Consider the following 56,449-nt stretch of genomic DNA (forward strand, 5'->3'; position numbering starts at 1 on the left):
CTGCCAGGCCAGAGCAGCAAAAACACCATACCAACGAACTTCGTGACACAGTAGAATTCAGAGCCTGACCGGAAAGTCGACGGAACCTCGACTTTTTGTCATTACCGGGCTTGTCCCGGTAATCCAGGCTGACGCAAAGGCCTGAAAAGTGGCGTCTGGATGCCCGGGACGAGCCCGGGCATGACAAAAATTGAGCCATTCTCGGCCCTGCTGCGCTTTTTGCGTCAGGCTCTTCAGACCCGCCAAAGAAGCGTCGTATTTTGTAAGCAGGGCACGTGGGCAGGCGGGTCAGAAGACCCGCCCCGCTACTTCAGCGCCTCCAGCAACGCAGGCAGCTCCACCAGCCCCTCGATCTCCCTAAAGCGCGGCTCGTGCAAGGGCGCCTCGGCGTGCTCATAGACCCAGGTCAGGTGGTGGGGGACGTAGACACCCCAACTGCCGACCTGGAGGGCCGGTATCACATCCGATTTCAGCGAATTGCCGATCATCATGCTGCTGGCTGGCCCGTCGCCATGGCGTGAGAAGGCGCGGGCATAGGTGTCCGCGCTTTTCTCGCTGACGATCTCGACAGCCTCGAACATGCCCTTGAGGCCGGATTGTTCGACCTTGCTCTCCTGATGGAACAGATCGCCCTTGGTGATCAGCACCAGCCGGTAAGATCCGGCCAGTTTTTCCACCGTCTCGCCAGCGCCCGGAAGAAGTTCGACCGGATGGCTGAGGATCTCCTTGCCGATCGCCAGGATCCGGCCAATCGTGTGTGCTGGCACCTTGCCGCCACTGATTTCGATCGCCGTTTCGATCATCGAAAAAGTGAAGGTCTTCATGCCGAAACCATGGCTGCGCACATTGCGCATGCCGGTTTCGAGGAGATGCGCCAGCAGCGCTTCGCGGTCGGCAAAGTCGGCCAGCAGGCCGACGAACTCCTCATGGGCGATGCCGAAATATTGCTCGCTTTGCCAGAGCGTATCGTCGGCGTCGAAACCGATCGTGGTGAGGTGGGGCAGGACAGTTGCCATGGCGTCAAACCTGAATCCGAATTCCTTCCAATAGTCCCAAAAGCGTCGCGGAAGCCAGCCCGCGTCGGATGCGGGCAAGGCCTGTTTGGCGGTGTCTTACAACAATCGACGATCCTGCCGCCCAGAGTCTCAGGCCGTTCATGTCACAGACCAAGCCCAACATCCTCGTCATCATGGTCGATCAGCTTTCACCCGCCTTCCTGCCGATGCATGGCTTCGATCTCGTCAAGGCACCGAACATCTCGAAGCTGGCGGAGCGGGGGGTTGTTTTCGACAGTGCCTATTGCAATTCGCCGCTGTGCTCGCCTTCGCGCGCCGTGTTCATGAGCGGGCAATTGCCCTCGCGCTCGCAGGTCTACGACAATGCGTCCGAGTTCCGCGCCGATATTCCAACCTGGGCCCATTACATGCGCCGCTCGGGCTACAAGACGATACTGTCCGGCAAGATGCATTTCTGCGGCCCCGACCAGCTCCATGGCTTCGAGGAGCGCCTGACCACCGATATCTACCCGTCAGATTACGGCTGGACACCGGACTGGGACCATCCGGAAAGGCGGCCGAGCTGGTACCACAACATGTCCTCGGTGACGGATGCCGGCCAGACGGTGCGCACCAACCAGCTCGACTTCGACGACGAGGTGGTCTTCACCTCCGAACGGGCGATCTATGACCACGTGCGCAGCCCCGACAAGCGCCCGCTTTGCCTGATCGCATCGATGACCCATCCGCACGATCCCTATGCGATCCCGAAGGAATATTGGGATCTCTACGCCGACGTCGAGATCCCGCTGCCCGAGCACGACATGGCGCCCGGCGATCTCGACGCCCATTCCAAGCGTCTGCGCCATGTCTGCGACATGGACAACGCTGAGATCACCCAGGAGCAGGTCCGCAACGCTCGCCGTGCCTATTTCGGAGCGATCTCCTATATCGACGCCAATGTTGGCAAGCTGATGAAAGCGCTGGAAGCGGCGGGCCTTGCCGACAATACCATTGTGATCTTCACCAGCGACCACGGCGAGATGCTGGGCGAGCGCGGGCTCTGGTACAAGATGAGCTGGTTCGAGAACTCCGCCCGAGTGCCGCTGATCATCTCGGCACCCCAGCTCTACCAGCCCCATCGAGTCGAGGAGAGTGTATCGCTGGTCGACATCCTGCCGACCCTCGTCGATATGGCCGATCCCGAGGCTGCCGGGGCGCTCACCGATATCGATGGCCACAGCCTGGTGCCGCATTGCACCGGGCAGGGCGGTCGTGACGAGGTGATCGGCGAATATCTGGCCGAGGGCGCCCTTGCCCCGGTGATGATGATTCGAAGGGGCCGCTTCAAATTCGTGCATTCCCCGGCCGATCCGGACCAGCTTTATGACCTCAGCGCCGATCCGGCAGAGCTCACCAATCTTGCCGCCAGCCAGGAGCATGCCAGTGTGCTCGAAGGCTTCCGCAAGGAAGCGTCCGAGCGCTGGAACCTTGCCGAGATCGATGAGGCGGTTCGGCAGAGTCAGCGCCGCCGTAGAGTCGTCGACGCGGCCCTTACCTTGGGAAAGATCAATCCCTGGGATTTCCAGCCCTTCAGGGATGCTTCCAAACAATATATGCGCAACAGCATTGATCTTGATGATCTTGAGGCCATGGCGCGCTATCCTCGAGTGCGACCGTGACACCTATGGTTAATGCTTCATTGGGCTGTGTGGCAATCGAGCAACACGGATTTTAAGTCTTCCGTCTACACCGCTCTGTCGTCGGCTTGGCCCAGATCCTGCCACAAAGTAACCGCTGAATTCACCTCGCCGACGGGGAGCCGACTTGTGCTCAGCCGCCGGCGGACAGCAGTGACAGTGGTTGAGTGGCGGTCGAATTTGAATATGGCTTTTCACAAACAGGCAGCGAACGGCGCCCTTGTTGCCTGCGGCAATGACCGCAGCACGAGGGGTATTGCGGTGCTGTCCGCCGATGTCGTGAAAAAGCCATCAACTTTGCCGCTTTTGCGTCGGTGCCGCCGTGAAGCGGCCCAAAAATCGGCAGAAGTTTCCTTTACTTCCTCCTCCATGACCGATGTTTCCCTCATAGCCGACCGGCATTTTTCGCCAGACCTTGCGCGCAGGGTTCCGGCTGGTTTGCGCCGTGGCGGGAAGTCGGCCTGGATTCTCTCGATTTTGCAGGCGAGCGGCCTGGGTGTCCTGCTCACGCTTGGCTGTTGCCTGGGGGCGCATGCCTTCGATGGCACCAAGACGCCCGCCGACGATCCAACCCCGATGGAGGCCTTCCGATCGGGCACCCAGGCCTATAAGGCAGGCGATCTCTCCGGCGCTTCGCAAATGCTGGAATTTGCCGCCAGCAAAGGCCATGCGCTGGCGCAATGGAAACTGGCGCGCATGTATTCGGAGGGCGATGGCGTCCCTCACGACGATTACAAGGCCTTCCAGTATTATCAGGCCATCGTGGATGCCCATGGCGAGGACAGCCCGGATACGCCGCAGGCCCGCTTCGTCTCCAGCGCCATCGTGGCTCTCGGCTCATACTACCTGAGCGGCATCCCGAATTCGCGCATCCAGCCCAATCCCAGGCACGCCAACGAGATGTTCCAATACGCCGCCACCTATTTTGGTGACAGCGACGCACAGTATAATCTCGGCCGTATCTATCTCGACGGCAATGCCGCCCAGCAGCGCGATGCGATGATGGCGGCACGCTGGTTGCGCCTGGCGGCGGACAAGGGCCACCACCCGGCCCAGGCGGTTCTCGGCCATGTGCTGTTTTCGGGCGACGACATGCCCCGCCAGGCGGCCCGCGGCCTGATGTATCTGACCCTGGCGCGGGATGGAGCCTCCGGCGACCGCGATCAGTGGATCGTTGACCTCTATAACGACGCCTTCGCCAAGGCCACGCCGGATGAGCGTGACATGTGCCTGACCTATCTCGGGCAATTCCTCAAGGATCACTCCTGAGCGCTGGAAGCCGGGAGGGCAGAAAGCCGACAAGGCCAATTCAGAGTGTTTGCCTGTCAGATTGGATGCATCGTCATTCTGATCGCATGTTGCTTTAGAGTTGGGTCACGCCCTGCCAGCCGACTTTCGGATTCATGATCAAGTTGTTGAAGTGGTTGCTGTAATAGGTATGCAAGCGGCTATAGGCGCCCTCATAGAGGGCGGCATTCCTCTGCAGCAGTTCCAGCGCTTCGGCAAAGGCACCCTTTCGGTAATAGGCCAGGACCTCTTTCTGAACAGCCTGAAGATCGGCGAAACCCTGGCTAACCGGACCGGTATGCAGGGCAAACAGGCCTGCGGCCCCCTGGCGGCCGCGCACCATCACGCGGTCGATTTCCAGGAAGGGCAGGTCCTTGGCGGCCTTGCAGGTGTCTTCGGTGACGACGATTTCCACACCGTAGATCTTGGTCAGCGGCTCGATGCGAGCAGCCAGGTTCACCGCGTCACCGAGCGCTGAATATTCGAGCCGCTGCTCGGAGCCGAGATTGCCGACACAAGCTTCCCCGGTATGCAGGCCGATGCCGATCTGGATGGGCGGGTCTTCGAAATTGCGCGCCATCTCGGCGATGTCGAGCGCTGCCTTGCAGGCAAGCAGGGCGTGGTTGGGCATGTCGAGCGGAGCGTTCCAGAAGGCCATCATGCCGTCGCCGATGAACTTGTCGATGGTGCCGCTATGCTTGAGCACGGCCTCCGTGGCGGGCGTATGGATGCGACGGATCAGCGAGACGACGCCTTGGGGCGACTGGTTCTCGGCGATGCCCGTGAAGTTGCGAACGTCCGAGAACATGATGGTGAGCTCGCGGATCTCGCCGCCGAGAACGATGCGGTCGGGCGCTTCGACCAGGCGCTCGACCACCGCCGGCGTCACGAAGCGGCCGAACATGGAACGCACCTCGGCGCGGCGATGCTCAGCCTCCTGAAAGTGATAGATCGTCGCCGTCAGGAACACGCAGAGGATGCCGATGTCCGGTATCACGGCGTCGAAGAGGAAGCCTTCGCGCACGAACAGGATCCATGACCAGGAGGCGAGCAGGATCGGGATCGAGAGGCCTGCTGTCGCCGAAACGAGCGGCATATTGCGGGTGCGCCGCAGGATCCAGGCAAGCAGCCCGCCCAGCGCGAGCACGAGGAAGGCCTCGACCGCCTGCATCCAATCTGGCCGCACCAGATTGGCGCCGGCCAGGATCTGTTCAACAGCCTGGGCGTGCACCTCGACGCCGGGGATCGCCGGCTCGACCGCCGTGGTTCTCTGATCGCGCAGGCCAATGGCGACAGCACCGACAAAGACGATGCGGCCCCGGACCTCGTCCGGATTGAACGAGCCGTCGAGCACCGAGGAGGCCGGGATCCAGGATCCGGGATCGGATCTGCGGGCGATCAGCCGGATCTCACCGTTCCACTCGGTGTCGATGATGATCTGGTCCGGCGAACCGGTATCGCTGCCCTCGTTTTCGATCCGGATGGCGTTGACGCCGGACTTCTGGCCGAAGGCCGTCTCCCCGCTGGCATTGGAGGAGCGCACCTGGATGTTCCTGGCATGCAGCGCGACCCGAATTGCTTCGAGGGACAGCGACGGCGCCAGCTTGCCGCCTGCCGATATCAGCATGGGCACCTTGCGAATGACGCTGTCGGCTTCAGGGATCCAGTTGATGGCGCCAATGCCCTGTGCAGCATCGAACAGCTCAGGAATTGGCATCACCGCGCTATCGAAGCGCGGCACGAAGTCGACGGGGTCATCGCCCAGGACGGTAAAGCAGGCCGGCACGAGGTCATTCTTCTCGTCGCACCGGGTGGCAGGTTTCGGCTCGGCTGTGACAGGAGTACCTGCATCACCCCCGATGAAGCCGAGGACGGCGGGGGACTGTCTCAACGTCTTCGCAAAAACGGCATCATAGGAAGCGTCGGTTGACGATATCGCCTTTTCGAGAGCATTGCGCTCCTCGCTTGTCGGCAACCGTTTGACAAGCCTGTTGGGGGAGTTCTGATCGGGCTCGCCAAAGGCGATATCGAAGGCGATCGCCGCCGCCCCGGCATCGGTGAGCTTCTGGGTCAGCTTGGCAATTGTATCGCGCGGCCATGGCCACTGGCCGACCTCGGCCAGCGACTTCTCGTCAACAGCGACGATGCGCACGGGCGAATCAGGATCGCGGCGCTGTGCGTGCCAGCGCTGATAGCTGTCGAAGACGATTTCGCTGAGGCGGGGCAGCGGGTAGGGGGAGAAAAGTGTCAGCAGGCTGGCGATCAGGAGTGGCACGGCCACGATCAGAGGGTAGCCCAGAAAGCGCTTCAGTCGCATATCGATGTCACGCTCATCTCCCGGCTTCCAATTATCTTCTGGATGAAATCGCAACATTCTACCAGAGATTTGTCGGCCTATTCCAAGGTTCTGGACAGGTTGGCTGGCAATGTGGAGTGCGGAAATGGCCCCTTGATCGGATGTCCGAATGCGTCATGATGCATCAACACCCCTATCTCTCCTTTTCTTCTCCTCCAGAGGCTGTTTCGCTCCAACAGGTTTGCCGGCATGCCGCTTTCGCGCCTTTCATATCTGCCTGCCCTGGGGGTTATCGCAGCGTCATTGCTGGCCTCGCCAGGAGCCCTTGCTGCCGAAGCGATAGGCGATGCGGTTGGCGTGACGCCGGCTGCGGTCGGGACGGTTTCCGGGGATCTCGGTATCAACGTTCCCGTCTATCGCGACGAGACCGTGCAAACCGGCCCCACGGGCGTTCTTGAGATCAAGTTCCTCGACCAGACCCGGCTGGCGCTCGGCTCGAACTCCTCAGTCAAGCTCGACCGTTTCGTCTATTCGGGAGGGCAGGCCAGCGACGTGGTGGTGGGCCTGTCGAAGGGCGTCTTCCGCTTCGCCACCGGCGTCTCACGCAAGAAGGCCTATTGGATCGAGACGCCGCTGGCTGGCATCGGCGTGCGCGGCACCAATTTCACGGCCGAAATCAGCGCTGCCTATGAGCGCTACACGATCTGGGAAGGCGCCATTGAAATCTGCCCGCGCCAGGCGGGCCGGACGACCGACCAGGAACGCAAGCGCCAGAACTGCCCCGTGCTCAGGCGCCCAGGCGATACGCTGACCGTATTGCCTGGCGGCACGACGCGACGGGGTGGCTCGCCGGTGATCGTCACGCTCAGTTGCGCCCAAACGGCCGGAGCCGCGCTGTGCGGCCCATATGGCGGCCGCCCCCCTGGGCGTAACGGGCAGAACCGACCGGGCTTCAACTTCCCGACCTTCAATCCGCCAACGCGGCGTGGTGGCTTCGGCGCACCGGCGCAATAGTCTCCTGGTTTGCCTGACTTCAGAGGTCGGAACCGGGCATCCTGACGCAACTTTGCCGGTGCCGCGCCACCCTGGATCTACACCAGACAAGTCTGGTGGGGGAAAAGGCCGGGGATGACAAGAAGCCGAGGTTTCCGCGATTATTCGGTCAGGCTGTCGAGAGCTCAGAGCGCGAGATCGCAGCGGATCGGCACGTGATCCGAAGCCTTCTCCTGGCCGCGCATCGCCTTGTCGATGGCGCAGCCCTGGAGGCGAGCGGCTGCCTGGGGGGAGAGCAGGAGATGGTCGATGCGGATGCCGTTGTCCTTCTGCCAGCCGCCGCCCTGATAATCCCAGAAGGTGAAGTGGCCCGGCCCGTGCTCGCAGGCACGAAAGGCGTCCGTCAGCCCAAGCGCCAGCAATTCGCGGAACTTGGCGCGGCTTTGCAACAGGTACAGTGCGTCATTCACCCACTCAGCCGGATTCTTGGCATCCTCGGGCATGGGGATGATGTTGTAATCGCCGGCCATGACGAAGGGCTCTTCCAGGGTCAGCAGCCCGGCGATATGCACTCTCAGCCGTTCCATCCAGCCAAGCTTATAGGGGTATTTTTCCGTGCCGACCGGATTACCGTTCGGCAAATAGATGGAGGCCACGCGTAGCGCGCCGGATTCGGTCGAGATCACCGCCTCCAGATAGCGCGACTGCTCGTCGGCATCATCGCCGGGCAGGCGCGCCTTCACCTCGTCGAAGGGATGCTTGGAGAGGATAGCGACGCCATTGAAAGTCTTCTGGCCGTGGATGGCGACGTTGTAGCCCATCGCCTCGATCTCCAGCGAGGGGAAGGCTTCATCCAGACATTTGATTTCCTGCAGGCAGACCACGTGGGGCTGCGCATCCTTCAGCCAGCCGAGCAGGTGGGGAAGCCTCTGACGGATCGAATTGACGTTCCAGCTTGCGACGCGCACGAGAGTGTTTCACCTTCGGATTGAATCACCAAGAATCGCAAAATTCTTTTGATGACAAGGAGTTAACTTGAGGGTCGCTTCTGCCGGAACGCATTTTGCTCCAGGCTACACCGAGAAGCTGGTACCGCAGCCGCAGGCGGCCAGCGCCTGCGGATTGTTGATCTTGAAGGCGGAGCCGATCAGGTCCTCGACATAATCGAGCTCTGCGCCCTCCATATAGTGCTGCGACATCTCATCGATCAGCACGGTGGCGCCTTCCCGAGCGATGGCAAGGTCGTCCTCATGGCGCTCGGTGTCGAAAGCGAATTTATACTGGAAGCCGGAGCAGCCGCCGCCCTCGACGCTGATGCGCAGCATCGAGCCCACGGGCTCGCCCTGGAGGATCTTGGCAATCCGGCGAGCGGCGCGCTCGCTGACGGAAACGGTAGGGGTCATGGCGTCCTGCAACCTCTGGAGCAAAGCGCGTTTAAGCGTAAACGCTTCTTTGCTCTAATTCTTTGTTTCGACGCGTCTTTGCGATTCTTGCCGATTCCGACAAATCGCAAAACGCTTTAGGCATCGGGGCAAAAGCCGCAGATCGTTTTCGACCGCCACGATGCAACGACGAGAATCTACAGCATCGGAACCGATTCAGAAATCAGGTCCGATGCGGTAGTTGCTACTGCCCTTGAAATTAGGCATGAAACGCTTGGTATTCAATGCTCAAGCGCATCCGGCCGCGCATGGCAGCCTCAGCGGTTGGTGCTGGCCCTCATCGGCACGCGCTCGAGGCCGACCAGCAACAACAGCGTGGCGGCCACCAGCACCATGGTCAGCGCAGCGCCGGAGAAGATAGCACCGCGGTCGGTCTGGCTGAAGATGGCGACCGGCAGGGTGACCCAGCCCGGCGGATAGACCATCACTGTGGCCCCGAGCTCGCCCATCGAGAGAGCAAAGCTCAGCCCGAAGGCCGCAATCAGATAGGGTGCGATCAGAGGCAGGGTCACATGCCAGAGGCGGTAGGCCGGCCGCGCGCCGAGGCAGGAGGCAACCTGTTCGTAATCGGGCGCGAGACGGGACAGGCCGGCCGAGACATTGCCGAAGGTGAAGGCCGAGATCAGCACGAAATGGGCCACGATCACGATGGCGATCGTGCCGTTGAGCAGGATAGGGCGCTGGCTGAAGGCAACCAGCAGGCCGAGGCCGACCGAAACCGAAGGCACGGCGCTTGGTATGAAGAACAACAGCCCCAACAGTTTCTGCAGGCCCTCGCCCTGGAGCCGCAGGGCGAGGGCGGCCCAGGTGCCCGTCGCCAGGGCCAGGAGGCTGGCGAGCAGCGCCGTCACCAGACTCGCCCAGACCGCATCGCCATTGGCGCCGGTGAAGACGTCGCCGTAATTCTCCAGCGTCACGCCTGTCGGCATCACCCCATTCCATTGTTCGGCAAAGCTCGCCATCAGGATCACCGCGAGCGGGGCCAGGAAGAGGATGGTGAGAAGCAGGGCGCCGAAAGCCCAGATCACGACGCGACCGGAACGAGACCAGACCAGCATGCTCAGACCCCAAACCTGCGTGCGACGAAGCGGTAGAGTCCGAACAGCCCCAGCGACAGCGCGACATTGACCACCGCGATGATGCAGGCGGTCTGGTAGTCCGATTCCTGGATCGCCTTGTCGTAGATGAGGAGCGGCAGGGTGATCACGCCCTTGGCGCCGATGAACAGCACGACACCGAATTCGTTCACCGTCAGCAGCAGGCACAGGCTCCCGCCCGCGATCAGGGCAGGCACCGCGGTCGGCAGGATGATCTGCCGTACGATGCGCCAGGGCCGGGCACCGAGAATGCTGGCCGCCTCGATCTGCCCGCGGTCGATCAGCGAGAAGGATGCGAGCAGGGGGCGCAGGATGAAGGGCGTGTAGACCGTGACCTCAGCCAGGATCACGCCCCAGGCCGAATAGAGAAAATCGACAGGCGGCGCTCCGAGGCCGAAAGTGTGCATCAGCGCCCCGTTCAGCATGCCGGCCGACCCGTAGAGGAAGGTGAAGGCCAGCGTGACCAGGAAGGTCGGCAGAGCGATGAAGGTATCGATCAGCCGCGCCACCAGCACGCTGCCGGGGAAGGGCACGAACGCCAGGATCAAGCCCAGCATCAGGCCGAGGATAAGGCAGCCGGCCGTTGCCGACACCGCAATCTCGATGGTGTTGATGAGCGCGCTCAGGAAGAAGCGCGAGCCCAGCACATCGAAGAATTGCTGGATGTTGAAGAGACCGCTTTCATCGAGGAAGGCCTGCCGGGCGATCAAGGCGAGCGGATAGAAGAACAGGATCGCGAGGATGATCGCCGGCGGCACGATCCACAAGCCGCCCAGACCAGGCAAGGCCGAGCGCTTGCTGGCGAGGGCGGTATCAGACATGGGCGTCTTCTGGAATGAGGCTGGCGTCGGACGGCGAGAAGTGGATCTTCATCGCGCTGCCCGCCGGCGGCAGGACAGGCGGGCGCGTCACCACCACCCGTACTGGCGTGTCGGCGACATCGAGGACGAGATGGGTGAGCTCGCCCTGCCAATGCACATCCTTGAGGGTGCCGGTGATGGTGTTGACGTCGCTGCCCTCGGGCTGGAGGGCGAGATGCTGCGGGCGCACGCAGAGCAGGCACTTGCTGCCGTTCGGCCGGTCGCTCGCGGCGGCAAGCACGCTGGCCGAGCCGATCTGCACCTTGGCAAAGCCGCTGGCGCTGCCATTGTCTTCCACGAAAACGGGCAGGATATTGGCGCGGCCGAGGAATTCCGCGGCGAAGCGGTTGGGCGGACGGCGATAGAGGTCGGCTGTCGGCCCGTGGGCGTTGAGCATGCCGTCCTGCATGATGGCGATCTTGTCGGCCAGCGTCAGCGCCTCGCTCTGGTCATGGGTGACATAGAGCACGGTCAGATGCGGCAGCGTGCGGTGGAGCTTGGCGAGCTCCTCCACCATGGAGCGGCGGATCTGGGCGTCGAGCGCCGACAGAGGCTCGTCCAGCAGAAGCACGCGGGGGCGAACGGCAAGGGCGCGGGCAATGGCCACGCGCTGCTGCTGGCCGCCGGAAAGCTCGCGCGGATAGCGCTTGGCGTAGGTGGACATGCCGACGATGCGCAGCGAATCCTCGACCCGGTCGGCGATGAGGTTCTTGGGGGCGCCTTGGGCGTGGAGGCCGAAGGCCACGTTCTGCTCCACGCGCATATGAGGGAACAGCGCATAGTTCTGCACCACCATGGCCAGGCCGCGCTCATAGGGCGGCAGGTCGGTCACGTCGGTCTCGCCGATAAGGATGCGCCCGCTGGCGGGCCGCACGAAGCCAGCGACGGCGCGCAGCGCGGTGGTCTTGCCCGAGCCCGAGGGCCCGATCAAGGCGAGGATTTCCCCCGCCTCGACATTGAGCGTCAGCGGCTTCATCACCACAAACCCACGATAGGCGACGCTCACCCGATCGAAAGAGACGGATGAGCCCGCCCGGTCGGCCGCCTCAGCTACCGACCTCTGTGCGCCTGCAGGAGCATAAGCCGCCATCGACATCGTCAGCCCTCCGTCGCCTTGTGCCAGCGGGCAACGTCGGCGGAGAGATCCTTGAGCACGCTGGCCCAATCCGGGGTCCAGATCGTCACGCCATTGAGCGCTTCCTTCAGCTTGCTGAAGTTGGCATCGGTCGGCGTGACATCCTTGCGCACCGGCAGGCCGATGGCGACCGAGGAGACGGTCGACTGGGCGTCCTTGGAAAGCAGGAACTCGATGAGCTTCTTGCCGTTATCCCCATCCGGCGCGCCGGTGACCAGGCCGATATAATAGGGCAGCGGCATGGTGGAGCGCTCGCCATTCGGGCCGGCCGGCCAGAACACGCGGATATTCGGGTTCTGATCCATCTGCGACATGTTCATCTGCAGGTCGCCATTGGCAACGAACAGCTCCGACTTGTTGACGAGAGCGGTCAGCTTGCCGGTCGAGGCGGAGGGGCCGACATTGTTGTCCTGCAGCTTCTTCAGGAAGTCGAAGCCGGCATCGCGGCCGCCGAAGGCGTGGATGACCTGCAGCATCACGGCGGTGCCGTCACCGGCCTGGCCCGGAGTCGAGTACTGGATCTTGCCCTTGAACTTGGGATCGAGCAGGTCCTCGAAGGACTTGGGAGCATCCTTGAGCGAGGAGGCGTTGTAGATGAAGTTCAGGTAGTTGTTGACCAGCGGCTGGTAAGTGTCGCTGCCGCCGTCGATTTCAGCCGCGGCATCCGGCTTATACTTCTGCAGGAGGCCATCGCCTTCAGCGCGCTGGATGAAGGGCGGCAGGGTAATGAGCACATCGGCCTGCGGGTTCGACTTCTCCTTGGCAACGCGTTCGACCACGCCGCCCGAACCTGCCTCGATATACTGCACCTTGACGCCGGTCGCCTTGGTGAAGGCATCGAACTGGCTCTCGAACCAGCTGCCCTTGCCATCATGCAGGCCGTCGGCCGAATAGATGGTGACGACGTCCGAAGCCGCCCAGACTGGCGTCACGAACATGGCGGCAGCCGTCAGCGCCGCGCCGAAAAGCACAGTTTTCATCCTTGAACCCATCCTCGTTGGCAGTAACTGCTTTTGCGATAGGACCGTTGGATGAACCTGTTGTGACAGTTCGCCGTTTGGTTTACTGGTAAAATAGCACCGTTACAAGTGCAGTGCCGACAAGGACTTATCCAGGGTTGCAAAGGCGGAGGCGAATTCCTCCTGCGCAATGGTCAGCGGCGGACAGAGCGTAACGATATTGCCGCCGCCGAGCTTGAAACTGAGGCCGCGCTCGAGGCAGGCATAGAGCAGCTTGTCGGCGAGGGCGTTCGCGGCCGCCTGGCCGTCGCCGCCGATCTCGACTCCGAAATAGCAGCCGCATCCCCGGACATCGCGGATCACGGCATGGCGCGCCTTCAGATCGGCGAGACGGGTGAGGCCCTCTTCACCGAGATCCCGCGCCCGCTGCACCAGGCCTTCCTCCGCGATGACGTCCAGTGTTGCCAAAGCCGCGGCACAGCCGACGGGGCTCTTCTCATGGGTGTAATGGCCGAGAGCCGCCTGCGGAGCCACATCGAGGCGCGTGTCGGCGATGATGGCGGCCATCGGCATGATGCCACCCCCCAGGCCCTTGCCGATCACCAGGATGTCGGGCGTGGCGCCGGCCTGCTCATACACGAACATGGTGCCGCTGCGGGCAAGGCAACTGGGGATTTCGTCGAAGATCAGCAGCGTGCCGGTGCGGTTGCAGCTCTCCCGCACCCGCGGCCAGAAATCCGGGGGCGGAGGCTCGACCGTGGTCCAACGCATCGGTTCGGCGATCAAGGTAGCCACATCGCCCTGCACTGAGAGGACATAGTCGATATAGTCGGCAAAACGCTCGAAGGGGCGGTCCGGCCCGAAGAAACGCTCGGCAAGGTGCAGCGGCGGCAGGTGCTCGCTGCCCGGCATCATCGGGCCGAGATTGGCGCGGAACAGTGCTTCCCCGCCCACCGAGATCGTATCGAGATTGGCGCCGTGGAAGGCATCCCACATCGAAAGGGTCTTGTGGCGGCCGGTGGCATAGCGCGCGAGCTTCAGCGCCATGCCGATCGCCGCCGCGCCGCTGGGAGCAAACAGCACCTTGCCGAGATCGCCCGGCGCCAGCTCGGCAAGCCGACGGGCGAGCTCGATGGCCGTCCGGTTGGTGTAGCGTCGCGGGCTGAAGGGCAGGCGGTCGAGCTCGGCCTTGATGGCAGCGACCACCCTGGGATGGCCATGCCCGAGCTGGTGCACGCTGTTGCCGTGGAAATCGAGGATTCGGCGTCCCTCGATATCGATCAGCGTGGCTCCCTCCGCCCGCTCGATCACATCGAGACAGGGTGTGGAGAGGGACTGATGCAGGAAGTAGCGCTCGTCCTCGTCGAGCAAGGCGATCGTTTCCTCGCTCAACCCTGCCCGCCAGGCCGCGCGCAGGGGCGAACGGTTGACGTCGCCTTCGCTCAGCGCCGGATCGTCCTTCATCACGGCCGCTCACCGCGCTCAAGCCGGCCCTCGATCTCGAACAGCACCGGCAGGAGATCGGCGACACTGTCGATGACGTAATGGGCGCCGGCTGCATTCAGCCGATCGGCGGCGGCCTGGCGCTTGCGCGCGAAATCCGCAGGTGCAAGAGCCTTGGTGTCAGCCTCGGACAGGCCGAAGACATTGCCGCTGACCGCCACGCCCACGGCCCAGCCTCCGGCGTGAATGCCTTCGGCGATGCCGACTTCGGTATCGTCGACTTTCACCGCGTGCCACGCCGGCCAGACGCTGAGCTCGAGGAAGGTCTTGTAGAGCATGAAGGGCGTGGGGCGTCCATCGGGCGTATCGCCGGTGCAGACGAGGCTGTCGGGCGCAAAGCCCTGCCTGGCTGCTTCGGGCGTGATCTCGGCCATGATCTCACGGGTGTAGCCGGTGGTCGAACCGATCTTGAGACCCTCCGCCCTGACGGCCTTGGCCATTTCGGCGGCGCCGGGGATGAGCGTCGCGTAGCTCGCCGCCACGGCCTTGTTCTTCGGTACGAATACCGCATAGACGGCATCGATGTCGGCCTCCATGGGCGCATGCCCATGCTTGTTGGCCCAGGCCTCGGCAACCCGCGGCAGCGCCATCAGCGCGGCGATATGCGGCCGTTTCGCCATGCCCATCGGGCCCCTGGCTTCCTCGATCGAGATCTCGACGCCAAATTCGGCGAAGGTCTCGACGAAGGCCCCCATCGGCGCCAGCGAGCCGAAGTCCACGACCGTGCCGGCCCAGTCGAAGATAACCGCTTTCAGGTGCTTCATGCTCTGTCTCCGGAATCAGCCATAGAGTTCGCCGATCACTTCTTCAGCGATGGCGAAGGAGGTGCTTGCGCCCGTGCCGCTGGTGATGAGGACGATGCGCAGCGCGTCGGACGGGCGGTCGATCAGCATCAGGCGGTCGGGCGCCGAGGCATAGGTGCCGATCCAGCGCTCCGTCACTTCGGGCGCCGGCCCTTCGAGGATATGGGCGTATTCATCGAGGATCAGCGCATCGACACCCTCGGGCGCGAAGGGATCGGGCGTCGGCGCGTAGTGATGGGAATCGCCGACCACCAGCGAGCCATCGGCGCTGCGCACCACGATGAGATGGACACCATTGCCTAGGTGCTCGCCCTGTTCGGCTTCCAGCTGCTGCTTCAACGCCTTGGCGGCCGGCCGCTCGGCATAGCCTAGATAGCGCACCAGCCCGAGATCGGACATCAGCGCCGGCAGTCTTTCATCGAAACGCCTGGGCCACACCCGCAGCATGTGCAGCTTGCAGCGGGTCAGGCCATAGGCCGCGATCCGCTCGGGATGGAGCGTGTGGAAATCATCGCCCGGGCAGACCACGACGGCCTCGGCCTCCACCGGACCGCGGCTGGTTTCGAGCCGCGGCGGCGTGGCCGCATGCACCACCGTCTCGCGCAGGAAGGTGACATCGAGCTGTTCGGCCAGATAGGCCGCCAGTTTCGGGATCGCCTCGCGCGATTCCACGCGCACCTCGTGCGGGCTGTAAAGTGCGCCGGCGAAGCTCTCGCTCCGGAGCCCGTCTCCATAGGTACCGAGATTGCCCGGCTCGACGAGGCGGCATTCACGCCCCATCTCGGTTTCCAGGAACTCCTCCAGCACCCTGCGTGCTGCCGGGCGGCGGGCAATGGTCAGGAGCCCGCGCTGCAGGACTGGGATGCCGGCCCTGTCAGCGACCTCGACCCAGATATCGCGCGAACGCATGGCCCGCTGCCAGCATTCGCCTTCCTGTTGTCCGGTGACGGTGATGAAGCCGAAATTGCGGATCGAGGCGCCATTGGCCTGCGCATCGCGATCGACAACCACCACGCGCTTGCCCCTGCGAGCCGCGGCGAGGGCATGGGCAAGGCCACAAATGCCGGCGCCCACCACGGCGAGGTCGAAGGGGCGAGAGGGCATCGGCATCGGGATCAATTACCGGTAGGGGAAGGGGAGCCGCATACTACCGTCGTTTGAACGGAATGTGACATTCTGTTGGGCGGGCGCCATGGCACATCCCTCTTTCACACGCACCCGCAACGGGTTAAGGCCATTGCGACCGATCGAAAGCATGGAATGTGAAGGCGAGGGCGGATGGCGGGGGTGCAGATACCCGATTGCGTGGTGAGGCCGCGCGGCCCCTGGGCGGTGGCGCCGCAATCGCGCGGCCGCCTGTTCAATGAGCCGCAGTCGCCGACACGCACCGACTTCCAGCGCGACCGCGACCGCATCATCCATTCCACCGCCTTTCGCCGCCTCAAGCACAAGACCCAGGTTTTCGTGGCGCATGAGGGCGATCACTATCGCACGCGTCTTACCCATACGATCGAGGTCTCGCAGATCGCCCGCTCCCTTGCCCGCTCGCTGGCGCTGGACGAGGACCTCGCCGAGGCACTCGCACTCGCCCATGATCTCGGCCACACGCCCTTCGGCCACACCGGCGAAGATGCCCTCGATGAGGTGATGCGTCCCTATGGCGGCTTCGACCACAACGCCCAGTCGCTGCGCATCGTCACGCGGCTCGAGCGGCGCTACGCCGATTTCGACGGCCTCAACCTCGCCTGGGAGACGCTGGAGGGCCTGGTCAAGCATAACGGGCCGCTGCTCGGCACCGATGGCCAGCCGACGGAGCGATATCGCGCACGCGGCATTCCCATGGCGATCCTCGAATATCAGGCGCAGCAGGACCTGGAGCTCACGACCTTCGCCAGCGCCGAGGCCCAGGCCGCCGCGATCGCGGACGACATCGCCTACAATGCCCACGATATCGACGATGGCCTGCGCGCCGGCCTGTTCGAGCTCAAGGATCTGGAGCAGGTCCCTCTGGCGGGCGAACTCCTGGCCGATATCGCCGCGCGCCATCCAGGGCTCGACCGCAGCCGCACCACGCACGAATTGATGCGCCGCGTCATCACACGGCTGGTGGAGGACGTCATCGCCGAGGGCACCACAGCCTTCACCTCGGGGCGTTACCTCTCCAGCGACGATGTCCGCCATGCGGGCAGGGCGCTGATGGCGTTCTCCGAGCGGGTCGGTGCGGCCGACAAGGGCATCAAGGGCTTCCTTTATCCCAACATGTACCGCCATGAGCGCGTGATGCGCGTGCGGGCGCACGCAGCAGAGGTGGTCAAGCGCCTGTTCCACGGGCTTTTTGCCGACATCACGCTGATGCCGGCGGAATGGTGCGAAGGCCTCGAGCAGGCAGGGGAAGACAAACGCGCCCGCCGCGTGGCCGACTACATCGCTGGCATGACCGACACATTCGCGCTCAACGAACATCGCCGCCTGTTCGGCTCCGCACCGGAACTGCGATGATGCGACCTCGCAGGGATAACCCTGGGAGCGCGGACGTCCGCGTCCGCCTCTTGGAAACGAGTCGCCCGCCCACCAAGGCAGAGCGGACGAGGACGTCCGCGCTCCCAGCATGCGCGCCCATCATGGACTTTCTAAGCAAGCTGGAAGGCCATCTGCGTGAGGCCGCTTTGGCGCTGCTTGCGGAGGGCGCCATCTCCGCCCTGCCCAAGACGATCCAGGTGGAACCATCCCGCGAGGACGGCCGTGGTGACTTCACCTCGGCGATCGCCCTCGGATCGAACAACGAGACCGGATTGGAACGGCGCCTGTTCGCTGAAGCGCTGGCCGCAAAGCTACGCGGCACTCTCGATTTCGCCGAGATCGACGTCGCCGGCCCAGGCTTCCTCAACCTCGCCGTTGCACCGCGGGCCTGGGGAGCGATGCTGGCCACCTTGCTCGCGGAGGGCAAGAATTACGGCCGTGGCCAGTGGGGCGAGGGAAGGGAGGTCGACATCGGCTTCCTGCCCGTCGATGAAACCGTGCCGCTCCAATCCGGTGATGCGCGCGGCGCGGTGATGGGCGACGCGCTTGCCAACATGCTGGATTTCACGGGCTTTCGCGCCAGCCGATCCTATCGGTTGAATGGCGAAGGTGATTTCACGGTTAGGCTGGGGCAACTCGTACGGCTCGTGCAAAGCGGAAAACCATCAAAGGCCAATCTCTCGCTGGCAGACCTGACGGCTGAGATCGGAGAGGACGCTACGCGCCTTGGCATTCTGATGGAGCAAAGCTCCGTCCCGGTCACGCTCGATGCAGCCCTGCTGACCGACCTCAGCCAAGTCAACCCGCTCTTCCACGTCCAATATGCCCATGCCCGTTGCTGCGCGATACGGCAGAAGGGCGAACTGGCCCTTCCCGGCCTCGCCGAACCGACGTCCTGGGACCCGAACGCCTTCGCTGACGAGGGTGCCAGGTTGATTCTTCGCCTCCTCGCCCTATATCCAAGGAAGATCGATCATGTAGTGCGCAGGGGCGAACCTCATTGGCTCGCCCGATACCTGCACGATCTCGCTAGCGTAATGCATGCACAATATTATCGAAGCCTCACGGCGCCGCATTTACGCTTCATTAGGGTTGATGATCGATTGTTAACGGGCGCCCGCTTGGCATTGGTGCGCGGAGTCGAGGCGGTGCTTAAGTCTGGGCTCGCCTTGCTCGGCGTCTGTGCGCCGGACGAAATCCGCTGAACGAGATCGGTCATCCTAACCGCTGATCGCCTCAGCGATCGGCCAGCCTGGTCAGGAACGAGTCATGATTGAAACCGAGAACCGCCGCGTGTCCAGCAGCACCCGAGAAAATCAGGATGAGTGGCTCGCCGACCTTGCAAGAACGGCCAGCAATCGCATTTATGCTGAAAAGCGCGACGTAAACGCCTATGGTGCGGCCGGCGTTGAGCGGTCGCGGGAGGCGGACATGGCAGATCGCTACGGCAAAAACAGCTATGGCTCCCGCGACAACCATTACGGGAGCACAGCAAAGCCTGTACCAGCGTCGCAGGACGCCGACTATTACGACGACTATCACGACAGCACTGCGACAAAGCAGGCCGCCTATTCCCAAGAGGCCTATTCAGACGTAGACGAGCAGGACGATCAAGGGCCGGAATGGACCTATGACGAGAAGCAAGACCTGTGGGTCGATCGCTACGGCAATCCCTATGTCGAAGCCTATGCCGAGGGTGAGGAAGATCGCTACGCGCCTGCTGACGACGAATATCTCGCGCCTCAGGCCGATGCCCGCCTGGCCCGACGCCAGCACAAATCCCGCGGCGGTGCCGTGAGCCTGGCTGCCCTGGTGCTGGTGGCCAGCATTGGCGGCGGTCTTGCTTATGCCTGGAAGAAGGGCGGCTTCATCGGCAGCGATCTGCCGGGGATCGGCAGTGCTCCCCCGGTGATCAAGGCCAGCACCGATCCGGTGAAGATCAAGCCGACCGAGACCACGGCGGCCAATGACCAGCCGACGCGCGAGATTTTTGACCGTTCGACCCCGACGCCTCCGGCCAGCGAACGCCTGGTGCGCCATGAAGAACAGCCCATGGCCGTTGTCCCGGTGCGCACCGAGGGCGGTGCGCCGGCCGGCGGCAACGCCACGCCGGACGCCACGCGCCCGGTGACGACCAGCAACATCACCCTGCCGCCGAGCGATGCAGCGGCGACACCTGACCAGACGGCTGCGGCCGGCAATCTGGGCAGCATCAGGCCGAGCGATCCGCCTGGCGAGCCACGCCAGGTCCGAACCGTCAAGGTCATGCCTGACAATTCGGTCGTGACGGGCGAGGCGCCGATTACGAATACGCCTCCTGCGCCGTCCGTCGATGTCGCCAATGCCACGCCCGACACCGCGACGACCGGCGGTGCGCCAGCCCCAGTCACCCCCTCCCAGAACGGCCCGACCGCGACGACCGGGGATGTTCCAGCCCAGGTCTCTCCTTCTCAAAGCGCCTCGACCGCGACGGCACAACCCGTGACGATGCAACCCGTGACGCCGCCCCCCGTGACGGCGAGCCAGCCGCCCGTGGATGCAGATCCCTCGGTTCCCGCGGCGCAGCCCTCCGCCATCACGCCGGTAACGACAACGCCGGTGAACACGGTTCCCGCCGCCCCGAGCGCCGCCTTGCCACCGGTTTCTCCGACCACCAATGACGATGCCAGCGCCACCACGGTGGCTGAGCCGGCGCCGCAAGCTATCAGGCCGCCGGCGATACCGCCGGTGCGCCCACGCAATATTCCCACGACGACCACCCCGCGCACTATTCCCGCGTCGACGCAGCAGGTCGCATCGGCCGAGCCGGCTCCGGCTCCGGTCGCAGCCGGTAGCGGCTATGTGGTGCAGGTCTCGTCGCAGAAGTCCCCGGCCGAGGCCCAGGCTGCCTTCCAGGCGCTGCAGCGCAAATATGCTTCGGTTCTCGGCAGCATGAAGCCCTCGATCCGCAAGGTCGACCTGCCCGACCGCGGCACCTATTACCGCGTCCGCGTCGGTTCATGGGACTCCAGCAACGAGGCAGGCGCCTTCTGTGCCAAGCTCAAGGCCGCCGGTGGCGACTGCGTAATCTCCCGCAACTGACAATTTCAGCGGGAAGGGCCCGGCTTCGGCCGGGCCTTTCTGCTTTTGCACTTCCGGCAAGAAGAGAGTTCGATGCCCCAATCGGCGCTGATCCTGGGATGCTCCGGCCTGTCGCTCACCCCGGACGAGAAGGCGTTCTATCGCGATGCCGATCCCTGGGGCTTCATCCTCTTCCGTCGCAATGTCGACAGTCCCGCCCAGGTGAAGGCCCTGACCGCGGAACTGCGCGAGGCGGTCGGTCGCGATGCGCCGGTATCCGTGGACCAGGAGGGTGGGCGCGTGCAGCGCCTTACAGCTCCGAACTGGCCGAAATATCCGGCCGCCCGGCGCTACGGCCAGATCCATGCCAATGACCCGACCACCCGCCGCGAGATCACGCGCCTTGCTGCCCGGCTGATCGCCCACGACCTCCTGGAGGTCGGCATCAATGTCGACTGCCTGCCCGTGCTCGATATTCCTGTGCCCGGCGCGCATGACGTGATCGGCGACCGCGCCTATGGCCTCGACGCCACCACGGTGGGCACGCTCGGCCGGGCCGCCGCCGAGGGCCTGATCGCCGGCGGCGTCATGCCGGTGATGAAGCACATACCCGGACACGGCAAGGCCGGCGTCGACAGCCATCTCTCGCTGCCGGTGGTCGAATCACCACGCGCCGAACTCGAATCACTCGACTTCCTGCCCTTCAGAATGCTGGCCGACATGCCTGCGGCGATGACCGCGCACGTTGTTTATACCGATTTGGACCCGTCATCCCCAGCTACGACGTCCAGAAAGGTGATCAAAAATGTGATCCGCGGGGCGATCGGGTATGATGGGCTCCTGATGAGTGACGATCTTTCCATGCAGGCGCTGGCCGGGACTTTAGGTGAACGCGCTGCCAATGCCTTCGCCGGCGGATGCGACATCGGCCTGCATTGCAACGGCGTTATGGAGGAGATGATCGGCGTCGCCGGGGCCGCGCCACGGCTCGCCGGCAAGGCACGGCGCCGTGCGGACAACGCCCTGGCGCGCATCCGTCACCTGCCGGAGCCTGTTGATGTCACGGAAGCGCGCGAGCGGCTGGCTGCGGCCCTCGCCACGGAGACGATAGCCTGAATGCGTGACCCCTTCGACGACATGGTGCGGGAGGACAGGGCTCTGAGCGATCCGACCTTGGTCGTCGACGTCGACGGCTTCGAAGGCCCGCTCGATCTCCTGCTCGAACTTGCCCGCCGACAGAAGGTCGATCTCGCCCGCATCTCGATCCTGGCGCTCGCCGAGCAATATCTTGCCTTCGTCGAAGAGGCGCGCAAACTGCGGCTGGAACTGGCCGCCGACTATCTGGTGATGGCGGCCTGGCTCGCTTATCTGAAATCGCGCCTTCTGCTGCCGGAGCCGCCGAAGGGCGAGGAGCCGCCGGCGGCTGAACTCGCGGCGGCGCTGGCCTTCCGCCTGCAGCGGCTCGATGCCATGCGCGCCGCCGCCGCGCAGTTGCAGGAGCGGGCGCTGCTCGGCCGCGACGTGTTCGCGCGCGGCATGCCCGAGGGCGTGCGCTCGCAGAACCATGGGCGCTTCGAGGCGACGCTGCACGATCTCCTCTCTGCCTATGCCCAGCAGCGCCAGCGCGCCATGGTCGGCCAGGTGCGGCTGCTCCAGCGCAATGTCTGGACCCTGGCGGAGGCACGCGAACTGCTCGAGAAGCTGATCGGCTCCGGCACGACCTGGCTGAGCCTCGATGAATTTCTGGTGGACTATCTGGCCGAGCCCGCGACAAGGGCCACCGTGCGGGCGTCCAGCTTCTCAGCGAGCCTCGAGCTCGTGAAGGAAGGCAAGCTCGACCTGCGCCAGGCAACGCCCTTCGCGCCGATCTATCTGCGCCCGCGCGAAGATGCCGCTACAGGCTGAGGAGGAAGTGACTTTGGCCGAAATCGCGACATTCCTGCAGGAAACCGAAGCCACAGACGATCTGCGTCACCATATGAGGCTGCTGGAAGCCCTGTTGTTCGCTGCGCATGAACCGCTCGACGAGGCGACGCTCTCCGCGCGCCTGCCTGATGGGGCCGACGTTCCCGCGGCGATCGAGGCGCTGCAGGCCGATTATGCCACGCGCGGCGTCAACCTCGTCCGCCTTGGCGGGCGCTGGGCCTTCCGCACCGCTGACGATCTCGCCTGGCTCCTGTCGCGCGACGCCTATGAGACGCGCAAATTGTCGCGTGCGGCGATGGAGACGCTTGCGATCATCGCCTACCATCAGCCGGTCACGCGCGCCGAGATCGAGGATATCCGCAGCGTCTCCATTTCCAAGGGCACGCTCGACGTGCTGCTCGAGACGGGCTGGGTGCGCCTTCGCGGACGGCGCCGTTCGCCGGGCCGTCCCGTCACCTATGGGACAACCCCCGCTTTCCTCGACCACTTCGGCCTCGATGGCGTTGGCGATCTGCCAGGCCTCGACGAGCTGAAGGGTGCGGGACTGCTCGATGGCCGCCTGCCGCCTGGCTTCAGCGTCCCCACGCCCAATGACGACAGCGCCCTGACGCAGGATGAGGATCCACTCGACCCGGCGGACCTTTCTTTTGCCTTCCCGGAACCTGAGCCGGAACATGAAGGTTGAGCAAGGAAAAGCGTTACGCCTTGTGTTTGGGATGAAGGACGCCTAGATTCAGGAGAGGCATTGGCCCATATGAGGGTCCACCTTGTTTTAAGTTCACCGGTCATGCCGGGTAGGAGGTTTCTATGATGGGCCTGAGTTTACCCCATTTGTTGATCTTGGCTCTCATCGTCCTGGTTCTGTTCGGCGGGCGCGGCAAGATATCCGATATCATGGGTGATGTGGCCAAGGGCATTAAGTCCTTTAAGAAGGGCATATCTGATGACGAACCGGCTCCCTCGCAGGCTGTGAAGACGATTGATACCCAGCCCGGCGTGACGGTGAATTCCGCCGAACAGAGCAAGGTGGGCTAACCCACGCCTTTTTAAAGGATGAAGCCTTTGTCAGCTCCGTGCCACAGCGCGGAGTGTTATCTTTTGCCGGGTCAAGCGCTGCATGTTCGATATCAGCTGGAGCCATATTCTGATTGTTGCCACCATTGCCGTGGTGGTCATTGGCCCCAAGGAACTGCCGGCTACAATGCGCTCGCTCGGCCGCGGCGTGAACAGGCTGCGCCGTATGGCGGGCGAATTCCAGGGGCAGTTCAACCAGGCGCTCAAGGAAGCCAATCTGGAAGACGTCAAGAAGGAGTTCGACACGCTGCGCCAGTCCGCGGCGGCGATCTCGAGCGTGTCGAGCCCGGCGGGCCTGGCGCGCAATGCCCTTGCGGGTTCGATCTTCAAGGAAGACCCGTTGCTCGATGCGCCGACGAGCAGCGCAGCCCTGGCGACACCGGCCACAAGCATCGCGCCGATCGCCGAAGCCAAAACCGTGCCCGAACCTTCGATCGCGTCGGCGAAGCCGGCATCGCTGGTTGCCGGCCTTGCCGGCGTTGTCATTCCATCGGCCTTTGCCCCCCTCGCCGTATTCAAGCCTTAAGATGTGCCGCCGATGACGACCGAAGACGATATCGACGCCTCCAAGGCGCCGCTTCTCGATCACCTGCTCGAGCTGCGCTCCCGGCTGATGAGTTCGGGCATCGCCTTCTTCGTCCTGTTCGTCCTGGCCTTCGTCGTTTCCCGCTATATCTACAATTTCCTGCTGTGGCCCTATGAGTGGGCGGCTTCGACCTTCCCGGCCGGGCAGGTGAAGCTGATCTACACCGAGCCGCTCGGTTTCCTGTTCACACAGATCCGGGTCGCCTTCTTCACAGCCGCCTTTATCGGCTTTCCCTTCTTTGCGATCCAGATCTACCGCTTCGTGGCGCCGGGCCTCTACCGGCATGAGCGCAACGCCTTCCTGCCTTATCTGATCGCCACGCCGTGCTTCTTCTTCCTGGGCGGTGTGCTGGTCTTCTTCGTTGCCATGCCGGCGGTGATGCATTTCGCACTGGGCATGCAGCAACTTGGCGGCAGCGGCATTGCCACCATCGAATTGCTGGCAACGGTCGACGGCTACCTGTCGCTTGTGATGAATCTGGTCTTTGCCTTCGGCATCGTCTTCCAATTGCCGGTCGTGCTGACTCTCCTCGGTCGCATGGGCATCGTCGATTCGCAGTTTTTGACGAGCAAGCGACGCTTTGCCGTCGTCATCGTCTTTGCGGTGGCCGCGGTCCTGGCGCCGCCCGATCCCTGGAGCATGATCGCGCTTGCCGTACCCGGCGTGCTCCTTTACGAACTCTCGATCTTTTCCGTCCGGTGGGTCGAGAAGAAGCGCACGGAGAGTGATGCGCAATCTTCGGAATAGCCGGGCTGTCCCGCTGTCTGTTCTGGAGTTGGTTTGATGTTTGACGTGAAGTGGGTCCGCGAGAATCCGGGTCTCTTCGATGTGGGCCGCGCTCGCCGGGGGCTCGAGCCGCTTGCGGAAACCATACTAGAACTGGACGACAACCGCCGTGCCCTGGTCGCCAGGCTGCAGGCCTCGCAGGAGCGCCGCAACGCGGCCTCCAAGGAAATCGGCCACGCCATGCAGCAGAAGAATGCTGCCTTGGCCGACACCTTGAAGGCCGAGGTCAACGCGCTCAAGGCCTCGATGCCGGCAGACGAGGAGGCGCTTCGCGCCGCGGACAAGGCCCTGTTCGACCAGCTCTCCTCGATCCCCAACCAGCCCCTGGACGACGTCCCGCCTGGCCAGGACGAGCATGGCAATGTCGAGCGTCATCGCCATGGCGTCGCGCCCGCCTACACGTTCGCGCCCAAGGAGCATTACGAACTCGGCGAGGCCCTCGGGCAGATGGATTTCGAGACGGCGGCCAAGCTCTCCGGCGCGCGTTTCGTGGTGCTGAAGAAGGGGCTGGCGAAGCTCGAACGAGCGCTCGGCCAGTACTTCCTCAACACGCACATCGGCGAACACGGCTATACTGAGGTCAATCCGCCGCTGCTGGTGCGCGACGAGGTGCTGTTCGGCACCAACCAGCTTCCGAAATTCGCCGACGACCAGTTCCGCATTCAGCCCGGCGATCTCTGGCTGATCGCAACGGCGGAGATCTCGCTCACCAATCTGGTGCGCGAGGCAATCACTCCGGAAGAGGAACTACCGCTGCGCCTGACCGCGCTCACCCATTGCTTCCGCGCCGAGGCGGGTTCGGCCGGGCGCGATACCCGCGGCATGATCCGCCAGCACCAGTTCCAGAAGGTCGAGCTCGTCTCCATCACCACGCCCGAGCAGAGCCGCGGGGAACACGAGCGCATGCTTGCCTGCGCCGAGGCCGTGTTGAAGGGACTGGACCTGCATTACCGCGTGATGACCTTGTGCGCCGGCGATATGGGCTTCGGTGCCCAGAAGACCTATGACATCGAGGTCTGGCTGCCGGGGCAGGGGCAATATCGCGAGATCTCCTCCTGCTCGACCTGCGGCGATTTCCAGGCCCGGCGCATGAATGCTCGTACGCGACCGAAATCCGGCGGTACGCCGCGCTTCGTGCATACCCTCAACGGTTCGGGCGTGGCCGTCGGCCGGGCCCTCGTTGCCGTGCTCGAAAACTACCAGAACGAGGACGGCTCGATCACCGTTCCCGAGGTGCTGGTGCCCTATATGGGCGGACAGCGCCGCATCGAGAGGGACTGAGGGGGCTCGGTGTTGGATCTGCGAAGGCGAGGGCATCGTCATTCCGGGCGACTGTATCCTCACAAGATTCGCTTGTGAGTGGAGACCCGGAATCCAAGAACACCGCCCTCCGACGGTTGCGTTCATGGAGTCCGGCGTTCCGCTTCACTCCAGCCGGAATGACGAACCGATCGGCTTCTCCTGCTTAGCCCGAGGCTGGTGCGCCCTAGGTTGGGCTGGTCTTGTTGGAGCTTCAAGCCCTTTCCGACCTCCCACGCTCGCCTTCTCACCCTGCAGTAATTCACCACAAAATCGGGAAAGGCCTCGTCTGCGCCACTTTCCTTGTGGCACACTCGCGCCCGACTCAGGGAACCGGACGGGCAGGCTGATGCGAATTCTCATTACCAATGACGATGGCATCCATGCCCCCGGTCTCGCAGCGCTGGAGAAGATCGCCCGGGCCCTGTCGGACGATGTCATCGTGATCGCGCCGGAGTCGGACCAATCCGGCGTCTCGCATTCGCTGTCGCTTTCGACCCCGCTGCGCCTGCGCCGCATCAACGAAGGGCGCTACGCGGTCAGCGGCACCCCGACCGACTGCGTGCTGATGGGCGTGCAGCATGTGCTCAAGGGCAGGGGCCCGGACCTGATCCTTTCGGGCGTCAATCGTGGCCAGAACGTCGCCGACGATGTCGGCTATTCCGGCACCATCGCCGGCGCCATGGAAGGCACGGTGCTCGGTATTCCCTCGATCGCCCTCAGCCAGGCGTACGGCATCGGTGGCGCCGAAGGGCTGCGCTGGCATTGTGCCGAACATCACGGCCCTGCCATCGTCCGCCGCCTGCTGGCGCACGGCTTCACCAAGGGTACGCTGTTCAACGTCAACTTTCCCGATTGCGAACCCGCGGAGGTCGCCGGTGTCTCCCTGACCACGCAGGGCCAGCGCAATGCCGCTCTCGTCGATGTCGTGGAGAGGCAAGACTTCCGCGGCGGCCCGTATTATTGGCTTGCTCCGCGCCGCGAGACGCCGCCCAGGATCGAAGGCACGGATCTGTGGGCGATGTTCCAGAAGCGCATCTCGGTGACGCCGCTTCACCTCAACCTGACGGATGTCGCCGCCCTCCAACGCCTTTCGGATGTTTTCGACCCGGTCTCATGAGCGATTATCACTCCTTCCTGGACCCCAATGACGAGCATGCCCAGGAGATGATGGCCTTCATCCTGCGCCTGCGCTCGCACGGGCTGACGGACCAGAAGGTGCTGAACGCGGTCTCCACTCTGCCGCGCCCGGTCTTCGTGCTGCCCGAATATGCCGACTTCGCCTGGCGTGACATCGCGCTGCCGATCCAGTGCGGGCAGACCATCACCCCGCCGGTGCTAGCGGCGACGATCGCGGAGCGGCTGGATGTCGAGCCGCTGCACCGTGTGCTCGAGATAGGCACCGGTTCGGGCTATCTCACGGCCGTGCTCGGGCGCCTTGCCAAGCGCGTCCTCACCCTGGATCGCTGGCGCACCCTGGTCACCGAAGCCGAGGAAAGGTTGCGTGCGGTGACCATCCTCAACGTCACCATGATGGTCGCCGACGGGAGCCTCGGCTGGCGCCAGCAGGCTCCCTTCGACCGCATCGTGACCACGGCCTCGGTGCCGGAGGTTTCGGACGAACTGCTCGACCAGTTGGCGCTGGGCGGACGCATGATTGCGCCCATCGGGCCCCCCAAGGGCGAGCAGCGCCTCACCTTGATCACGCGTGACGCAGATGGATTCCACCATATGCCCCTGATGGAGATTCGCGCGGCCGGCATGCTTCCGGGCGTCGCGGACAGGCTCTGACGGACGGATCGGCTTGGTCCCCGCCCGAATCTCGTCGCGGGCGATTCCCTTTCCGCGTGGCGAGTCGCATAGACCATTTCGCCGGATGCTCGGTTCCTGCTACGGAATCGGCGGTGAAATCTTGATGGAGCGTTGTCGCCCCTCCCGGCCTTAAGCATGTCCGAGCCCGCGGCCGGTTTCGCTCCAGTGGCTAGCGATGCTCCATATAATCAGGCCGGATCAATGTGTTATATCCGATCCTGACACGAAGGCGGCGAGGGTGGACGAAGCAATTGCAGCGCCTGAAATGTAAAACTTTGGCGTAATTGCGTCCTGCCCTTAAGGCGTTGTTTACCCCAATAGAGGCTTAATCACCCTGTCCTTTTTCAAGCGTGGGTGTGAGCGTCCTATGCGTTTCCCGATCGAATTGATCCGTTCGCGCCACTTGTCGCGCGTTGCCGTTATCGCCCTGGTGGCCGGCCTCGCAGCAAGCTGCAGCGACAACTCGCGGTTCTCCTCGAACCCGTTCTCCAATCCCTTCACCGACGGGACCGCCGGTGGCAGCCAGGTCGCCTATGCGCAGCCGCAGCGCCAGCCGGCCTATCGGCAGGCCCCGGCCAACGATGGCTCCGACTACAGCGTCAACACGGTGCCAGCATCGCGTCCGATCGCGGCACAGCCGCTGCCGCCTGTCGGGTCGGTCGCCCAGCGCAGCGCCCCTCCGGCGCGGTATGGCGGAAACCGCAGTGAGCAGCCGATCGTCACGGGCGCCATCTCCACGCCGGCGCCGCAGATCGGCGGCTTCAAGGCGGGTGGCTGGACCGCAACAGGCGGAACGCCGGTGACCGCTGCTGCCGGCGAGAACGTCAACACGCTCTCCAACCGCTACGGCGTGCCTTCGGATGCGATCATGAAGGTGAACGGCCTGACCAACCGCAACCTCTCGCCCGGACAGCAGGTGATCATACCGGTCTATAACGCCGCCGAGCGTGCGCAGGATGCCGGCGACACGCATTTCGTCAGTACGGACCAGCCCTATCCCGGCGATACGGGCGAGGCACGCGGCAGCGTTGGCGAGGCCAAGATCCGCCCGGTGGCGACCAGGCCGGCGGCAACCGTCGCGGTTGCCCAGAGCAATGTGCATATCGTCAAGCCCGGCGAAACCTTGACCTCGATCGCGCAGGCCTATGGCACCACGCGCCCGAAGCTGGCCAAGGAGAATGGTCTCGACGAGTGGGCCACGGTCAAGATTGGCCAGAAGCTGATCGTGCGCGGCAGCCTGCGCTCTGCGCCACCGACCCAGTCTGCCGCATCCTCGGATCCCGTCACCGCGGAGCTCGCCGATAACCGCCCGCCACGCGACGTCCCGGTACCGACCCGTATCACCACTGCAAGGCCGATCGCGGTCGCTCCGAAACCGGTTGCCGCGCCCAAGCCTGTGCAAACCGCCAAGGCTCAGCTCGCGCCCGTGAAGGCAAGCAAGACGCCCGTAAAGACGGTGGCTGCGGCGGAGGTTCAAGTCCGGCCGGTCAAGACCGCTGTCGTGAAGCCGATCGCTGTGAAGCCGGTGCAGACCGCCACCGTCAAGCCGGTAACGACCAAGCCTGCTATGCAGGTGGCCAAGGCGCCGACCACCGAGGTCAAGACGAAGCCTGTGCAGGTGGCCGACGTCGCCAAGGCCAACAAGCTGAAGGTCGAGAAGACGGCGAAGCTGGTGGCGGCCAAGCCGAAGACACTGGCTGCCAAGGCACCGCAGGTAGCCCAGGCTCCGTCGATGAAGCTGCCTGACGACCAGCAGGCACCGACCTCCACTGGCACGATAACGCCGGCCGGGGGCAATTCGTCAGCCGCCGCTGCCGTCGACCCGGCCAAGGATGCCAATGCCAACCAGTCCGGCAACCCGGAGTTCCGCTGGCCGGTGAAGGGCCGCATCATCCAGGGCTTCGGCCAGAACAGCGACGGCATCAACATCTCGGTGCCCGAGGGAACCGAAGTGAAGGCTGCGGAAGATGGCGTGGTGGCCTATGCCGGCAGTGAGCTCAAGGGCTATGGCAACCTGATCCTGATCCGCCACGCCAATGGCTATGTCACGGCCTACGGCCATGCCAAGGATCTCGACGTCAAGAAGGGCGATGCCGTCAAGCGTGGCCAGACCATCGCCACGGCCGGCCAGACGGGCAACGTGACTTCGCCGCAGGTGCTCTTCGAAGTGCGTAAGGGTGCCGCGCCGGTCGATCCGACGAAATACCTTTCCGGTTCCTGACTTCAACGAATCTGCTTCTCCGCGAGACCCCGAAGCAGCTTGAGTGGCCCGACAGCGATGTTGGGCCACTTCCTATTTGTCTGAGGAAGTGGTCTAGGGCATTTTACTTTCAGATCGAATCACCAAGAATCGCAAAGTGCATTTGCTACCAGTGAGTTGATCCGAAACTCCGCTCCTGCCTGAATGCATTTTGCTCTAGTTGGTGCGCCCGGTCGCCGTATTGCCCCGATCGGGTTTTTCACATTCGGTATATTCCAGGGGATTTTCAGCGATGGAATTGCGCACGATTGGCAGATCGGGCCTGCGTGTCTCGCTTGTCGGGCTTGGCTGCAACAATTTCGGGCGACGCAACGATCCCGAGGAGACGAGGCTGGTGGTCGACAAGGCGCTCGACGTCGGCATCACGCTCTTCGATACGGCCGATGTTTATGGCGGCGATCTCGGCAGTTCGGAGGATTTCCTCGGCCGTGCCCTGGGAGCGCGCCGCAAGGACATCGTGCTGGCGACCAAAGGCGGTATGTCACGCTCGGACGACAGCCGGGTTGGCGGATCACGGCGCTACATGATGGACGCTGTCGAAGCCAGCCTGAAGCGGCTGGGAACCGATTGGATCGATCTCTACCAGCTCCACAAGCCCGATCCCCTGACACCCATCGAGGAGACCTTGCGGACGTTCGACGACCTCATCCGGCAAGGCAAGGTACGCTATTGTCGGCTGCTCGAACCTGCCGGCCTGGCAGGTGACGGAGGCGCAATGGATCTCGCGCCAGCTCGGTATCGAACGCTTCATCTCGATCCAGGACGAATACAGCTTGCTCGTGCGCGATCCCGAGCGGGAATTGCTGCCGATGGCCGAGGCCTATGGCGTCGGGCTGCTGCCCTATTTCCCGCTGGCCGGCGGTATGTTGACGGGCAAGTACCGCAAGGACCAGCCCTTGCCGGAGGGGGCACGCCTGAACGTGAACAGTGCCCGGTACGGTGACCGCTTCATCAATGAGCGCAACTGGACGATCGTGACTGAGCTCCAGGCCTTCTGCGAGGCGCGCGGCAGGAGCCTGCTGGAACTCGCCTTCAGCTGGCTTGCGGCCAACCCGAGAGTGTCGAGCATCATCGCCGGCGCCACTGGTCCCGAGCAGGTCGAGGCCAATATCGCGGCGGTCGGCTGGACACTCACGGTCGAGGATCTGAAGGAGATCGACCGCATCACCGGGCAGGGCAGGAATTGAAAGAGGCGCCGGTCTTCTCAGCCACATCGACCTCCACTCGATATGGCGGGAACGGCATGGACAACTCCCCTTTGCGGAGAGGGGAAAGTTGCCGGTCTGAAGACCGGCACCCCTGAATCAGCCCAGTGTCTTTCCCAGACGCCCGGCCAGGTCCTGCACATATTGCCAGGCCGTGCGGCCGGAGCGGGCGCCTCTGGTCGTCGCCCATTCCAGTGCCTCGGCACGCATGGTGTCGCGGTCGAGTTCGAGGCCGAAATGGTCGGCGTAACCATAGACCATGTCGAGGTAATCGTCCTGGCTGCAGCGATGGAAGCCGAGCCAGAGGCCGAAGCGATCGGAGAGCGAGACCTTTTCCTCCACCGCCTCGCCGGGATTGATCGCCGTGGAGCGCTCATTGTCGATCATGTCGCGCGGCATCAGATGGCGGCGGTTCGAGGTGGCATAGAAGATCAGGTTCTCGGGCCTGCCCTCGACACCGCCTTCCAGCGCCGCTTTCAGCGATTTGTAGGACGTGTCGTTACTGTCGAAGGAGAGGTCGTCGCAAAAGACGATGAAGCGATGGGACGAGCGGCGGGTGAGATTCATCAGCTCCGGCAGGCTCTCGATATCCTCGCGATGGATCTCGATCAGCTTGAGCGTGCCGCCGACCCTGGCATTGGTGTCGGCATGAGCTGCCTTCACCAATGACGACTTGCCCATGCCGCGCGCACCCCAGAGCAGCGCATTGTTGGCGGGCAGGCCGCGGGCGAAGCGCTCGGTGTTCTCCACCAGCAGGTCACGCACCAGATCGATGCCCTTGAGGAGCGGCATCGCCACCCGGTTCACCTTGGGCACCGGCTGCAGATATTTCTCGCTCGCCTGCCAGACAAAGGCCTCGGCGGCATCGAAATCGGCCTTGATCGCGGCCGGAGGGGCAAGGCGTTCGAGCGCATCGGCAATGCGGGCGAGAAGGGCAGGCAATTCGGCAGCGGAAAGGTCTGACATGGCAACCAACTGACAAGGAAACGGCTGCCCTCTGTAGCGCGCGCCGACGGGCCTGAAAAGCGCCGCCGCCCTTATCGGCAAACCCGTTTAGCCGGACTGCGATTCGAGCATTGCGCCCAGGAGAGCGTCGGAAATCATGCCTTGGTGGATGAAATTTTTGTCATTTCCAACGCGGTCGGCCCTGGGGCTGGCGGCTTCCGCTACAGCTCCATAGGCGGCATTTGAGCCGGAAGTGGCACAAACCCTCTCCGGCTTGGTTGGAAAGCGGGTTTCTCCACCCATATGGAGATTTCGGAAAAGAACGCCGAATAGCTTGTTTCGCCCCAGAAAAACACGCGTTCCGTTTGCTTTCGAACGCTGGATCACTATAGTCCGCGCGAATTTGCGGCCGGCCTGACCGGCCCTTTCCCTTGAGAGGCGATCCAATGTTCACGACTCCAGCCTTTGCCCAGGCAGCCCAGGGCGGCGGCGATCTGTTCTCCACCCTCGGCAGCACATTGCTGCTGCCGATCGCGATGTTCGTGATCTTCTATTTCTTGCTGATCCGTCCCCAGCAGCGCAAGGCCAAGGAGCAGGCGGCTTCCCTCAAGGCGATCCGCCGCGGCGACACTGTGGTGCTGTCCGGTGGCCTCGTCGGCAAGGTCACCAAGGCGGTCGAGGGCGAGTCCGAGATCGAGGCTGAGATCGCCGACGGCGTGCGCGTGAAGGTGGTGCGTGAGTTGGTCTCCAGTGTGCGCTCCAAGACCGAACCGGTGAAGAAGGCGGAGAATGCCTGAGGCGAAAAGGAGGCGTTCGCCTCATCTTTTCGTCCGGATTTTACGACACGATACCAACAGACCCAGGGTAGGCCGCTGACGGATCGTCAAGGCCGGCCTGTCCCGGGAAAGGCCGTCAAGGCTCGGACTGTTCCAACATGCTGCATTTCTCTCCTGGCAAGACCGCCGCGGTTCTCCTAACCTTGCTGATCGGCCTCTGGCTGGCCGCGCCCAACCTCATGCCAGTGAGCTGGCGCAATGCCATGCCGACCTGGCTGCCGCATAATGCGCTCACGCTGGGCCTCGACCTGCAAGGTGGTTCCTACTTCCTGCTCGAGGTCGACAAGAACGCGGTGCTCAAGGATCAGGTCACCAGCCTGCGCACCCAGGCCCGCCAGGTCCTGAACGACAACAAGATCCGCAGCCAGGCCGCCCTGCAGGGGCGCGGCATTCTCGTGACCCTGCCCAACCCGGACGATACGTCGAAGGCCGTCGACCTCCTGCAGGTGCTCGGCAATTCGCCTGACGGCAATCTGTTCGGCGGCGGCACGCGCACGGCTACCGTCACCTCCAATACGCCGGGCCAGATCACGATCGCCCTGACGGACGAAGGCCTGCGGGACCGCATGAACCGCATCATGCAGCGCTCGGTCGAGATCGTCGGCAACCGCGTCAACGGCACCGGCGTGGTGGAGCCGATCATCCAGCGCCAGGGCGACAACCGCATCGTGGTGCAACTCCCCGGCCTCAAGGATCCGGATCGTTTCAAGGAGCTTCTCGGCAAGACCGCCAAGCTGGAATTCCGCCTGGTGGATCTGAGCATGCCCGTGCAGCAGGCCGAGCAGACCCGCCCGCCGGTCGATTCCGAACTCCTACCCTCGCAGGACGGCACGCAGAAGTTCCTCGTCCAGGACCAGGTGATGGTGGCAGGCGACGAACTCACCGATGCCCAGGCCTCTTTTGATCAGAACACGCGCGAACCGGTCGTCTCCTTCCGCTTCAACACCAATGGCGCCAGGCAGTTCGGCCGCGTCACCACCGAGAACGTCAACAAGCCCTTCGCCATCGTGCTCGACAACAAGGTGCTGTCGGCTCCGGTGATCCGCGAACCGATTACCGGCGGCTCGGGGCAGATCTCCGGCAGCTTCACCGCGCAATCCGCGCAGGACTTGGCGCTGCTGCTGCGCTCCGGCGCGTTGCCCGCTCCGATGACGGTGGTGCAGGAACAGACGGTGGGCCCGGGCCTCGGCCAGGCCGCGATCCACGCCGGTGAAATGGCGGCGCTCGTCGGTTCGCTCCTGGTCGTCGTCTTCATGGTCGCCAGCTACGGCTTGTTCGGCATCATCGCCTCGATCGCGGTGGCGCTGAACGTCGGCATGATCTTCGGTGTGCTCTCACTGCTCGGCGCGACGCTGACACTGCCCGGCATCGCCGGCATCGTGCTGACGGTCGGCATCGCGGTTGATTCGAACGTGCTGATCTATGAGCGCATCCGCGAAGAGGTGAGAGCGGGGCGCACGGTGCTGATGTCGCTGGACGCCGGCTTCTCGCGTGCGCTGGCGACGATCCTCGATTCCAACATCACCACCTTCATCGCGGCGACCGTGCTCTATTTCGTTGGTACCGGCGCCGTGAAGGGCTTTGCGGTGACGCTCGGCATCGGCATCATCACGACTGTATTCACCGCCTTCACGGTCACGCGCCTGTTGGTTTCCTGGTGGTATCGCGGGGTCAAGCCTCGCTCCATCCCGATTTGATAGCTTGATGGAGTGAGCGCGGTGCGCCATCTACGCATTGTTCCCGACAACACCAATTTCGGCTTCATCCGTTTCCGGCGCTTCAGCTTCCCGACGTCGGCGGTGCTGTCGATCCTTGCCCTCGTATTGTTCTTCACGCATGGCCTGAACTACGGCATCGACTTCAAGGGCGGCATCGCGATGCAGGGCACCGCGATATCAGGCAAGGCCGACGTAACCACCCTGAAGGAAGCTCTCGCCCCGCTCAATCTCGGTGAGGTCCAGGTCCAGGAGTTCGGCGATGCCGGCCAGGTGCTGATGCGTATCGCTCTGCAGCCCGGGGGCGACGCGGCCCAGCAGGTGACGGCCGACAAGATCAAGGACACGCTGGCGAAGGACTATTCGTTCAAGGGCGAGCAGAATAGCATCCAGATCATCGGGCCCAGCGTCTCGCAGGAACTGGTGACCGTCGGCACCGTCGGCATCTTCGTCGCGATCCTCTGTATCCTGATCTATCTGTGGTTCCGCTTCGACTGGCAGTTCGCCGTCGGCGCCATGATCGCCAACGTGCATGATATCGTGCTCACCATCGGCTTCATGTCGGTGACGCAGATCGAATTCGACCTCACCAGCGTCGCGGCACTGCTGACCATCCTTGGCTATTCGCTGAACGATACCGTTGTCATCTACGATCGTATCCGTGAGCTCTTGCGCAAGTACAAGAAGAAGCCGATGGGCGACTTGCTCGATGAATCCATCAACGCCACCTTGTCCCGCTCGGTCATCACCCACGTCACCGTGGCTCTCGCCTTGCTGGCGCTGCTGATCTTTGGCGGTCCGGCCATCCACTCCTTCACGGCGACCATGCTGTTCGGCGTCGTGCTGGTGGGTACCTACACCTCGATCTTCATCGCTTCGCCCGTGCTGATCTATCTCGGCCTGCGGCCCGGCAGCCATGAGGCCCAGGCGGCCGGCGCCAAGGATGCCCCGATCGGCGCCAAGGCGGCGGAGTAGGCGCCATGGAGGAAGACGAACGGCGCTTCCTGCCCCGTGTGGCGCCGATCGATGCCTATGGCAGCGGGGGCTTTCGCTTCGCCGAAATGTCCCACCGCGGCTCGCTGCTCTGCCTGCCCTCGGGCATGCATGCCTGGTCGGTCTCCAGTCCTGCGGAGTTCTCGGTGCAGGCCTTCGAGCCTGTTTACGCCGAGGCCGACAAGATCGATATCCTGCTGATCGGCACGGGCAAGGACATCGCCTTCTTTCCCGAGGCTTTGCGCTGGCGTTTCCGTGACCTCAGGATCTCCGTCGATGCGATGCCGACGGGCGCTGCGACCCAGACCTGGAACATCCTGCTGGCGGAGGACCGGCGCGTCGCTGCCGCCCTGATCGCCGCGCCATGAGCCCTGTATCATGAGTGCAGAGCAGGCCAACAGCAATGACAGCGTCAGCGACGAGGGCTATTGCGCCGGCCTTCTGCGCGAGCATGACCGCGACCGCTGGCTTGCCTGCCTGTTCGCGCCGCAGCAGCATCGCCGCGGCCTGATCGCCCTCTACGCCTTCAACAGCGAGATCGAGCGCGTGCGGGACATGGTGTCCGAGCCGCTGCCCGGCGAGGTGCGCCTGCAATGGTGGCGGGACCTGCTCGAAGGACAGGCGCGCGGCAATGCCTCCGGCCATCCCGTTGCGGCTGAACTGAGCGCGGCGATCGAGCGTTATCACCTGCCGGTGCCGGCCCTGACCACGCTGATCGATGCCCACACGCATGATCTCTATGACGATCTCCTGCCCTCGGTCACCGATCTCGAAGGCTATTGCGGCGAGACGAGCTCGAGCCTGTTCCGCCTCGCCAGTCTCGTCCTCGCCGATGGCGGCGACGCCGGTGCGGCCGACCTCGCCGGACATGCCGGCGTGGCCTATGGCGTTGCGCGCCTTATGGGTCATGCCGCCCGCCACGCGGCGCGCGGGCAGATCTTCGTGCCGGCAGACATCGTCATCAAGCATGGCAGCGCCCGCGAGGATCTGCTGAACGGGCGCGACACGCCGGACCTGCGCGCCATGCTGGCCGAATTCGCCAGTCTGGCGCTGGGACATCTGGAGAGGGCCGAGAAACTTCTGCCGGTGACGCCCGCGGTCGTGGTGCCCGCCTATGTCGGCCTCGCCCTGGTGCGCCCGCTCCTTCGTCGCATGACGAGGCGGGGCTTCAACATCTTCCGCGATCGAGCCGAACAGGCGCAATGGCTGCGCCAATGGCACCTCTGGCGATTCGCACGGCGCTAGCGGTGGGAGAGCGGCCCTACTTCGGCTTGGCCGAAGCCAGGGCCTTTTCGAGGTCCTCCCGTTCCTCGCAGCCGCTCGGGCAGAGCTTGACGAGCAAGGCCAGGTTCTGCTGCGCCTTGGGAATGTCGCCGTTCTCGATATAGAGCTCACCCTGATATTCCAGCGTGCCCTTGTGGTTGGGATCGAGATCCAGCGCCTTTTGATAATAGGTTAGCGCGGTGGCGCGGTCGCCGCTCTTGCGCAGGCTGTAGCCGAGGAGATTGTAGACGTCCGGATCCTTCGACCCCTGGTCGGCGAGAGCCTGCAGGCCGGTGATCGCGCCCTTGTAATCCTCGGCCTTGATCTGGCCGCGAATGGCGGCAAGGTCGGGCGTCGCCTCGGTAGCGTTTGAGCTATCGTCGGCCCAGGCAGCGGTGGCGGTGAGAAGGCAGGCCAGCGCTAGGCCGATGGCGGGAAGTCGCGTCATGACAGGGGTTCCGTTGGTGAGGAGCGGCAGGTTGTGAAGAAGCTCATCTGTCTATGGGGTCATCGGCATAGCCATCCAGGAATGGCCTGGCCGGCGGCACGCTAGCATCTTTCGGCAGCCGATGCCCGCCTTCGTCAGGCGCTGGCGAGGGTCTGTTCGCGCGTGATCGCCACGTTCCAGGCTTCGAGATCCTGCAAGGCCCTGGCACTCATCGCACGCTTCTTGGCATGAGTCTTCTCGGTGCCGCGCAGGCGCTTGCCATCCTCGCTCTTTGGCGCGACGTCGAGCGGAGGGAACAGGCCGAAATTGACATTCATCGGCTGGAAGGAGCGCGGGCCGGCTTCGTCACTGACGATATGGCCGCCCGTGATGTGGTTGAGCAACGCACCGAGCGCCGTCGTCATCGGCGGCGGCAGGAGGGTGCGCCCGAGGCGTTCGGCGGCCGCGAAACGTCCTGCCATCAGGCCGACGCCGGCGCTCTCGATATAGCCCTCGCAGCCGGTGATCTGGCCGGCGAAGCGCAGCCGCGGCAGCGATTTCAGGCGCAGCGTGCCATCGAGCAGGACAGGTGAATTGAGATAGGTGTTGCGGTGCAGGCCGCCGAGACGCGCGAATTCTGCATTCTCCAGGCCGGGAATCATGCGGAACACCCGCACCTGCTCGGCATATTTCAGCTTCGTCTGGAAGCCGACCATGTTGTAGAGCGTCCCGAGCGCATTGTCCTGGCGCAGCTGCACGATCGCATGGGACTTGACCTGCGGGTCCCGCGGATTGGTGAGACCGACGGGCTTCATCGGCCCGAAGCGCAAGGTCTCGCGGCCGCGCTCGGCCATCACCTCGACCGGCAGGCAGCCGTCGAAATAGGGTGTGCCCTCGAATTCCTTGAAACTGGTCTTGTCGCCGGCGATCAGGGCATCGAGGAAGGCCTCGTATTGCTCTCTCGTCATCGGACAGTTGATGTAATCGGCACCGGTGCCGCCCGGGCCGGGCTTGTCGTAACGCGACTGGAACCAGGCGACGTCCATATCGATGGATTCGCGATGCACGATCGGCGCGATGGCGTCGAAGAAGGCGAGGGAGGTTTCGCCAGTCAGGCCGGCGATGACGTCAGCCAGGGGCTGGGAGGTGAGGGGGCCTGTAGCGATGATGACGTTGTCCCACACCTCGGGAGGCAGTGCCTCGACATGTTCGCGCCGGATCTCGATCAGGGGATGACCCTCCAGCCTTGCCGTCACGGCCGCAGAGAAACCGTCGCGATCCACCGCCAGCGCGCCGCCGGCAGGCACCTTGTGCCGGTCCGCGCAGGCCATGATTACGGAGCCGAGCCGGCGCATCTCCTCATGCAACAGGCCGACAGCGTTGGTCTCAGCGTCATCGGAACGAAAGGAATTAGAGCAGACGAGCTCGGCAAAATCGGTGGTCTTGTGAACTTCCGTAGGCTGGACCGGCCGCATCTCATGCAGCACAACGGGAACGCCCGCCTCAGCCAGTTGCCAGGAAGCCTCGGAACCGGCGAGTCCGCCGCCGACGATGTGAACGGGTGCAATTGTCATGAAAGGGCTTTTAGAACATTGGAGCCGCGAACCAAAACAAAAAGCCGCCCATTACGGGGCGGCTCTGTGCGTGCCGGCATCTAGACGCGATCTAAACGCCACTCTCGATGGGCAATGCGGGTGAAGATGGCGCGGTTTCAGGCGCCAATCGTCTAGTCGGGTGCCTTCGCGGCCGGGATTTGTTCCTGTCGGCCAGGAGACAACCACGAGACGCCGCTCCAAAAAAGGGCATGCGCGAGCGGCGCTCGAAACTTGCACCAATGAGCGCCGCCCGGGGGGGGCGAGCGACTCATTGGCATCAACCGGCGCCTATCAGGCGCGGGCTGCCTGACGCGCAATCGCGCGAACGTCGGCAGGGTTAATACCGATGTCAGCCAGATCGCGTACGTTCAGGCGCTTGAGTTCGGCCAGCGTCTCGCGCTCACGGCGCCAGATGCGGACACGTTCGATCAAAGCAACGAACAACATGATAAGGTTCCTTCTTCGCGAACCGGCACCTAAGCGAATTCTTTAGCGCCGTTCACAAATCGAATATGAGCCATCGCGTGACATTCTGCTAGATGCTGCACTGCACAACAAGAATGCATAAAACGCATGGCTTGTTTTCGAATATGTCACAATATGATCAATTTTGCCGAAAAGTTCGGACTAAAATGCGGTAATCGCATATCTTAACAAATAATTTAAATAACCCGCAATCGTGAGCAGGGGGCTACCCGCCCTTTCAGACAATAGAACGTCCGGCAGCAGGCGTCCGAGCGAACCCCGGCGGCAAAAAGGCGCAACTCGCCATTCGAATCCTGGTGGCTATCCAGTTGGGCCAGGGCGTTACTTCCTCCGGAGCGACAGCCATATCCCTTGGTATTATGTCGTGAATTCGGCCTCCTTCTTCTGTGTTCAGAAGCGGTGGGTGCCAAGAGGGTATGTGAAATCACATTTGGCGCATCGTTTATTGTGTGCCGTGGTGTGAATATTGTATTGATGATGGTAGCTATAATTTCTGCCTTTCGCGAATATAGATACTTTTTGTTTCTATCGTATTTTGTGTATGTCTCATTATAAGTCGAAAAGTGTGCGTTAATTATTACAGTACGTTTAATTATTATAAGTGTTTTCTCGGATTTTCTATGTGTAAGTACCCCTGAAGCAAACTCTCACCTAAGGCAAGCAGCGTGGCGGGCATGGTGCATTGCTGGTGTGTGCGATAAAGCACAGAGCCCTCACCAGCCTGCCGCTACGTACTTAATCACCGCCATGTCACGTCATGTACTGTAAGTGCGTGAGAGATTGATATTAGACCAACACGGATAGGGGACGGAATAGGGAAGTGTAATTCTTGTATGCGATGATAAGGGGGGGTGATAAGACAAAAATGTACCAACGTAATAAAATATTTATCTTTATAATTGCACGAAAATCTCTTTATTTGGATGTTAGGTGTAAGTGGCAAGGCGGACATGGTTGTATAAATGTTTCGTGTACTTTCCGGTAGCGGAGGATTTGCATAAGTTTTACTGTAGGCAGAATTGAGAGGTAGATTTGGGGACTTCCAATCTGCCCTACCTCAACAGACTGCACTGCTGATGTCGAATGCGATACATGCTCGTAGGCCCGTACCAATAAAAGCTAAGGGCAGGATGTCGTGATCTGCGTTGAAGAATTGCAGCATCAAACTAGAATGCTTGGCTGTCCTGATGTGTGCAAAGAACTGGAAATAACCGCAGATGGCCCGTTCTTCCGATGCTTTTGATCACGGCAGTGATGATGGCGGGGCGCTACACATAAGTGAGCATAGCTCACTTTCGAATTTTGGGTAGCTGGGATCTACCGGGGGAACCATGAACGAGATCTATACGAATTTCAGTGCGATAAATTTGCCGATGTTCATCATCACGTGGATCACATTTTTTGTGGCCGCGGTTGCATGTTTCATATTTCAGTTCAGGTTCAGTGGGGAACATCAAGGCCCGATGGGCTTTGTCCGCTATTGTTTTCCATTCGACGAGTGGTCGAAGAAAACTTCGGCGATCGATGTGGTGATGTACCTGGCATCGAAGTTCATGAAAGCCGTTTATGGCGTCAGCGAAACTTTTTGTGCCACTTTTGTTGCCCTGTCGGTGGAGGCGGGACTGTCCTATCTGTTCCCGAACCATACTCCGGTGGCTTTTGGTTTCCTGACTATCGTCATTTGCTCCCTCGTTATTTTCATCGTCAATGATTTCGTGATTTTCTACACCCACTACCTGCAGCACTTCGTGCCGGTTCTGTGGGAGCTTCACAAGGTTCATCACTCCGCCACCTTCCTCAATCCGGCGACGACCGATCGCACGCATCCAGTCGGCAACATGTTCGACCTTCTCTCCGCCGCCTTCACGGTCGGCCTGACGATGGGTGTGCTGGGCTTCATCTTCGGCTTCAGCATTCCGGATCTGCTGGTGCTGTTCTTCAATGCCAAGATCCTGGGCTCGATCGTGATCCTGAACGTATTGAGGCACTCCCATTTCCCCGTGAGCTTCGGTCCGTTCGACCGGCTTCTGCTCAGCCCGCATATGCATCAGCTGCACCACAGTTCGCAGATCAAGTATTGGGACAAGAATTTCGGAGACAAGCTTTCGGTCTGGGACTGGCTTTTCAATACGGCGATCATTCCCGCCAAGAACGAGACTTTCATCTACGGCCTCGGGAAGCCGGAGGAGGAGGAGTACAACGACGTCTGGGGCGCCTATCTCCTGCCTATGGTCAAGGCCTGGAGGCTGATCAAGCGGAACACCAGGGCGGCCCTTTCATCGCAGGCGGCGGGGCGGCGCTGGCACACGCTTTGCGAGGGAACCCTCTGGCGTGAGCCGGGCGATGACAGCCCTTATCCCGATCCTGTGGTGTCGCCTCCCAAGCCAGTGGAAACCCATGTCGTGCCCAAGCCAGTGGAGGCTCATGTCATCCCCATGGTGCATGCGGTACAAAAGCAAGCCTGAGCGGGTGTAATGTCGACGAGGGTGCATGGAATTTTCTGTCTGACATTTTCTTCCCATCTTGGCATGCCAGGGTGATTTCAATGAATGTCGAGCCACCGGCGGTACTCCGTCCGAAGCCAGGAATTGGCGACAGAGGATTCTCGGTGCCGGCATTCCCATGCGCCGCGTCAAACAGGGTTCGGTGATATGAACGACGTTTCGGCCGGCCCTTCCATCAGGAAAGGCAAGGAGTATCTGCTGGTTTCGCGCATGGGGCGGAAGAGCCTGCACGCGCGCTGGCTTGCTCCCGCCTCGGCGCGGAACTTCGATGTTTTCCTCAGTTGCTATGATCCGAACGTGCCGGCCGTCACCGGAGAGGGCATCCGGTTCGAATACAGGAAAGGCAAGAAAGTCGAAGGCTATAGCGGCTTCCTGAGCGAGCACGCCTCGCTTCTGCGCAATTACAAATATATCTGCTTCTTCGATGAAGACGTCGACGTCGATGCAGAGGCCATAAGCGGCGCCTTCGCTATGTGCAGCAAGTACAATCTCAAGATTGCACAGCCGGCTCTGACATGGGACAGCCATTTCACTTTTGCGGCTCTGCTGAGGCAGCCCGGCTTTGACTTGCGCTATGTCAATTACATCGAGATGATGTGCCCCTTCTTCCGCCAGGACATTCTGGAGCGCATCGCGCCTCTTTATTCTCTCGGCTTTGAGAGTGGCATCGACCTCATCTGGTGCAACCTGGTTGGCGAAAGTCCCGAGGATTTTGCCGTGATCGATCGCTTCCCCGTGCGCCACACGGAGCCGGTTGGGGGCAACAAGGCGGCCAATGGCTTTGTCGGCAAACGCATTTATGAGGATGATATTTACGCCATCCTCAAGATGTTCAAGCTGCCCTGGCTGAGAACCGTGCCGTTCTCCGGTGTCGAACAATCCGGGGGGCGGACCGCCAGTCGGCTGCATCTGTTCCTGGCCGCCATCCTGCTGCTGGGCGCTGTGTCCCTGCAGAGGCCCTTCATGTACCGGCTGCGAGCGGTCCTGGTTTATCTGCGCCATCTCATGCTCGGGCCGGCCTCCAATATCAAGGTTAGCCTCCCGAGCAGCCGGCCATAGACCGGGCCGTACCTTCTACCTTTGTTGCAGCGTGGTCGCACTGGTCGATTGCCGGCCGCGTGTCGTCAGGGGGGTAATGTGCCGTCCATCGGCGAGGGTCGGGGCCATTGTCTCTGACGCTTGTGCCGATCCGGGTGACGCCAGGATCGCGCAAGGCTTTTCGGCGTCTCGCACGGCCAAATAAAAAGCCGCCCATGGGGCGGCTTGTCATCGACCTGCTGAAGCGGGTCATTCGTCGAACTTGCGATCAGGCGCGGGCGGCGGCGCGAGCGATCTTGCGGATCTCGCTTCCGTTGATGCCGATGTCGGCCAGGTCACGGGCGTTCAGGCGCTTGAGCTCGGTCAGCGTCACGCGCTCACGGCGCCAGGCGACAACACGTTCAATCAAAGCAGCGAACAACATGGTCCTATCCTTGAGAGATTTCCCGGCCTCTTGGCATCAGGAACATCTCTGCCTTCTGTGGTGATCGCATCTTCTTCACGCTGGGCGGTAGCCGCCTTGCTTGAAGATGCGCTTATGAACTTTGTTTCGGAGTATTTTCCGTCTCCGTTCATGTCGCCTCTTATAAATGAATCGATTTACGTGAGGTAGAGCCGCAAGCTTGAGGCAGGCATGCAGAAACGCATACCAAAGCGCTTTCTATCACGAATATCGCCCGAAAATCATTCAATTGCACAATAGCTATGCAATCTAACGCATAGCTATTGGCTATTCCGCCGCTTCACCCCGGCGCCCCTGGGGGCGGCGCTCCATCACTTCTCGCAGGAATCGACCCGTATGCGAGTGGGGTTCCCTGGCAATCTGCTCAGGCGTGCCCTGCGCCACCACCTCGCCGCCGCCATCGCCGCCTTCCGGACCCATGTCGATAACCCAGTCAGCGGTCTTGATGACTTCGAGATTGTGCTCGATCACCACCACGCTGTTGCCCTGGTCTACCAGCTCATGCAGCACTTCGAGGAGCTTTGCGACATCATGGAAGTGGAGGCCCGTGGTCGGCTCGTCGAGGATATAAAGCGTACGGCCGGTGGAGCGGCGCGCCAGTTCCTTCGAGAGCTTCACACGCTGCGCCTCGCCACCCGACAGGGTGGTGGCCTGCTGGCCGACCTTGACATAGCCGAGCCCCACCCGGGCCAGCGTCTCCATGGTGTTGCGGATCGTCGGCACCGCCTTGAAGAAGCCGGCGGCTTCCTCAACCGTCATGTCGAGCACGTCGGCGATCGACCTGTTCTTGAAACGCACGTCGAGCGTCTCGCGGTCATAGCGCTTGCCCTTGCAGACATCGCAGGTGACATAGACGTCGGGGAGGAAGTGCATCTCGATCTTGATGACGCCATCGCCCTGGCAGGCCTCGCAACGCCCGCCCTTGACGTTGAAGGAGAAGCGTCCCGGCTGGTAACCGCGCGCCTTGGCCTCCGGCAGGCCGGCGAACCATTCGCGGATCGGCGTGAAGGCGCCGGTATAGGTGGCCGGATTCGAACGCGGCGTACGGCCGATCGGCGACTGGTCGATATCGATGACTTTGTCGATCAGCTCCAGCCCGTCGAGCTTGTCGAAGGGGGCGGGGTGCTCCAAGGCCCCGTTCAGCCGCCGCGCCACCGCCTTGTAGATGGTGTCGATCAGCAGCGTCGACTTGCCGCCGCCCGACACACCGGTGACGCAGGTGAACAGGCCGAGCGGCACCTCCACCGATACGTCCTTGAGGTTGTTGCCGCGCGCGCCGGTGAGCTTGAGCGACTTGCCCTTCTGTCGGCGGCGGCGCTCGGCCGGCATCGGCACGGACAATTCGCCCGTGAGGTATTTGCCGGTGAGCGAGGCCGGGTTGGCCATGATCTCTTCGGGCGTGCCGTGCGCCACGACCTGGCCGCCATGCACGCCGGCGCCCGGACCGACATCGACGACGTAATCGGCCTGCAGGATGGCGTCCTCGTCATGCTCGACCACGATCACCGTATTGCCCAGTTCGCGCAGGCGCCGGAGCGTTTCGAGCAGGCGCTCGTTGTCGCGCTGATGCAGGCCGATCGAGGGCTCGTCCAGCACATAGAGCACGCCGGACAGGCCCGAGCCGATCTGCGAGGCAAGGCGGATGCGCTGGCTCTCGCCGCCCGAAAGGGTGCCGGAATTGCGGGCGAGCGTCAGGTAGTCGAGGCCGACATCGACCAGGAAGCGCAGGCGCTCGCGGATTTCCTTGAGAATGCGCGTGGCGATCTCGTTGTGCTTGGCGTTGAGTTCGGCCGGAAGCGCCTCGAACCAGACCTGCGCGTGGCGCACCGACATGGTGGAGACATGGCCGATATGATTGTGCGCGATCTTGACCGCCAAGGCTTCCGGCTTGAGGCGGAAACCCGCGCAGGCCTTGCAGGGCGTATTGGCCATGAAGCGGCCGATATCCTCGCGCGCCTGCTCGGAATCGGTTTCCTTCCAGCGTCGCTCCAGATTGGTCACCACGCCTTCGAAGGCCTTGCGCGTTTCATAGGAACGCAGGCCGTCGTCGAAGGAAAACAGGATCTGCTCCTCGCCCGAACCATAAAGGAAGACCTGCTGCACCTTTTCCGGCAGGTCCTTCCAGGGCGTGGTTACGCCGAACTTGTAGTGTCTGGCGAGGGCATCGACGGTCTGGTTGTAATAAGGGCTGGTCGATTTCGCCCAGGGAGCAAGGGCACCCTTGCGTAGCGACAGCGTCTCGTCCGGCACCACCAGCACCGGGTCCACCGTCATCTCCGTGCCCAGCCCGTCACAAGAGGGGCAGGCGCCGAAGGGATTGTTGAAAGAGAACAGACGCGGCTCGATCTCCGGAATGGTGAAGCCGGATACGGGGCAGGCGAATTTCTGGCTGAACATCACGCGCTTGAGCGAACCGTCCTCTTCCTTCTGGTCGGCCAGTTCCACCACGGCGATGCCGTCGGCAAGCTCCAGCGCCGTCTCGAAGGAATCGGCCAGGCGGGCGGCGATGTCGGCCCGCACCACGATGCGGTCAACCACCACATCGAGGTCGTGCTTGAGCTTCTTGTCGAGGGCAGGGGCGTCGGCGATCTCGTAGAAGGTGCCGTCGATCTTCACGCGCTGGAAGCCGCGCTTGAGGAAATCGGCCAGTTCCTTGCGATACTCGCCCTTGCGGCCGCGCACCACGGGCGCGAGCAGGAAGAGACGCGTGCCCTCCGGCAGCGCCAGGACGCGGTCGACCATCTGGCTGACGGTCTGGCTTTCGATCGGCAGGCCGGTCGCCGGCGAATAGGGGATGCCGATGCGTGCCCAGAGCAGGCGCATATAGTCGTAGATCTCGGTGACGGTGGCCACCGTCGAGCGCGGGTTGCGCGACGTCGTCTTCTGCTCGATCGAAATGGCCGGCGAGAGGCCGTCGATCTGGTCGACGTCGGGCTTCTGCATCATCTCCAGGAACTGGCGCGCATAGGCCGACAGGCTCTCCACATAGCGCCGCTGGCCCTCGGCATAGATGGTATCGAAGGCAAGCGAGGATTTGCCCGAGCCGGACAGGCCGGTGAACACCACGAGCTTGTCACGCGGGATTTCCAGATCGACATTCTTGAGATTGTGCTCGCGCGCGCCGCGCACGGTGATGAAACGGCGGTCGGCAGGCGACGGGACAGCGCTGCCGGAGGAGGGGCGGCCAGACATTCAGACGATCCTGTGGGCTTTCGCCGTGAGATAAGAGCTTTGTCAGGGAAATTGAAGGAGGGCCTTCGAAAAGACAAGAACAATTCGTGAACTTATCCGCAGATTTTTGCGGCGGTGCGAAAGGTGATGGGCTATGCACGCGCCATGATCGAGATTACCCCCACTTTGTCCATCGACGAGCGCGAGATCGATGAGGACTTTGTGCGCTCCTCGGGGCCCGGCGGACAGAATGTCAACAAGCTGTCGACGGCGGTGCAACTGCGCTTCAACATCCGTACCTCGCCCTCCTTGCCGAACGAGGTGGCCATCCGCGCCCAGAAGCTTGCGGGCAGGAAGCTGACACAGGACGGCGTGGTGGTGATCATCGCCCAGCGCTTCCGCACGCAGGACCGCAACCGGGAGGACGCGCGTGACCGCCTCGTGGCTCTATTGCGCGAGGCCGCGACGCCGCCTCCGCCGCCGCGCAAGGCAACGAGGCCGTCCAAGGCCGCCAAGGCGAGGCGGCTGGAATCGAAGTCGCGGCGTTCCAGCGTGAAGTCTATGCGCGGAGGGAAGATCTCGGTCGACTGACGCTGGGAGCGCGGACGTCCCGTCCGCTCTTGAAACGATAAGGCGAGAGAATTGGGTAAGCGCCATTGTTGAAGGGCCCGACTACCTTACGGGCTCGATCTCAGGCGATCGTGGAGGCCTTGCCTAACGAACACTTCGTTTCACAAGAGCGGACGAGACGTCCGCGCTCCCAGCGATCACGCCGTGATCAGCACCTTCACCTGTTCCATCGTCTCGGCGATGTGATCGGCGCCAGCCGCGACGAGTGCTTCCTCGCTCGGGGGCATGTGGTGGAGCCCGCCGACGAAGCCAATTGCGACCATCCCAGCCGCCTTGGCCGCCTTGATGCCGACCACACTGTCTTCCACCACCACCGTGCCGGAGGGTGCGACACCCATGGTCTTTGCCGCATGCAGGAAGAGGTCCGGCGCCGGCTTGCCGCGGGCCACCAGCTTCGAGCAGAAGATGTTGGGATAGACGAGTTCGAACAGATTGGTGACGCTGAGGCCGAGGCCAAGCTTGGCCGGCGGGCTGTTCGAGGCGACGCAGTAGGGTATGGCGAGCGTCTCCAGCACTTCGCGAACGCCGGGGATCGGGTCGAGCCGGGTGAGATAGGCCGCTCTCAGCATCTGAGCGGTGGTCTGGGCATGGTCATGCGGCAGCCGCAACCCGAAATCCTGCTCGAAGCGCTTCTCCAGGGCATCCTGCGTCAGGCCGAGGAAGTGCTGCATGACATCCGCGGCAGTGATCTTGGCGCCAAGATTGCTCAGGGCTTCCGCCTCGACCTGGGCGGACAGGATTTCGCTGTCGACGAGAACGCCGTCGCAATCGAAAATAACCAGAGAGAACGACATTCAAACCGCCCGGTGCGAGGAAAGCAGTGACGTGCCCCCCCGACACGGGTCCTGTCAAGCTCCGCCTGGGAGCGCGGACATCTTGTCCGCTCTTGGAAATGGTAAGTTCGTCAGACAGGAAGAGGCGGACAAGATGTCCGCGCTCCCAAGGATCACCCCCGGTGGATCGGATCGATCCAGCGCACGGACTCGGGCTTCTCGACCGGCTCAATATCGAGATTGATGGCAACCGCCTCGCCGTCGCTGCGCACCAGCACGCATTCCAGGACTTCGTCCGGGCTGGCATTGATTTCCTGGTGCGGCACATAGGGCGGGACATAGATGAAGTCGCCGGGCCCGGCCTCCGCCACATATTCAAGATGCTCGCCCCAGCGCATGCGGGCACGGCCCTTCACCACATAGATTACGCTTTCGAGATGGCCGTGGTGATGGGCGCCGGTCTTGGCGTTGGGATGGATGGTCACCGTGCCGGCCCAGATCTTCTGCGCGCCAACGCGGGCGAAATTGATGGCCGCCTTGCGGTCCATGCCGGGTGTCTGTGCCGTATTGGCATCGAGTTCACCACCCGGGATGACGCGCACGCCGTCATGTTTCCAGCGATGGTCGTGATCCTCGGTCATGCCGGCCTCCTGCCTTCGGAGGTCGATGATGGCGCGGCGGATCGATATCCGGCAAGCTCTTTTGCGATTCGAAACGGATGGATGAATGCCCGCAGACCCCAACCTCGGCCGTGAGGAAAGCTGGATGCGCAAATCCGCGCTGCATTATCTGGGCCAGCGCACGACCAGCGTCGCCAATCTCCGGCAAGTCCTGCTGCGCCGTGCCCGGCGCAAGCTCGGTACCGAGGTCGCCGCAGCGGCGATGATCGAACGGACACTTGCCTATTGCGCCCGGCTTGGCTTCGTGGATGACGCGGCGTTCGTCGAGGCCCGCATCCATGCCGGCCGGAACAAAGGCCTTTCCATGCGCCGGATCGGCGCCGCTCTCAAGGCCAAGGGGGTCGACGCCGCCGTGGTCGCCGAGGCCTTCGCCACCGAAGATCGCGAGGTGGTGGAGGAGAGGGCCGCGGCACGGCTCGCCCAGCGCAAGCGAATCGGCCCTTGGCGCCGGCCGGACCGCGACCATGATGTCGAAAAGGAAATCGCCGCGCTGGCCCGGGGCGGCTTCGCGATTTCCCTGGCAAGGCGTATCGTCACCGGCGATCCCAACGAAATCGAAGCGCTTTTAGAAATCTGAAGCGGCAGTCGGCCATTGCGCCAGACGGCTTGGGGTGATTTGGTATGACCAATCCCTCTTTTTCCTCCTGGGTATCACATGTTCGATGTTCTCTGGCGCTCCCTGGCTATCGGCATTGGAGCGACCATCCTCATGGATCTGTGGGCGATCATCCTCTACAAATTCTTCGGCCAGGCCCTGCCGAACTGGGCACCCGTGGGCCGTTGGTTCTGGCACCTGAAGGACGGCAAGGTCTTTCACGACGACATCGGCCAGGCTGCGCCCTATGCGCATGAACTGGCGCTCGGCTGGATCGGCCATTATGTCGTCGGCATCGCCTACGGGATCCTGCTGGTGATCTTCGCCGGCGTGGCCTGGCTCGACAATCCCACCTTCATTCCGGCCTGGATCCTCAGCATCGTCACGGTTGGCTTCGGCTGGTTCTTGCTGCAGCCAGGCCTCGGCGTCGGCTGGGCGGCTTCCAAGACGCCGAACCCCAACAAGGTGCGATTCCTCAACCTCGTCGCCCACACGGTCTTCGCCCTGGGCCTGTGGGGCACGGCGCTGCTTATTCGCTGATATCGTGCCAGGACGCGAACATTGCCGCCTGGCCGTGGCGTGTGCCCGCGTCATCGAACAGCTCCCACACGATGGCATTCTCGATAACGAAACGCCGTCCCGATTTGGCGATGCGGATGCCGGTGTAGTCGCCAATGAAGCCCTGGCGCCGCACGATATCGAGCAGGCGCTGGCGCTCCTCGCGATTGGGAAGCTCGGCCGACAGGCGCGAAGGAAGGCGTGTCAATTCTTCCCAATCATATTCAAAACAGCGCTGTACAGCCTTGTTTCCATAGATGAATATCGGATCGTCTGCCGTGTTGTGGGCGAGCACGCAGAAGGGAGCACGCTCATAGAGCCAATGCGCCGGTTCGGCTTCTGTGCCATGGGTCGGAATCAGGGGGCGGCCAACAAGGCGGGTGAAACTGCTGTCCAGAAGATCGGCAAAAGCCGGATCGGTCGCAAGGAAGGGCGCAGGCATGAACGAGGACCAGGTTTGGCTCACCCCCGTCATACCATGCGAGTGCGCGCGACGGGGGGCAGAAATCCATCGCTTCATTCCTTCGAGACGGGCGGCTCCGGCTCCTCGAGCTCTTCTTGCCGGGCACTGCGCGCGTTGACCCAGCATTCGATGACCTGAAGGGCGATTGGCTGCAGAGTGCACAGGCGCACTCGGCCGACCTTCCGGGTCTGCACGAGCCCGCTAGCTTCGAGGACCTGCAGGTGCTGCAATACCGAGGGCAGGGACATGGTGATGGGCCTCGCCAGATCCCGAACCGAGGCCGGACCCAGGCTCAGCCGTTCCACGATCAACCGGCGCGTGGGATCGGAAAGGGCCTGGAACATCAGATCCAGGGAAGGCGGTGGCGTTGTCATGGCCCCCACCTAATCAAGCCGATGCCCCGGCCGCAATACACACTTTGCTAAATGGATAACTATTTCTTGTGCGGCTATGCCCTGCCGTGCACAAGGCTGAGCTTGCCACTGACATGTCAGTCTGTTACACATAAATACATATTGAATGATTGCATTGGATTTAGGGATGAAGCACGAACATTTCGGCCTCTCGGCGGCCTTGGCGACGCCATTCGACGCGCGAGGGCAGATCGATACGGCGCGCGCCATTACGCATGCCCGCTGGTGTCTCGCCAATGGCTGCGGCAGCGTCACTTTGTTCGGTACCACGGGTGAGGGGGCTTCGATCGGCACGGCCGAGAGGGAGCGGTTGCTTGCCTCTTTCCTCGACGTGGGTATCCAGCCCACAGAGATCGTGGTGGGCGTGATGGCCAACAGTGTTGCCGATGCCGCCCTTCAGTCCGCGCAGGCGCTCGATGCAGGCTGCCGGGGCGTGTTGCTGGCACCGCCATCCTATTTCAAGGGGCTCGGCGACGACGGGCTGTTCGACTGGTTCGCCGGCGTTTTCGAGACGCTCGGCGCCAAGGCCCGCAGCTTCTTTCTCTACAACATCCCCTCGGTGACCGCGGTCGAGCTCTCCATCGCCTTGATCGGGCGCCTGAGGTCGGCATTCCCACACGCGGTGGCCGGCGTGAAGGATTCGTCCGGCAACTGGCCCTTCACCCAGACCCTGCTGGCTGCCCATCGCGACATCGCAATCCTGATCGGCGACGAGCGCTACCTCGCGGCTGGCGTGCGGCTCGGCGGGCAGGGGGCAATTTCGGGCATGGCCAATATCTGTCCGGAGCGCATGGGCGCCATGGTCCATGAGGGGCGCGACGATGCCGCTCTCACCAGCCTGGTCGATGACCTCGTCAAATACCCCGTCATACCGGCGGTGAAGGCTTTGATCGCCCACCGCGCGGGGGATGACGCCTGGCGCCGGACGCGCCCGCCGCTCCAGTCCCTGTCCGAAAGCGATGCGAAGCGGCTCGGCGGCCTGCTGGATCATCTCGGGCAAACGGAAGCAGCTTAGAGAAGGGGAGACGGCATGGAGGAAGGTGGCGAACCACTGCGGCTGCGCGAGAAGGCCTACGCCAGTTTCACGCGCCATCTCCTGGCGCGCGACGTCCGGCCCGGGCAATTCGTCTCCCAGCGCGAATTGGTGGCCCTTACCGGCCTGCCGCTCGGCGCCATCCGCGAGTTGGTGCCGCGGCTGGAGGCGGAGGGCCTGCTGACCACCATTCCGCAGCGCGGCATCCAGATCGCCCATATCGATCTCACGCTGATCCGGGATGCCTTCCAGTTCCGCCTTTTCATGGAGAAGGAAGCCATCGCCTTGTTCACCCTCTCGGCCTCGAACGAATTGCTGGCCGGGTTGCGTCGCGAACACGAGGATACTCTCGCAAAAGGACTCGCAGGCCAGCTCACGCCCGAGATCATCGACGAGGCCCAGGCGATCGACTGGAACCTGCATGACACCATCATCGATTCCGTCGGCAACGAGATCATCGCCAAGGCCTACCGCGTCAATTCGATCAAGATGCGCTTGATCAACCAGGAACGCTTTCGCATCGATGGCCGCGTGGTGCCGGTGATGCGCGAGCATCTGACGATCCTCGCCGCCATCGAGAGCCGGCAGCCCGAGCGCGCCGTCGAGGCCATCACCGAGCATATCAACAATGCCAGGGCCCTGGCCCTCAAGGTCTAGGTCTTTGTGAGTTTTTCTCACGAACAATAATTGGGGAGGAGGACACGATGAGTATCGATCTTTGGAAACCGACGCGCCGCCAGTTCCTTGCCGCTTCCGCCGCCATGGGCGCTGCGGGCCTCGCCGGTATCAGGCCGGCCTTCGCGGCGGTCGACTGGAAGAAATATGCGGGCACCACCCTCGAGGTGAATCTGGTCAAGAGCCCGCGCGGCGATACGTTGCAGAAATACCAGAAGGAGTTCGAGGAACTCACTGGAATGAAAGTGAATTCCGAACAAACGCCGGAGCTGCAGCAGCGCCAGAAGGCGGTGATCGAGCTCACCTCCGGCAAGCCGAGCTTCGACGTCATCCATATCAGCTATCACGTGCAGAAGAGGCAATTCGAGAAGGGCGGCTGGCTCGCCGATCTCAACCCGTTCCTGAAGAATCCCGAGCTCACCGATCCCTCGCTGGTGGAAAGCGATTTTGCCACCGCTGGCCTGGCCTTCGCCAAGGACAAGGGCGGCCGCTTCGGCGCTCTGCCTTTCTCGGTGGACTACTGGATCGTCTATTGGAACAAGGATCTCTTCGCCGCCAAGGGCCTCGAATTCCCGAAGAATTTCGATGAGATGGTGAAGGCTTCGGAGACGCTTACCGACGCAGACAACAATGTCTTCGGCTTCGTGGCGCGCGGCGCCAAGAATGCCAATGTGCCGGTGTGGACCAGCCTGTTGCTCGGCTATGGCAAGAGCTCGATCGGTCCCGACGGCTCGCTGCAGACGGACTCGCCCGAGGCGATCGAGGCTGCCGCCCTCTATCAGCGCCTGATGACCAAATCCGCGCCGCGCGGCGTCACCGGCTTCAACTGGGCCGAGTGCCAGTCCGCCTTCCTGCAGGGCAAGGTCGGCATGTGGATGGATGGCGTCGGCTTCGCGCCGCCGCTCGAGAACCCGCAAAAGTCGCGGGTGGTCGGCAAGGTGGGCTACAGCATCATCCCCAAGGGACCGGTGACGCAGGCCGCTCCCACCACAGGCGATGGCATCGGCGTCACCGCGGCTTCCGCCAACAAGGAAGCGGCCTATCTCTATTGCCAGTGGGCCATCTCGAAGCAGATGGGGGCAAGGCTGCTGCAATCGGGCAGCGGCGTGCCGTTCCGCAATTCCGTGCTTGGTGATGCCGAGGTGCGCAAGGGCGTGACCATGCCCGGCTCCTGGGTCGATGCGGTGGCGCAATCGGCGCCGATCAGCCAGCTCTGCCTGCCGGTCATCATCCCGGTCACCGAGTTCCGGGATATCATCGGCGTCGGCCTCACAAACCTGCTGGGCGGCGCGGATCCGGCCACCGAGATGAAGAAGGCGACGGAAGCCTTCAAGCCGGTGCTCGCCCGCAGCGAAGCGCCATGACCGCTATGAGCCCAGCCGATACCGGCGTGCCAGCCATCGCGGCGTTCAAGGAGAGACCGCGGCCCGGCTATTGGCCCTTCATCGTCCCGGCGCTCGTGGTGGTCGGGGCGGTGATCGTCTTCCCGTGGGTGTTCACCGTCTGGATGAGCGGCAGTGAATGGCAGGTCGGCTCGCCCCAGCGCTTCGTCGGCCTCGCCAACTATGTCCGCCTCGCCGGCGACGAGCGCTTCTGGGAGTCGATGTGGCACACGCTCTATTACACCGTGCTCTCCGTGGTGGCGCCGCTGATCCTCGGCACGATCGCCGCACTCGTCTTCGACTCGAAGATGCCGCTAAGGGGTCTCCTGCGCGGCATCTTCGTGATGCCGATGATGGCGACGCCTGTGGCCATCGCGCTGGTTTGGACCATGATGTTTCACCCTCAGCTCGGCGTGCTCAACTATCTGCTTTCGCTGGTTCATATCCCGCCGCAGGCCTGGATCTTCGACCAGAGCACGGTGATTCCCTCGCTGGTGCTGGTGGAAACCTGGCAGTGGACGCCTCTGATCATGCTGATCGTGCTGGGCGGCCTCGCCTCGATGCCGCGCGAGCCTTTCGAGAGCGCCATGATCGACGGCGCCAATGGCTGGCAGAAGTTCCGCTACATCACGCTGCCGATGATCCTGCCCTTCATGATGATTGCCGTCATTATCCGCTCCATCGATGCGCTGAAGAGCTTCGACATCATCTATGCGATGACGCAGGGCGGCCCCGGTACGGCGTCGGAGACGATCAACCTCTATCTCTACAACGTCGCCTTCTCCTACTACGACATCGGCTATGGCTCGGCGATCGCCGTGGTGTTCTTCGTCATCATCATCCTGATGTCCCTGGTGCTGCTGCATCTGCGCCAGCGCGCCAAATGGAATGTGTGAGGAGAGGCCGTCATGACACTCCACCGTCTCCTGCGCATGGCCGGCACGCTGTTCCTGGCCTTCGTGATCATCTCGCCGGCGCTGTTCTTCTTCATCTGGATGCTGTCGCTGTCGCTGAAATACGAGATCGACAACGGTGCTTATCCGCCCATCCTGATTCCGGAGCAATTCGCCTGGTCGAACTACACCGACATCTTCGCCACCAATGACTTCCTGCTCTATTTCTGGAACAGCATCATCGTCACGGGCACGGCGACGATCCTGGCCCTGGTGGTGGGCGTGCCGGCGGGTTACGGCATCGCCCGCATCAAGGCGGACAAGGCGGCGATGGTGATCATGATCGCCCGCATGACGCCGGGCCTGTCCTTCCTGATCCCGATGTTCCTGCTGTTCCAGGCGCTCGGCCTGCTCGGCACGCTGTGGCCGCAGATCATCATCCATCTGGTGGTGACCATCCCGATCGTGATCTGGATCATGATCGGCTATTTCGAGACCACGCCGCTGGAGCTGGAGGAGGCGGCCATGATCGACGGCGCCAATCGCTGGCAGATCTTCATGAAGGTGGCGCTGCCGATCGCCAAGCCTGGCATCGTGGTGTCGCTGATCCTGGCAGTGATCTTTTCCTGGAACAACTTTGTGTTCGGCATCGTGCTCGCCAGCCGCGAGACGCGTACCCTGCCGGTGGCCGTCTACAACATGCTGTCCTTCGAGCAGGTGAGCTGGGGCCCGCTGGCGGCGGCGGCGCTGGTGGTCACACTGCCGGTTCTGCTGCTGACCCTGTTCGCCCAGCGCCAGATCGTGGCGGGACTGACGGCCGGTGCCGTCAAATAGCGCTTCCGACGGCTATAAGGATATCCTCATAAACCATTGTTTATTCAAGCTATAATGGCAGGGGGAGCTGCACATGAAAAACCGGCGAGAAGTCTCGTGGGGTTTGACAGTGCCCTTGGAGAGTCATGAGGTCTTCAGGCCTTGGCGACCCTCGGATGCGCAAGACCCAGCCTGGCAGGATGGGATCGAGGTCTTTGACGGGCGGCGTGTAGGAAAAGTTATTTTCATAAAGAGCCTTACAGGAGCTTCCTCGATCATTTTAGGATTAGCCAAATCGCTTGCGCCGCGCCGTGGATCGAGAGATTCCAACCGTCGGAGCGGACGCTGGCCGTTCAGGCAGTACCGTTGAGCCGTCCCGGCAGACTCCAAGGCAGCATGTCGGAGCCAGGCAAAATCGGCCATGCGATGGTGGGGGACAGGGGCATCCTTTGTCTTAGCTCGATAGAGAAGTCCTTTTTTGTCCCCGTTAGAAATGTCACTTCGAGC

The 56,449-nt window shown here is 62.8% G+C and carries 53 protein-coding genes and 1 pseudogene; 32 read left to right on the forward strand and 22 right to left on the reverse strand.

Going from position 1 to position 56,449, the window contains the following annotated elements:
- Window positions 1-305: 305 nt before the first annotated feature.
- Window positions 306-1,016 (reverse strand): HAD family hydrolase, encoded by a 711-nt coding sequence (locus tag QQL24_RS10670; RefSeq protein WP_284311971.1) that lies wholly within the window; start codon window positions 1,014-1,016, stop codon window positions 306-308.
- A gap of 140 nt (window positions 1,017-1,156) precedes the next feature.
- Here QQL24_RS10670 and betC point away from each other — a divergent pair, with 140 nt between their 5' ends.
- Together betC and QQL24_RS10680 are read left to right on the forward strand one after the other, a co-directional pair.
- On the forward strand, window positions 1,157-2,677 hold the full coding sequence (gene betC / locus QQL24_RS10675; protein WP_284311972.1) for a choline-sulfatase: 1,521 nt from the start codon (window positions 1,157-1,159) through the stop codon (window positions 2,675-2,677).
- A gap of 495 nt (window positions 2,678-3,172) precedes the next feature.
- A complete protein-coding gene (locus QQL24_RS10680; protein WP_284311973.1) occupies window positions 3,173-3,964 on the forward strand; it encodes a tetratricopeptide repeat protein in 792 nt (263 codons plus the stop codon).
- Window positions 3,965-4,058: 94 nt separating this feature from the next.
- On the opposite strand, the gene QQL24_RS10685 is transcribed toward QQL24_RS10680, so the two are convergent.
- Window positions 4,059-6,299, reverse strand: coding sequence for a CHASE2 domain-containing protein (locus QQL24_RS10685; RefSeq protein ID WP_284311974.1), 2,241 nt, complete (start codon window positions 6,297-6,299; stop codon window positions 4,059-4,061).
- A 228-nt stretch (window positions 6,300-6,527) separates the two neighbouring features.
- On the opposite strand from QQL24_RS10685, the gene QQL24_RS10690 reads away from it, so the two are divergent.
- Entirely contained in the window at window positions 6,528-7,292 is a 765-nt protein-coding gene (locus QQL24_RS10690) for a FecR family protein (RefSeq protein ID WP_284311975.1), read from the forward strand.
- A gap of 164 nt (window positions 7,293-7,456) precedes the next feature.
- On the opposite strand, the gene xth is transcribed toward QQL24_RS10690, so the two are convergent.
- The 9 genes from xth to QQL24_RS10735 form a co-directional block, all read right to left on the reverse strand.
- Window positions 7,457-8,239: an exodeoxyribonuclease III gene (gene xth / locus QQL24_RS10695; RefSeq protein WP_284311976.1), complete on the reverse strand. Its 783-nt coding sequence runs from the start codon at window positions 8,237-8,239 to the stop codon at window positions 7,457-7,459.
- Window positions 8,240-8,344: 105 nt separating this feature from the next.
- Entirely contained in the window at window positions 8,345-8,674 is a 330-nt protein-coding gene (gene erpA, locus QQL24_RS10700; protein WP_284311977.1) for an iron-sulfur cluster insertion protein ErpA, read from the reverse strand.
- A gap of 296 nt (window positions 8,675-8,970) precedes the next feature.
- Entirely contained in the window at window positions 8,971-9,771 is an 801-nt protein-coding gene (locus QQL24_RS10705) for an ABC transporter permease subunit (RefSeq protein WP_284311978.1), read from the reverse strand.
- Window positions 9,772-9,773: 2 nt separating this feature from the next.
- Window positions 9,774-10,631, reverse strand: a complete 858-nt coding sequence (locus QQL24_RS10710; protein ID WP_284311979.1) for a 2-aminoethylphosphonate ABC transporter permease subunit — start codon at window positions 10,629-10,631, stop codon at window positions 9,774-9,776.
- Complete coding sequence (locus QQL24_RS10715; protein WP_284311980.1) at window positions 10,624-11,766, reverse strand: ABC transporter ATP-binding protein; 1,143 nt, start codon at window positions 11,764-11,766, stop codon at window positions 10,624-10,626. The genes QQL24_RS10710 and QQL24_RS10715 overlap by 8 nt, the downstream gene beginning before the upstream one ends.
- A 2-nt stretch (window positions 11,767-11,768) precedes the next feature.
- Window positions 11,769-12,785, reverse strand: coding sequence for a 2-aminoethylphosphonate ABC transporter substrate-binding protein (locus QQL24_RS10720; RefSeq protein WP_284311981.1), 1,017 nt, complete (start codon window positions 12,783-12,785; stop codon window positions 11,769-11,771).
- A gap of 102 nt (window positions 12,786-12,887) precedes the next feature.
- Window positions 12,888-14,228 (reverse strand): (R)-1-hydroxy-2-aminoethylphosphonate ammonia-lyase, encoded by a 1,341-nt coding sequence (gene pbfA, locus QQL24_RS10725; protein WP_284311982.1) that lies wholly within the window; start codon window positions 14,226-14,228, stop codon window positions 12,888-12,890.
- Window positions 14,228-15,031 carry a phosphonoacetaldehyde hydrolase gene (gene phnX, locus QQL24_RS10730; protein WP_284311983.1) on the reverse strand — a complete coding sequence of 268 codons (804 nt, stop codon included), beginning with the start codon at window positions 15,029-15,031 and terminating at the stop codon, window positions 14,228-14,230. Before phnX ends, pbfA begins: the two co-directional genes overlap by 1 nt.
- Before the next feature lie 15 nt (window positions 15,032-15,046).
- Window positions 15,047-16,180 (reverse strand): TIGR03364 family FAD-dependent oxidoreductase, encoded by a 1,134-nt coding sequence (locus QQL24_RS10735; RefSeq protein WP_431310668.1) that lies wholly within the window; start codon window positions 16,178-16,180, stop codon window positions 15,047-15,049.
- 177 nt (window positions 16,181-16,357) lie between these two features.
- On the opposite strand from QQL24_RS10735, the gene QQL24_RS10740 reads away from it, so the two are divergent.
- The 13 genes from QQL24_RS10740 (at window position 16,358) to QQL24_RS10800 (ending at window position 30,354) form a co-directional block, all read left to right on the forward strand.
- Window positions 16,358-17,569 carry a deoxyguanosinetriphosphate triphosphohydrolase gene (locus QQL24_RS10740; protein ID WP_431310672.1) on the forward strand — a complete coding sequence of 404 codons (1,212 nt, stop codon included), beginning with the start codon at window positions 16,358-16,360 and terminating at the stop codon, window positions 17,567-17,569.
- A gap of 122 nt (window positions 17,570-17,691) precedes the next feature.
- The gene (locus QQL24_RS10745) at window positions 17,692-18,795 is read left to right on the forward strand and encodes a DALR anticodon-binding domain-containing protein (protein ID WP_284311985.1); all 1,104 of its coding nucleotides are present in this window, start codon (window positions 17,692-17,694) and stop codon (window positions 18,793-18,795) included.
- 64 nt (window positions 18,796-18,859) lie between these two features.
- A complete protein-coding gene (locus QQL24_RS10750; protein WP_284311986.1) occupies window positions 18,860-20,671 on the forward strand; it encodes an SPOR domain-containing protein in 1,812 nt (603 codons plus the stop codon).
- Between the two features lie 72 nt (window positions 20,672-20,743).
- The gene (gene nagZ / locus QQL24_RS10755) at window positions 20,744-21,766 is read left to right on the forward strand and encodes a beta-N-acetylhexosaminidase (RefSeq protein ID WP_284311987.1); all 1,023 of its coding nucleotides are present in this window, start codon (window positions 20,744-20,746) and stop codon (window positions 21,764-21,766) included.
- On the forward strand, window positions 21,767-22,555 hold the full coding sequence (locus tag QQL24_RS10760; protein WP_284311988.1) for a segregation and condensation protein A: 789 nt from the start codon (window positions 21,767-21,769) through the stop codon (window positions 22,553-22,555).
- Window positions 22,539-23,261 carry an SMC-Scp complex subunit ScpB gene (gene scpB / locus QQL24_RS10765; protein ID WP_431310669.1) on the forward strand — a complete coding sequence of 241 codons (723 nt, stop codon included), beginning with the start codon at window positions 22,539-22,541 and terminating at the stop codon, window positions 23,259-23,261. The genes QQL24_RS10760 and scpB overlap by 17 nt, the downstream gene beginning before the upstream one ends.
- A 122-nt stretch (window positions 23,262-23,383) precedes the next feature.
- The gene (locus QQL24_RS10770) at window positions 23,384-23,611 is read left to right on the forward strand and encodes a twin-arginine translocase TatA/TatE family subunit (protein WP_431310670.1); all 228 of its coding nucleotides are present in this window, start codon (window positions 23,384-23,386) and stop codon (window positions 23,609-23,611) included.
- 82 nt (window positions 23,612-23,693) lie between these two features.
- Window positions 23,694-24,176: a Sec-independent protein translocase protein TatB gene (gene tatB / locus QQL24_RS10775; protein ID WP_284311989.1), complete on the forward strand. Its 483-nt coding sequence runs from the start codon at window positions 23,694-23,696 to the stop codon at window positions 24,174-24,176.
- A gap of 12 nt (window positions 24,177-24,188) precedes the next feature.
- Window positions 24,189-24,983, forward strand: a complete 795-nt coding sequence (gene tatC / locus QQL24_RS10780; RefSeq protein WP_284311990.1) for a twin-arginine translocase subunit TatC — start codon at window positions 24,189-24,191, stop codon at window positions 24,981-24,983.
- A gap of 36 nt (window positions 24,984-25,019) precedes the next feature.
- The gene (serS, locus tag QQL24_RS10785; RefSeq protein ID WP_284311991.1) at window positions 25,020-26,303 is read left to right on the forward strand and encodes a serine--tRNA ligase; all 1,284 of its coding nucleotides are present in this window, start codon (window positions 25,020-25,022) and stop codon (window positions 26,301-26,303) included.
- A gap of 367 nt (window positions 26,304-26,670) precedes the next feature.
- On the forward strand, window positions 26,671-27,441 hold the full coding sequence (gene surE, locus QQL24_RS10790) for a 5'/3'-nucleotidase SurE (protein ID WP_284311992.1): 771 nt from the start codon (window positions 26,671-26,673) through the stop codon (window positions 27,439-27,441).
- Window positions 27,438-28,112 (forward strand): protein-L-isoaspartate(D-aspartate) O-methyltransferase, encoded by a 675-nt coding sequence (locus QQL24_RS10795; RefSeq protein WP_284311993.1) that lies wholly within the window; start codon window positions 27,438-27,440, stop codon window positions 28,110-28,112. The genes surE and QQL24_RS10795 overlap by 4 nt, the downstream gene beginning before the upstream one ends.
- 388 nt (window positions 28,113-28,500) lie before the next feature.
- Entirely contained in the window at window positions 28,501-30,354 is a 1,854-nt protein-coding gene (locus QQL24_RS10800) for a peptidoglycan DD-metalloendopeptidase family protein (protein WP_284311994.1), read from the forward strand.
- Between the two features lie 195 nt (window positions 30,355-30,549).
- Here the strand turns inward: QQL24_RS10800 and QQL24_RS10805 are convergent, their stop codons facing one another.
- Complete coding sequence (locus QQL24_RS10805; protein ID WP_284312023.1) at window positions 30,550-30,756, reverse strand: hypothetical protein; 207 nt, start codon at window positions 30,754-30,756, stop codon at window positions 30,550-30,552.
- On the opposite strand from QQL24_RS10805, the pseudogene QQL24_RS10810 reads away from it, so the two are divergent.
- Window positions 30,728-31,580: pseudogene (locus tag QQL24_RS10810) on the forward strand (aldo/keto reductase). The gene QQL24_RS10805 and the pseudogene QQL24_RS10810 overlap by 29 nt on opposite strands.
- A gap of 117 nt (window positions 31,581-31,697) precedes the next feature.
- Here the strand turns inward: QQL24_RS10810 and QQL24_RS10815 are convergent.
- Window positions 31,698-32,564 carry an ATP-binding protein gene (locus QQL24_RS10815; protein WP_284311995.1) on the reverse strand — a complete coding sequence of 289 codons (867 nt, stop codon included), beginning with the start codon at window positions 32,562-32,564 and terminating at the stop codon, window positions 31,698-31,700.
- 425 nt (window positions 32,565-32,989) lie between these two features.
- Between QQL24_RS10815 and yajC the strand changes: the two genes are divergently transcribed.
- The 5 genes from yajC to QQL24_RS10840 all read left to right on the forward strand — a co-directional run bounded on the left by yajC (window position 32,990) and on the right by QQL24_RS10840 (window position 37,332).
- The gene (gene yajC / locus QQL24_RS10820) at window positions 32,990-33,340 is read left to right on the forward strand and encodes a preprotein translocase subunit YajC (protein WP_284311996.1); all 351 of its coding nucleotides are present in this window, start codon (window positions 32,990-32,992) and stop codon (window positions 33,338-33,340) included.
- Between the two features lie 137 nt (window positions 33,341-33,477).
- Window positions 33,478-35,076, forward strand: coding sequence for a protein translocase subunit SecD (gene secD, locus QQL24_RS10825; RefSeq protein ID WP_284311997.1), 1,599 nt, complete (start codon window positions 33,478-33,480; stop codon window positions 35,074-35,076).
- A 21-nt stretch (window positions 35,077-35,097) separates the two neighbouring features.
- Window positions 35,098-36,069: a protein translocase subunit SecF gene (gene secF / locus QQL24_RS10830; RefSeq protein WP_284311998.1), complete on the forward strand. Its 972-nt coding sequence runs from the start codon at window positions 35,098-35,100 to the stop codon at window positions 36,067-36,069.
- Window positions 36,070-36,074: 5 nt separating this feature from the next.
- Entirely contained in the window at window positions 36,075-36,455 is a 381-nt protein-coding gene (locus QQL24_RS10835; RefSeq protein ID WP_284311999.1) for an Mth938-like domain-containing protein, read from the forward strand.
- A gap of 10 nt (window positions 36,456-36,465) precedes the next feature.
- Window positions 36,466-37,332: a phytoene/squalene synthase family protein gene (locus tag QQL24_RS10840; RefSeq protein WP_284312000.1), complete on the forward strand. Its 867-nt coding sequence runs from the start codon at window positions 36,466-36,468 to the stop codon at window positions 37,330-37,332.
- Window positions 37,333-37,348: 16 nt separating this feature from the next.
- Here QQL24_RS10840 and QQL24_RS10845 read toward each other — a convergent pair whose 3' ends face one another.
- The 3 genes from QQL24_RS10845 to QQL24_RS10855 form a co-directional block, all read right to left on the reverse strand.
- Window positions 37,349-37,798, reverse strand: a complete 450-nt coding sequence (locus QQL24_RS10845; protein ID WP_284312001.1) for a tetratricopeptide repeat protein — start codon at window positions 37,796-37,798, stop codon at window positions 37,349-37,351.
- Between the two features lie 134 nt (window positions 37,799-37,932).
- A complete protein-coding gene (trmFO, locus tag QQL24_RS10850; RefSeq protein ID WP_284312002.1) occupies window positions 37,933-39,351 on the reverse strand; it encodes a methylenetetrahydrofolate--tRNA-(uracil(54)-C(5))-methyltransferase (FADH(2)-oxidizing) TrmFO in 1,419 nt (472 codons plus the stop codon).
- A 312-nt stretch (window positions 39,352-39,663) separates the two neighbouring features.
- On the reverse strand, window positions 39,664-39,819 hold the full coding sequence (locus QQL24_RS10855; protein ID WP_284312003.1) for a DUF1127 domain-containing protein: 156 nt from the start codon (window positions 39,817-39,819) through the stop codon (window positions 39,664-39,666).
- A gap of 1,370 nt (window positions 39,820-41,189) precedes the next feature.
- Here QQL24_RS10855 and QQL24_RS10860 point away from each other — a divergent pair.
- On the forward strand, window positions 41,190-42,323 hold the full coding sequence (locus QQL24_RS10860) for a sterol desaturase family protein (protein ID WP_284312004.1): 1,134 nt from the start codon (window positions 41,190-41,192) through the stop codon (window positions 42,321-42,323).
- Window positions 42,324-42,509: 186 nt separating this feature from the next.
- Window positions 42,510-43,421 (forward strand): hypothetical protein, encoded by a 912-nt coding sequence (locus tag QQL24_RS10865; protein ID WP_284312005.1) that lies wholly within the window; start codon window positions 42,510-42,512, stop codon window positions 43,419-43,421.
- Between the two features lie 247 nt (window positions 43,422-43,668).
- Here the strand turns inward: QQL24_RS10865 and QQL24_RS10870 are convergent, their stop codons facing one another.
- Together QQL24_RS10870 and uvrA are read right to left on the reverse strand one after the other, a co-directional pair.
- Window positions 43,669-43,824, reverse strand: a complete 156-nt coding sequence (locus tag QQL24_RS10870; protein WP_284312006.1) for a DUF1127 domain-containing protein — start codon at window positions 43,822-43,824, stop codon at window positions 43,669-43,671.
- A gap of 306 nt (window positions 43,825-44,130) precedes the next feature.
- Window positions 44,131-47,055 carry an excinuclease ABC subunit UvrA gene (uvrA, locus tag QQL24_RS10875; RefSeq protein ID WP_284312007.1) on the reverse strand — a complete coding sequence of 975 codons (2,925 nt, stop codon included), beginning with the start codon at window positions 47,053-47,055 and terminating at the stop codon, window positions 44,131-44,133.
- A gap of 126 nt (window positions 47,056-47,181) precedes the next feature.
- On the opposite strand from uvrA, the gene arfB reads away from it, so the two are divergent.
- Entirely contained in the window at window positions 47,182-47,625 is a 444-nt protein-coding gene (gene arfB, locus QQL24_RS10880) for an alternative ribosome rescue aminoacyl-tRNA hydrolase ArfB (RefSeq protein ID WP_284312008.1), read from the forward strand.
- Window positions 47,626-47,801: 176 nt separating this feature from the next.
- Here the strand turns inward: arfB and QQL24_RS10885 are convergent, their stop codons facing one another.
- Both QQL24_RS10885 and QQL24_RS10890 read right to left on the reverse strand, forming a co-directional pair.
- Window positions 47,802-48,458, reverse strand: coding sequence for an HAD family hydrolase (locus QQL24_RS10885; RefSeq protein ID WP_284312009.1), 657 nt, complete (start codon window positions 48,456-48,458; stop codon window positions 47,802-47,804).
- A gap of 152 nt (window positions 48,459-48,610) precedes the next feature.
- Window positions 48,611-49,078, reverse strand: a complete 468-nt coding sequence (locus QQL24_RS10890) for a cupin domain-containing protein (RefSeq protein WP_284312010.1) — start codon at window positions 49,076-49,078, stop codon at window positions 48,611-48,613.
- 85 nt (window positions 49,079-49,163) lie between these two features.
- Between QQL24_RS10890 and QQL24_RS10895 the strand changes: the two genes are divergently transcribed.
- Window positions 49,164-49,694, forward strand: a complete 531-nt coding sequence (locus tag QQL24_RS10895; RefSeq protein WP_284312011.1) for a regulatory protein RecX — start codon at window positions 49,164-49,166, stop codon at window positions 49,692-49,694.
- Between the two features lie 78 nt (window positions 49,695-49,772).
- A complete protein-coding gene (locus QQL24_RS10900; RefSeq protein ID WP_284312012.1) occupies window positions 49,773-50,252 on the forward strand; it encodes a DUF2938 domain-containing protein in 480 nt (159 codons plus the stop codon).
- On the opposite strand, the gene QQL24_RS10905 is transcribed toward QQL24_RS10900, so the two are convergent.
- Window positions 50,242-50,712, reverse strand: a complete 471-nt coding sequence (locus QQL24_RS10905; RefSeq protein ID WP_284312013.1) for an MEKHLA domain-containing protein — start codon at window positions 50,710-50,712, stop codon at window positions 50,242-50,244. The two genes, QQL24_RS10900 and QQL24_RS10905, sit on opposite strands and share 11 nt — an antisense overlap.
- Before the next feature lie 74 nt (window positions 50,713-50,786).
- The gene (locus QQL24_RS10910) at window positions 50,787-51,107 is read right to left on the reverse strand and encodes an ArsR/SmtB family transcription factor (protein ID WP_284312014.1); all 321 of its coding nucleotides are present in this window, start codon (window positions 51,105-51,107) and stop codon (window positions 50,787-50,789) included.
- 166 nt (window positions 51,108-51,273) lie between these two features.
- Between QQL24_RS10910 and QQL24_RS10915 the strand changes: the two genes are divergently transcribed.
- The 5 genes from QQL24_RS10915 to QQL24_RS10935 are packed head-to-tail and all read left to right on the forward strand — an operon-like array spanning window position 51,274 to window position 55,963.
- A complete protein-coding gene (locus QQL24_RS10915) occupies window positions 51,274-52,161 on the forward strand; it encodes a dihydrodipicolinate synthase family protein (protein WP_284312015.1) in 888 nt (295 codons plus the stop codon).
- 15 nt (window positions 52,162-52,176) lie between these two features.
- Window positions 52,177-52,836 (forward strand): GntR family transcriptional regulator, encoded by a 660-nt coding sequence (locus QQL24_RS10920; protein WP_284312016.1) that lies wholly within the window; start codon window positions 52,177-52,179, stop codon window positions 52,834-52,836.
- A gap of 47 nt (window positions 52,837-52,883) precedes the next feature.
- On the forward strand, window positions 52,884-54,218 hold the full coding sequence (locus QQL24_RS10925; protein WP_284312017.1) for an ABC transporter substrate-binding protein: 1,335 nt from the start codon (window positions 52,884-52,886) through the stop codon (window positions 54,216-54,218).
- Entirely contained in the window at window positions 54,215-55,132 is a 918-nt protein-coding gene (locus QQL24_RS10930) for a carbohydrate ABC transporter permease (RefSeq protein WP_431310671.1), read from the forward strand. The genes QQL24_RS10925 and QQL24_RS10930 overlap by 4 nt, the downstream gene beginning before the upstream one ends.
- A 12-nt stretch (window positions 55,133-55,144) precedes the next feature.
- Complete coding sequence (locus QQL24_RS10935; protein WP_284312018.1) at window positions 55,145-55,963, forward strand: carbohydrate ABC transporter permease; 819 nt, start codon at window positions 55,145-55,147, stop codon at window positions 55,961-55,963.
- Window positions 55,964-56,449 lie beyond the last annotated feature (486 nt).

It is taken from the genome of Labrys miyagiensis, assembly GCF_030160835.1.
GTDB lineage: Bacteria > Pseudomonadota > Alphaproteobacteria > Rhizobiales > Labraceae > Labrys > Labrys miyagiensis.

Excerpts from the sequence above, each read along its gene's own strand:
- QQL24_RS10670 (WP_284311971.1), bottom strand. The coding sequence starts at position 1,016 with ATGGCAACTGTCCTGCCCCACCTCACCACGATCGGTTTCGACGCCGAC.
- betC (WP_284311972.1), top strand. The coding sequence starts at position 1,157 with ATGTCACAGACCAAGCCCAACATCCTCGTCATCATGGTCGATCAGCTT.
- QQL24_RS10685 (WP_284311974.1), bottom strand. The coding sequence starts at position 6,299 with ATGCGACTGAAGCGCTTTCTGGGCTACCCTCTGATCGTGGCCGTGCCA.
- QQL24_RS10690 (WP_284311975.1), top strand. The coding sequence starts at position 6,528 with ATGCCGCTTTCGCGCCTTTCATATCTGCCTGCCCTGGGGGTTATCGCA.
- erpA (WP_284311977.1), bottom strand. The coding sequence starts at position 8,674 with ATGACCCCTACCGTTTCCGTCAGCGAGCGCGCCGCTCGCCGGATTGCC.
- QQL24_RS10705 (WP_284311978.1), bottom strand. The coding sequence starts at position 9,771 with ATGCTGGTCTGGTCTCGTTCCGGTCGCGTCGTGATCTGGGCTTTCGGC.
- QQL24_RS10710 (WP_284311979.1), bottom strand. The coding sequence starts at position 10,631 with ATGTCTGATACCGCCCTCGCCAGCAAGCGCTCGGCCTTGCCTGGTCTG.
- QQL24_RS10715 (WP_284311980.1), bottom strand. The coding sequence starts at position 11,766 with ATGTCGATGGCGGCTTATGCTCCTGCAGGCGCACAGAGGTCGGTAGCT.
- QQL24_RS10720 (WP_284311981.1), bottom strand. The coding sequence starts at position 12,785 with ATGAAAACTGTGCTTTTCGGCGCGGCGCTGACGGCTGCCGCCATGTTC.
- pbfA (WP_284311982.1), bottom strand. The coding sequence starts at position 14,228 with ATGAAGGACGATCCGGCGCTGAGCGAAGGCGACGTCAACCGTTCGCCC.
- phnX (WP_284311983.1), bottom strand. The coding sequence starts at position 15,031 with ATGAAGCACCTGAAAGCGGTTATCTTCGACTGGGCCGGCACGGTCGTG.
- QQL24_RS10735 (WP_431310668.1), bottom strand. The coding sequence starts at position 16,180 with ATGCCGATGCCCTCTCGCCCCTTCGACCTCGCCGTGGTGGGCGCCGGC.
- QQL24_RS10745 (WP_284311985.1), top strand. The coding sequence starts at position 17,692 with ATGGACTTTCTAAGCAAGCTGGAAGGCCATCTGCGTGAGGCCGCTTTG.
- QQL24_RS10750 (WP_284311986.1), top strand. The coding sequence starts at position 18,860 with ATGATTGAAACCGAGAACCGCCGCGTGTCCAGCAGCACCCGAGAAAAT.
- nagZ (WP_284311987.1), top strand. The coding sequence starts at position 20,744 with ATGCCCCAATCGGCGCTGATCCTGGGATGCTCCGGCCTGTCGCTCACC.
- QQL24_RS10760 (WP_284311988.1), top strand. The coding sequence starts at position 21,767 with ATGCGTGACCCCTTCGACGACATGGTGCGGGAGGACAGGGCTCTGAGC.
- scpB (WP_431310669.1), top strand. The coding sequence starts at position 22,539 with ATGCCGCTACAGGCTGAGGAGGAAGTGACTTTGGCCGAAATCGCGACA.
- QQL24_RS10770 (WP_431310670.1), top strand. The coding sequence starts at position 23,384 with ATGATGGGCCTGAGTTTACCCCATTTGTTGATCTTGGCTCTCATCGTC.
- tatB (WP_284311989.1), top strand. The coding sequence starts at position 23,694 with ATGTTCGATATCAGCTGGAGCCATATTCTGATTGTTGCCACCATTGCC.
- tatC (WP_284311990.1), top strand. The coding sequence starts at position 24,189 with ATGACGACCGAAGACGATATCGACGCCTCCAAGGCGCCGCTTCTCGAT.
- serS (WP_284311991.1), top strand. The coding sequence starts at position 25,020 with ATGTTTGACGTGAAGTGGGTCCGCGAGAATCCGGGTCTCTTCGATGTG.
- surE (WP_284311992.1), top strand. The coding sequence starts at position 26,671 with ATGCGAATTCTCATTACCAATGACGATGGCATCCATGCCCCCGGTCTC.
- QQL24_RS10795 (WP_284311993.1), top strand. The coding sequence starts at position 27,438 with ATGAGCGATTATCACTCCTTCCTGGACCCCAATGACGAGCATGCCCAG.
- QQL24_RS10800 (WP_284311994.1), top strand. The coding sequence starts at position 28,501 with ATGCGTTTCCCGATCGAATTGATCCGTTCGCGCCACTTGTCGCGCGTT.
- QQL24_RS10805 (WP_284312023.1), bottom strand. The coding sequence starts at position 30,756 with ATGCCGACGTCGAGCGCCTTGTCGACCACCAGCCTCGTCTCCTCGGGA.
- QQL24_RS10815 (WP_284311995.1), bottom strand. The coding sequence starts at position 32,564 with ATGTCAGACCTTTCCGCTGCCGAATTGCCTGCCCTTCTCGCCCGCATT.
- yajC (WP_284311996.1), top strand. The coding sequence starts at position 32,990 with ATGTTCACGACTCCAGCCTTTGCCCAGGCAGCCCAGGGCGGCGGCGAT.
- secD (WP_284311997.1), top strand. The coding sequence starts at position 33,478 with ATGCTGCATTTCTCTCCTGGCAAGACCGCCGCGGTTCTCCTAACCTTG.
- QQL24_RS10835 (WP_284311999.1), top strand. The coding sequence starts at position 36,075 with ATGGAGGAAGACGAACGGCGCTTCCTGCCCCGTGTGGCGCCGATCGAT.
- QQL24_RS10840 (WP_284312000.1), top strand. The coding sequence starts at position 36,466 with ATGAGTGCAGAGCAGGCCAACAGCAATGACAGCGTCAGCGACGAGGGC.
- QQL24_RS10845 (WP_284312001.1), bottom strand. The coding sequence starts at position 37,798 with ATGACGCGACTTCCCGCCATCGGCCTAGCGCTGGCCTGCCTTCTCACC.
- trmFO (WP_284312002.1), bottom strand. The coding sequence starts at position 39,351 with ATGACAATTGCACCCGTTCACATCGTCGGCGGCGGACTCGCCGGTTCC.
- QQL24_RS10855 (WP_284312003.1), bottom strand. The coding sequence starts at position 39,819 with ATGTTGTTCGTTGCTTTGATCGAACGTGTCCGCATCTGGCGCCGTGAG.
- QQL24_RS10860 (WP_284312004.1), top strand. The coding sequence starts at position 41,190 with ATGAACGAGATCTATACGAATTTCAGTGCGATAAATTTGCCGATGTTC.
- QQL24_RS10865 (WP_284312005.1), top strand. The coding sequence starts at position 42,510 with ATGAACGACGTTTCGGCCGGCCCTTCCATCAGGAAAGGCAAGGAGTAT.
- QQL24_RS10870 (WP_284312006.1), bottom strand. The coding sequence starts at position 43,824 with ATGTTGTTCGCTGCTTTGATTGAACGTGTTGTCGCCTGGCGCCGTGAG.
- uvrA (WP_284312007.1), bottom strand. The coding sequence starts at position 47,055 with ATGTCTGGCCGCCCCTCCTCCGGCAGCGCTGTCCCGTCGCCTGCCGAC.
- arfB (WP_284312008.1), top strand. The coding sequence starts at position 47,182 with ATGGGCTATGCACGCGCCATGATCGAGATTACCCCCACTTTGTCCATC.
- QQL24_RS10885 (WP_284312009.1), bottom strand. The coding sequence starts at position 48,458 with ATGTCGTTCTCTCTGGTTATTTTCGATTGCGACGGCGTTCTCGTCGAC.
- QQL24_RS10890 (WP_284312010.1), bottom strand. The coding sequence starts at position 49,078 with ATGACCGAGGATCACGACCATCGCTGGAAACATGACGGCGTGCGCGTC.
- QQL24_RS10895 (WP_284312011.1), top strand. The coding sequence starts at position 49,164 with ATGCCCGCAGACCCCAACCTCGGCCGTGAGGAAAGCTGGATGCGCAAA.
- QQL24_RS10900 (WP_284312012.1), top strand. The coding sequence starts at position 49,773 with ATGTTCGATGTTCTCTGGCGCTCCCTGGCTATCGGCATTGGAGCGACC.
- QQL24_RS10905 (WP_284312013.1), bottom strand. The coding sequence starts at position 50,712 with ATGCCTGCGCCCTTCCTTGCGACCGATCCGGCTTTTGCCGATCTTCTG.
- QQL24_RS10910 (WP_284312014.1), bottom strand. The coding sequence starts at position 51,107 with ATGACAACGCCACCGCCTTCCCTGGATCTGATGTTCCAGGCCCTTTCC.
- QQL24_RS10915 (WP_284312015.1), top strand. The coding sequence starts at position 51,274 with ATGAAGCACGAACATTTCGGCCTCTCGGCGGCCTTGGCGACGCCATTC.
- QQL24_RS10920 (WP_284312016.1), top strand. The coding sequence starts at position 52,177 with ATGGAGGAAGGTGGCGAACCACTGCGGCTGCGCGAGAAGGCCTACGCC.
- QQL24_RS10925 (WP_284312017.1), top strand. The coding sequence starts at position 52,884 with ATGAGTATCGATCTTTGGAAACCGACGCGCCGCCAGTTCCTTGCCGCT.
- QQL24_RS10930 (WP_431310671.1), top strand. The coding sequence starts at position 54,215 with ATGACCGCTATGAGCCCAGCCGATACCGGCGTGCCAGCCATCGCGGCG.
- QQL24_RS10935 (WP_284312018.1), top strand. The coding sequence starts at position 55,145 with ATGACACTCCACCGTCTCCTGCGCATGGCCGGCACGCTGTTCCTGGCC.